Source organism: Nocardioides sp. NPDC006303, assembly GCF_040613175.1.
Lineage (GTDB): Bacteria > Actinomycetota > Actinomycetes > Propionibacteriales > Nocardioidaceae > Nocardioides.
Window position 1 is genome coordinate 1 of record NZ_JBEXRR010000030.1, and the last position, 57671, is coordinate 57671.

General features: G+C 69.7%; 52 protein-coding genes (1 of these 52 running past the window's edge). 25 read left to right on the forward strand and 27 right to left on the reverse strand.

Annotated features, from left to right (window positions below; all coding sequences use genetic code 11):
* Positions 1-82: 82 nt before the first annotated feature.
* The 6 genes from ABZY89_RS20635 to ABZY89_RS20660 form a co-directional block, all read right to left on the reverse strand.
* Positions 83-901: a YceI family protein gene (locus ABZY89_RS20635; RefSeq protein WP_355230191.1), complete on the reverse strand. Its 819-nt coding sequence runs from the start codon at positions 899-901 to the stop codon at positions 83-85.
* Positions 902-907: 6 nt separating this feature from the next.
* Positions 908-3358 (reverse strand): MFS transporter, encoded by a 2451-nt coding sequence (locus ABZY89_RS20640; protein WP_355230192.1) that lies wholly within the window; start codon positions 3356-3358, stop codon positions 908-910.
* 24 nt (positions 3359-3382) lie between these two features.
* Positions 3383-3826, reverse strand: coding sequence for a MarR family winged helix-turn-helix transcriptional regulator (locus ABZY89_RS20645; protein WP_355230193.1), 444 nt, complete (start codon positions 3824-3826; stop codon positions 3383-3385).
* Between the two features lie 80 nt (positions 3827-3906).
* Positions 3907-4662 carry a class I SAM-dependent methyltransferase gene (locus ABZY89_RS20650; RefSeq protein WP_355230196.1) on the reverse strand — a complete coding sequence of 252 codons (756 nt, stop codon included), beginning with the start codon at positions 4660-4662 and terminating at the stop codon, positions 3907-3909.
* A gap of 69 nt (positions 4663-4731) precedes the next feature.
* Positions 4732-6189, reverse strand: coding sequence for an NADP-dependent phosphogluconate dehydrogenase (gene gndA, locus ABZY89_RS20655; protein ID WP_355230198.1), 1458 nt, complete (start codon positions 6187-6189; stop codon positions 4732-4734).
* Positions 6190-6248: 59 nt separating this feature from the next.
* Positions 6249-6926 carry a TetR/AcrR family transcriptional regulator gene (locus tag ABZY89_RS20660; RefSeq protein WP_355230200.1) on the reverse strand — a complete coding sequence of 226 codons (678 nt, stop codon included), beginning with the start codon at positions 6924-6926 and terminating at the stop codon, positions 6249-6251.
* Between the two features lie 106 nt (positions 6927-7032).
* On the opposite strand from ABZY89_RS20660, the gene ABZY89_RS20665 reads away from it, so the two are divergent.
* Positions 7033-8193: an acyl-CoA dehydrogenase family protein gene (locus ABZY89_RS20665; protein ID WP_355230202.1), complete on the forward strand. Its 1161-nt coding sequence runs from the start codon at positions 7033-7035 to the stop codon at positions 8191-8193.
* 9 nt (positions 8194-8202) lie between these two features.
* Here the strand turns inward: ABZY89_RS20665 and ABZY89_RS20670 are convergent, their stop codons facing one another.
* Both ABZY89_RS20670 and ABZY89_RS20675 read right to left on the reverse strand, forming a co-directional pair.
* Entirely contained in the window at positions 8203-9243 is a 1041-nt protein-coding gene (locus ABZY89_RS20670) for a diiron oxygenase (RefSeq protein WP_355230203.1), read from the reverse strand.
* An 85-nt stretch (positions 9244-9328) separates the two neighbouring features.
* The gene (locus ABZY89_RS20675) at positions 9329-9994 is read right to left on the reverse strand and encodes a DUF2470 domain-containing protein (protein WP_355230205.1); all 666 of its coding nucleotides are present in this window, start codon (positions 9992-9994) and stop codon (positions 9329-9331) included.
* A 174-nt stretch (positions 9995-10168) separates the two neighbouring features.
* Here ABZY89_RS20675 and ABZY89_RS20680 point away from each other — a divergent pair, with 174 nt between their 5' ends.
* From ABZY89_RS20680 to ABZY89_RS20695, 4 genes are all read left to right on the forward strand, one after another.
* Complete coding sequence (locus ABZY89_RS20680) at positions 10169-11176, forward strand: NAD(P)-dependent alcohol dehydrogenase (protein WP_355230206.1); 1008 nt, start codon at positions 10169-10171, stop codon at positions 11174-11176.
* Positions 11177-11219: 43 nt separating this feature from the next.
* Positions 11220-11954 carry a DUF4386 domain-containing protein gene (locus ABZY89_RS20685; protein WP_355230207.1) on the forward strand — a complete coding sequence of 245 codons (735 nt, stop codon included), beginning with the start codon at positions 11220-11222 and terminating at the stop codon, positions 11952-11954.
* A 6-nt stretch (positions 11955-11960) separates the two neighbouring features.
* Positions 11961-12794 carry an SDR family NAD(P)-dependent oxidoreductase gene (locus ABZY89_RS20690; protein WP_355230208.1) on the forward strand — a complete coding sequence of 278 codons (834 nt, stop codon included), beginning with the start codon at positions 11961-11963 and terminating at the stop codon, positions 12792-12794.
* A gap of 114 nt (positions 12795-12908) precedes the next feature.
* Positions 12909-13976 carry a class I SAM-dependent methyltransferase gene (locus tag ABZY89_RS20695; protein ID WP_355230210.1) on the forward strand — a complete coding sequence of 356 codons (1068 nt, stop codon included), beginning with the start codon at positions 12909-12911 and terminating at the stop codon, positions 13974-13976.
* A 51-nt stretch (positions 13977-14027) separates the two neighbouring features.
* On the opposite strand, the gene ABZY89_RS20700 is transcribed toward ABZY89_RS20695, so the two are convergent.
* On the reverse strand, positions 14028-15203 hold the full coding sequence (locus ABZY89_RS20700) for a 4-hydroxybenzoate 3-monooxygenase (RefSeq protein ID WP_355230212.1): 1176 nt from the start codon (positions 15201-15203) through the stop codon (positions 14028-14030).
* A gap of 181 nt (positions 15204-15384) precedes the next feature.
* Between ABZY89_RS20700 and ABZY89_RS20705 the strand changes: the two genes are divergently transcribed.
* A complete protein-coding gene (locus ABZY89_RS20705; protein WP_355230214.1) occupies positions 15385-17238 on the forward strand; it encodes an AMP-dependent synthetase/ligase in 1854 nt (617 codons plus the stop codon).
* A gap of 95 nt (positions 17239-17333) precedes the next feature.
* Here ABZY89_RS20705 and ABZY89_RS20710 read toward each other — a convergent pair whose 3' ends face one another.
* Complete coding sequence (locus ABZY89_RS20710; RefSeq protein WP_355230216.1) at positions 17334-18266, reverse strand: aldo/keto reductase; 933 nt, start codon at positions 18264-18266, stop codon at positions 17334-17336.
* A gap of 97 nt (positions 18267-18363) precedes the next feature.
* On the opposite strand from ABZY89_RS20710, the gene ABZY89_RS20715 reads away from it, so the two are divergent.
* From ABZY89_RS20715 to ABZY89_RS20725, 3 genes are all read left to right on the forward strand, one after another.
* Positions 18364-19044, forward strand: coding sequence for a DNA-binding response regulator (locus ABZY89_RS20715; protein ID WP_355230218.1), 681 nt, complete (start codon positions 18364-18366; stop codon positions 19042-19044).
* Positions 19045-19148: 104 nt separating this feature from the next.
* Positions 19149-20021 carry an RNase H family protein gene (locus tag ABZY89_RS20720; protein ID WP_355230219.1) on the forward strand — a complete coding sequence of 291 codons (873 nt, stop codon included), beginning with the start codon at positions 19149-19151 and terminating at the stop codon, positions 20019-20021.
* An 11-nt stretch (positions 20022-20032) separates the two neighbouring features.
* Entirely contained in the window at positions 20033-20944 is a 912-nt protein-coding gene (locus ABZY89_RS20725; RefSeq protein ID WP_355230221.1) for an amidohydrolase family protein, read from the forward strand.
* Here ABZY89_RS20725 and ABZY89_RS20730 read toward each other — a convergent pair.
* Entirely contained in the window at positions 20941-22056 is a 1116-nt protein-coding gene (locus ABZY89_RS20730) for a glycosyltransferase (RefSeq protein WP_355230223.1), read from the reverse strand. The genes ABZY89_RS20725 and ABZY89_RS20730 overlap by 4 nt on opposite strands.
* Positions 22057-22170: 114 nt before the next feature.
* Between ABZY89_RS20730 and ABZY89_RS20735 the strand changes: the two genes are divergently transcribed.
* Complete coding sequence (locus tag ABZY89_RS20735) at positions 22171-24381, forward strand: DNA methyltransferase (RefSeq protein ID WP_355230225.1); 2211 nt, start codon at positions 22171-22173, stop codon at positions 24379-24381.
* 29 nt (positions 24382-24410) lie between these two features.
* Here ABZY89_RS20735 and ABZY89_RS20740 read toward each other — a convergent pair whose 3' ends face one another.
* Positions 24411-25259: an acyl-CoA thioesterase domain-containing protein gene (locus ABZY89_RS20740; RefSeq protein ID WP_355230227.1), complete on the reverse strand. Its 849-nt coding sequence runs from the start codon at positions 25257-25259 to the stop codon at positions 24411-24413.
* A 135-nt stretch (positions 25260-25394) separates the two neighbouring features.
* Between ABZY89_RS20740 and ABZY89_RS20745 the strand changes: the two genes are divergently transcribed.
* From ABZY89_RS20745 to ABZY89_RS20770, 6 genes are all read left to right on the forward strand, one after another.
* Positions 25395-26777 (forward strand): NAD-dependent succinate-semialdehyde dehydrogenase, encoded by a 1383-nt coding sequence (locus ABZY89_RS20745; RefSeq protein ID WP_355230229.1) that lies wholly within the window; start codon positions 25395-25397, stop codon positions 26775-26777.
* Between the two features lie 203 nt (positions 26778-26980).
* The gene (locus tag ABZY89_RS20750) at positions 26981-27739 is read left to right on the forward strand and encodes an alpha/beta hydrolase (protein WP_355230230.1); all 759 of its coding nucleotides are present in this window, start codon (positions 26981-26983) and stop codon (positions 27737-27739) included.
* Positions 27740-28044: 305 nt separating this feature from the next.
* A complete protein-coding gene (locus tag ABZY89_RS20755; protein WP_355230232.1) occupies positions 28045-30252 on the forward strand; it encodes a DEAD/DEAH box helicase in 2208 nt (735 codons plus the stop codon).
* A gap of 93 nt (positions 30253-30345) precedes the next feature.
* Positions 30346-30486, forward strand: a complete 141-nt coding sequence (locus tag ABZY89_RS20760) for a hypothetical protein (protein ID WP_350659602.1) — start codon at positions 30346-30348, stop codon at positions 30484-30486.
* A 106-nt stretch (positions 30487-30592) separates the two neighbouring features.
* Positions 30593-30961: a thioredoxin gene (trxA, locus tag ABZY89_RS20765; protein WP_355230233.1), complete on the forward strand. Its 369-nt coding sequence runs from the start codon at positions 30593-30595 to the stop codon at positions 30959-30961.
* A gap of 43 nt (positions 30962-31004) precedes the next feature.
* Positions 31005-31295 carry a chorismate mutase gene (locus ABZY89_RS20770; protein WP_201451241.1) on the forward strand — a complete coding sequence of 97 codons (291 nt, stop codon included), beginning with the start codon at positions 31005-31007 and terminating at the stop codon, positions 31293-31295.
* A gap of 7 nt (positions 31296-31302) precedes the next feature.
* Here the strand turns inward: ABZY89_RS20770 and ABZY89_RS20775 are convergent, their stop codons facing one another.
* Complete coding sequence (locus ABZY89_RS20775) at positions 31303-32550, reverse strand: FAD-binding protein (RefSeq protein ID WP_355230234.1); 1248 nt, start codon at positions 32548-32550, stop codon at positions 31303-31305.
* Positions 32551-32690: 140 nt separating this feature from the next.
* Here ABZY89_RS20775 and ABZY89_RS20780 point away from each other — a divergent pair, with 140 nt between their 5' ends.
* Together ABZY89_RS20780 and ABZY89_RS20785 are read left to right on the forward strand one after the other, a co-directional pair.
* Complete coding sequence (locus ABZY89_RS20780) at positions 32691-33821, forward strand: endo-1,4-beta-xylanase (protein ID WP_355230236.1); 1131 nt, start codon at positions 32691-32693, stop codon at positions 33819-33821.
* Positions 33822-33901: 80 nt separating this feature from the next.
* Positions 33902-34090, forward strand: coding sequence for a hypothetical protein (locus ABZY89_RS20785; protein WP_355230237.1), 189 nt, complete (start codon positions 33902-33904; stop codon positions 34088-34090).
* Positions 34091-34095: 5 nt separating this feature from the next.
* Here the strand turns inward: ABZY89_RS20785 and ABZY89_RS20790 are convergent, their stop codons facing one another.
* The 6 genes from ABZY89_RS20790 to ABZY89_RS20815 all read right to left on the reverse strand — a co-directional run bounded on the left by ABZY89_RS20790 (position 34096) and on the right by ABZY89_RS20815 (position 40810).
* Positions 34096-35595 carry a CoA-acylating methylmalonate-semialdehyde dehydrogenase gene (locus tag ABZY89_RS20790; RefSeq protein ID WP_355230239.1) on the reverse strand — a complete coding sequence of 500 codons (1500 nt, stop codon included), beginning with the start codon at positions 35593-35595 and terminating at the stop codon, positions 34096-34098.
* Positions 35596-35617: 22 nt separating this feature from the next.
* A complete protein-coding gene (locus ABZY89_RS20795) occupies positions 35618-36919 on the reverse strand; it encodes an aspartate aminotransferase family protein (RefSeq protein WP_355230241.1) in 1302 nt (433 codons plus the stop codon).
* Positions 36920-37081: 162 nt separating this feature from the next.
* Positions 37082-38107, reverse strand: a complete 1026-nt coding sequence (locus ABZY89_RS20800; RefSeq protein WP_355230243.1) for a TIGR03842 family LLM class F420-dependent oxidoreductase — start codon at positions 38105-38107, stop codon at positions 37082-37084.
* Between the two features lie 4 nt (positions 38108-38111).
* Positions 38112-39548: a dihydropyrimidinase gene (gene hydA / locus ABZY89_RS20805; protein ID WP_355230244.1), complete on the reverse strand. Its 1437-nt coding sequence runs from the start codon at positions 39546-39548 to the stop codon at positions 38112-38114.
* A 13-nt stretch (positions 39549-39561) separates the two neighbouring features.
* Entirely contained in the window at positions 39562-40410 is an 849-nt protein-coding gene (locus ABZY89_RS20810; protein ID WP_355019197.1) for a nitrilase-related carbon-nitrogen hydrolase, read from the reverse strand.
* A 100-nt stretch (positions 40411-40510) separates the two neighbouring features.
* Positions 40511-40810 (reverse strand): hypothetical protein, encoded by a 300-nt coding sequence (locus ABZY89_RS20815; RefSeq protein WP_141803049.1) that lies wholly within the window; start codon positions 40808-40810, stop codon positions 40511-40513.
* 250 nt (positions 40811-41060) lie between these two features.
* Here ABZY89_RS20815 and ABZY89_RS20820 point away from each other — a divergent pair, with 250 nt between their 5' ends.
* Complete coding sequence (locus ABZY89_RS20820) at positions 41061-42338, forward strand: DUF445 domain-containing protein (RefSeq protein ID WP_355230246.1); 1278 nt, start codon at positions 41061-41063, stop codon at positions 42336-42338.
* A gap of 136 nt (positions 42339-42474) precedes the next feature.
* A complete protein-coding gene (locus ABZY89_RS20825; RefSeq protein ID WP_141803051.1) occupies positions 42475-42717 on the forward strand; it encodes an RNA-binding S4 domain-containing protein in 243 nt (80 codons plus the stop codon).
* A gap of 99 nt (positions 42718-42816) precedes the next feature.
* Here ABZY89_RS20825 and ABZY89_RS20830 read toward each other — a convergent pair whose 3' ends face one another.
* The 8 genes from ABZY89_RS20830 to ABZY89_RS20865 all read right to left on the reverse strand — a co-directional run bounded on the left by ABZY89_RS20830 (position 42817) and on the right by ABZY89_RS20865 (position 52978).
* Complete coding sequence (locus ABZY89_RS20830) at positions 42817-43191, reverse strand: FKBP-type peptidyl-prolyl cis-trans isomerase (protein WP_141795436.1); 375 nt, start codon at positions 43189-43191, stop codon at positions 42817-42819.
* Positions 43192-43195: 4 nt separating this feature from the next.
* Positions 43196-45814 carry a DUF4153 domain-containing protein gene (locus tag ABZY89_RS20835; protein WP_355230247.1) on the reverse strand — a complete coding sequence of 873 codons (2619 nt, stop codon included), beginning with the start codon at positions 45812-45814 and terminating at the stop codon, positions 43196-43198.
* Positions 45811-46512, reverse strand: a complete 702-nt coding sequence (locus tag ABZY89_RS20840; protein WP_355230249.1) for a response regulator transcription factor — start codon at positions 46510-46512, stop codon at positions 45811-45813. Before ABZY89_RS20840 ends, ABZY89_RS20835 begins: the two co-directional genes overlap by 4 nt.
* A gap of 63 nt (positions 46513-46575) precedes the next feature.
* Positions 46576-47010 (reverse strand): CBS domain-containing protein, encoded by a 435-nt coding sequence (locus ABZY89_RS20845; protein ID WP_355230251.1) that lies wholly within the window; start codon positions 47008-47010, stop codon positions 46576-46578.
* A 56-nt stretch (positions 47011-47066) separates the two neighbouring features.
* A complete protein-coding gene (locus tag ABZY89_RS20850) occupies positions 47067-47939 on the reverse strand; it encodes an inositol monophosphatase family protein (RefSeq protein WP_355019191.1) in 873 nt (290 codons plus the stop codon).
* 97 nt (positions 47940-48036) lie between these two features.
* The gene (gene rsgA, locus ABZY89_RS20855; protein WP_355230252.1) at positions 48037-49047 is read right to left on the reverse strand and encodes a ribosome small subunit-dependent GTPase A; all 1011 of its coding nucleotides are present in this window, start codon (positions 49045-49047) and stop codon (positions 48037-48039) included.
* A gap of 7 nt (positions 49048-49054) precedes the next feature.
* Positions 49055-50350, reverse strand: a complete 1296-nt coding sequence (aroA, locus tag ABZY89_RS20860; RefSeq protein ID WP_355230253.1) for a 3-phosphoshikimate 1-carboxyvinyltransferase — start codon at positions 50348-50350, stop codon at positions 49055-49057.
* 57 nt (positions 50351-50407) lie between these two features.
* Positions 50408-52978 (reverse strand): sigma-70 family RNA polymerase sigma factor, encoded by a 2571-nt coding sequence (locus tag ABZY89_RS20865; RefSeq protein ID WP_355230254.1) that lies wholly within the window; start codon positions 52976-52978, stop codon positions 50408-50410.
* A 292-nt stretch (positions 52979-53270) separates the two neighbouring features.
* Between ABZY89_RS20865 and ABZY89_RS20870 the strand changes: the two genes are divergently transcribed.
* The 5 genes in view from ABZY89_RS20870 to ABZY89_RS20890 are tightly spaced (at most 55 nt apart) and all read left to right on the forward strand, a layout consistent with a single transcriptional unit that may run on beyond the window.
* Positions 53271-53993 carry a hypothetical protein gene (locus ABZY89_RS20870; RefSeq protein ID WP_355230256.1) on the forward strand — a complete coding sequence of 241 codons (723 nt, stop codon included), beginning with the start codon at positions 53271-53273 and terminating at the stop codon, positions 53991-53993.
* Between the two features lie 44 nt (positions 53994-54037).
* Positions 54038-54796 carry an SOS response-associated peptidase gene (locus ABZY89_RS20875; RefSeq protein ID WP_355230258.1) on the forward strand — a complete coding sequence of 253 codons (759 nt, stop codon included), beginning with the start codon at positions 54038-54040 and terminating at the stop codon, positions 54794-54796.
* Position 54797: 1 nt separating this feature from the next.
* Complete coding sequence (locus ABZY89_RS20880; RefSeq protein WP_355230259.1) at positions 54798-55436, forward strand: alpha/beta family hydrolase; 639 nt, start codon at positions 54798-54800, stop codon at positions 55434-55436.
* 55 nt (positions 55437-55491) lie between these two features.
* Positions 55492-57273 carry an IlvD/Edd family dehydratase gene (locus ABZY89_RS20885; RefSeq protein WP_355230261.1) on the forward strand — a complete coding sequence of 594 codons (1782 nt, stop codon included), beginning with the start codon at positions 55492-55494 and terminating at the stop codon, positions 57271-57273.
* A gap of 10 nt (positions 57274-57283) precedes the next feature.
* Positions 57284-57671: the 5' portion of a fumarylacetoacetate hydrolase family protein gene (locus tag ABZY89_RS20890; RefSeq protein ID WP_355230263.1), read on the forward strand. It continues 482 nt past the right edge of the window; 388 of the gene's 870 nt are visible here — the first part of the coding sequence; it begins with the start codon at positions 57284-57286; its stop codon lies off the right edge, out of view.

Here is a 57671-nt window from a genome sequence, read left to right on the forward strand (position 1 = left end):
TGATATTATGTTATAGTTGGCACTGCAGTGCCAACTCGGCCGACGCAGCTGACGTCTCGGCCGACCTAACTGACGTCTCGGCTCAGGTTGGCAGGGAGTCGCCCTGGACGGCCTGGATGTCCAGCTCCACCTTGAGGGTCGTTCCGATGGCGGCGATGCCGGCGGCGACGGCCTGGTTGTAGTTCATCGCGAAGTCCTCGCGGCGCAGCTGCGCGGTGGCGCGGAAGGCAGCCCGGGTGCCGCCCCAGGCGTCGGGGCCGGTGCCGAGGTAGGCGACGTCGAGGTCGATGGAGCGGGTCTGGCCGTGCATCGAGAGCTCCCCGTGGACGGTCCAGCGGTCCGATCCGGCCGGGGTGAGGCCGGTGGAGCGGTAGACGATCTCGGGGAACGCCTCGACATCGAGGAAGTCCCCGCTGCGAAGGTGGTCGTCGCGCATGCGGTTGCCGGTGTCGATCGAGGCGGCGCGGATGACCGCCTCGACGCGTGACTTCTCCAGATGGTCCGGTGCGATCTCGACGACCCCGGCGAAGTCGGTGAACCGGCCGCGCACGCTGGAGATGCCCAGGTGCTGCGCGACCGCGCCGACGGTGGAGTGGGAGGGGTCGATGGTCCACGGCCCAGGAGCCGGGAGGGAGGTGTCTCCCTGACGGGTCAGGGTGACGGTGCCGAGCGCAGCCGTCCCCGAGGCCGTGACGATCGCGGTCGCCGCGGTGGGGGACCAGCCGATCGCGGTGACGATCGCGACGTACGGCCCGGGGGCGAGGACGGTGTCGTCGGTGACGACACCGTCCTCGTCGGCCTCGGCGCGCAGCACCTGACCGCCGGCCGTGTCGGTGAGGGTGACGACCGCGTGCGCCACGGCCCAGCCGTCGCGGGTGCGGATCTGTGCGGTCAGTGCCATCGCGGATCAGTCCTCGGGGTGGGAGAGGACGATCTCGTGGCCGTCCACACCGTGGCCGGTGAGGCTCACGGCGCCGGCCGCCGGCGGGTAGCTGGTCGCCAGGACCGTGTAGTCCCCGCTGTCGAGATCGGCGAAGGCGTACGCCCCGTCCGGGCCGGTCGTCGCGGTCCCGGCCACGTTGCCGGCCGCGTCGACCAGCGTCACCCGGGCGTCGGCGAGGGGCCCGAAGGCCGCCTTGACGACACCGGTCAGGCGAGCGCCGGTGACCATCTCCACTTCGATCCGGGTCAGGCCGGTGGCGCCGATCTCGATCGGCACCGCGCGTGGGCGGTAGCCCTCGGCGTTGACCGCGACCGTCGCCGGTCCCGGGACGAGCTCGTCGATGAAGAAGGTGCCGTCCGCGACGGTGGTGCCGGTGGAGAGCAGGTCGCCGCGTACGTCGGTCACGATCACCATCGCGTCCTTGATCGGCGCGCTGTCCTCGCCGCCGCGCACGATGCCCTTCAGGCCCGTGGTGCCGCTGAGCAGGAGGTCGTACGCCACCGGCTCACCGCCCACGACCACCGTGGAGGCCTGCGGCTGGAAGCCGTCGGCCGAGGCGATCAGGACGTACGTCCCAGGCCCGGGCGCGTCCACCGCGTAGGAGCCGTCGGCGTGGGCGACCGAGCGGCCGAGCTGGCGCCCGGACAGCGAGATCAGCGTGACCGCGGCGTGCGGGATCGGGATGCTTCCGGAGCCGCGGACGAAGCCGTGCAGCGCGATCCCGTTGGCGACCGGCGCGGGGGCGGCGGCGTGCTGCTCGGGCACCCCGGCGACGGCCTCGGCGACCGCTGCGGGGCGGTCGACATCGGCAGCCTCCGCGGCGGCCTGGGCGAGCCCGCCCTTGGTCTTCAGCGGGACCTCCTTGATGAACACCACGAACAGCAGCGCAATGACGGCTACGCCCGCGGCGACCAGGAAGATGTCGGCGATGCCGTGCCCGTACGCACTCTCCAGCACCGACCGCAACGGCTCGGGGACCTTGTCCATGTCCGGGATCTCGCCCGAGGTGCCCTGCGCCAGCGCGGCGTAGCGCGGACCGAGGTCGGCCAGGCCGTCCTGGACGTAGTCGGTGACCCGGTGAGCCATCAGCGCGCCGAGCGCGGAGACGCCCATCGCGCCGCCGAGGCTGCGGAAGAACGTCACCATGGAGCTGGCTGCGCCGAGGTCGGCGGGTGCGACCTGGTTCTGCGTGGAGAGGACCAGGTTCTGCATCGTCATGCCGACGCCGAGGCCGAGGATCGCCATGAAGACGGCGACGTGCCAGTACTCGGTGTCGTAGCGGATCGTGCTGAGCAGGCCCAGCCCGCCGACGATGAGGGCGGCACCGATGACGAGCCAGGCCTTCCACTTCCCTGTGCGGGTGATGACCTGGCCGGAGATGGTCGAGGAGAGGAACAGCCCCGCGATCATCGGGATCGTCATCACACCGGCCATCGTCGGCGACTCGCCGCGGGCCAGCTGGAAGTACTGGCTGAAGAAGATCGTGCCGGCGAACATCGCCACCCCGACGAAGAGCGAGGCCAGCGAGGAGAGCGTGATCGTCCGGTTGGCGAAGAGCCGCAGCGGGATGATCGGCTCGGCGGCCTTCGACTCGACGAGGACGAAGATCAGCAGGAGCAGCACGGAGCCGCCGACCATCGCCGCGGTCTCCCAGGAGGCCCAGTCGTACTTGTCGCCGGCGAAGGTGACCCAGAGGAGAAGCAGGGAGACGCCGGCCGCCATGAAGAACGCGCCGGCCCAGTCGACCTTGACGCCCTCACGCTTGATGACGGGCAGGTGCAGGGTCTTCTGCAGCACGATGAAGGCGATCACCGCGAACGGGATGCCGACGTAGAAGCACCAGCGCCAGCCGAGCGAGTCGGCGTCGGTGATGACCCCGCCGATCAGCGGGCCACCGACGGTGGCGACCGCGAAGACGGCGCCGAGGTAGCCCGAGTAGCGGCCGCGCTCACGCGGGGAGATCATCGCGGCCATGATGACCTGGGCCAGGGCGGTCAGACCGCCCATGCCGATGCCCTGGACCGCCCGGGCGGCGATGAGCTGACCCGGGTTCTGGGCAAAACCGGCGACGGCCGAGGCCGCCACGAAGAGGACCAGCGCGATCTGCATGAGCAGCTTCTTGCTGAACAGGTCGGACATCTTGCCCCACAACGGGGTGGTGGCCGTCATGGTCAGCAGGGAGGCGGTGACCACCCAGGTGTAGGCCGACTGCCCGCCGCCGATGTCGGCGATGATCTCGGGCAGTGCGTTGGAGACGATCGTGGAGGAGATCATCGCCACGAACATGCCGAGCAGCAGACCCGAGAGCGCCTCCAAGATCTCGCGGTGGGACATCTCACCGTGCGAGGTGGGTGAGCCCTCGGACGGGCCTCCCGGTGGACCGGCGTGAGTCCGTTCGGCTGTCGTCGTTGCCATGGACTTCCTTTCTGGTGGTGCTGGCTAGTTGCTGGTGGTGCCGCAGTGGCCGAGGCTGTCGCGGAGCTTGGTGACGAGCCGTACGAGTTCATGTACGTCGCGCTCGTCCCAGCCGCTGAGCCGGTCTGCGATCAGGTCGGTGAGCTGGTGGGAGGCGTCGTCGAGCAGGTCGCGCCCGGCGTCGGTGAGACGGAGGATGCGGGAGCGTCCGTCGGCCGGGTTGGGGGAGCGCTCGATCCAGCCCTGGTCGGCGACGCACGCCACGTGTCGGCTGGTCACCGAGATGTCCACGGCGAGCAGCTCGGTGAGCTCGCTCATGGTCATGTCGCCGTGCCGGCGCAGCATCGTCAGCACCCCCGCGGAGCCGGCCGACAGCTCGGGCGGAAGCCTGCGTACGAGGCCCTTCCGTACGGCTCCGACCTCGCTGAGCTGATGGATCAGCTCCTGGTACGTCGCGTTCCCGATCATCATCCCTCCAAGTTGGTTGACTTTTACAACTATATGGAGGATAGGGGTCCAATGCAAATCCGGCAGGACCCGGCGTGTTGTTAGGCGACGGTGCCGCGGGCCGCCCAGGCCGTCGCGGTCACGGTGAACGGGCCGTTGCCGAACCGGCGCCGAGCGACCTCCTCGAGCGCGGTGCGCCCGGCATCGTCGAGGGATTGGACGTAGTCGCCCGCCGGTCCGACGCCGAAGGTGTACGGGTCCCACCAGTCCTCGAACGTGGGGTGGGTGACCCGGACCACCAGGCCGCTGGGCTCGACCTTGCGGAGGCCGACCTTCTTGAACAGCTTCTCGAGGTCACCCAGCCTGGAGCCGGCGAGCAGGGCCTCGTCCTCGGCCTCCGGGTCGATCTCGTGCACGCAGGTCCAGAACGGCGAGACGGCGCCGGTGTCGCCGTCCCACACGCACGCCGCGACGGTGCCGCCGGGCCGGGTGACCCGGACCATCTCCTTGATCCCGGCCTCGGGGTCGGTCATGAAGTGCACGACGAGCTGGGCCAGTGAGGCGTCGAACCAGTTGTCGGCGAAGGGGAGCGCCTCGGCCACGCCGGTGTGCACGTCGACCCTGGCCAGCTGCCGTGCGACCGTCTCGATGAACGGAGGCGAGGGGTCGATGGCGGCCACCAGGTGGGCCTCGGTGAGGGTCACGAGATGGCGGGTGAGCGTGCCGGGACCACAGCCGACGTCGAGCACCCGCTGGCCCATGCTGACCCGGGCGAAGTTCGCGAAGTGGGGTGCGAGGGGTTCGGCGTAGCGCCCCATGAAACGGGCATACCTCTCCGCGGCCACGTCGAACGCCATGCTTCAGGCTAGGTCCGCCGTTGGCTACCCCGACAGCCCCAAGTTCGGTATCTCCAGGTGCCTGGAGCCCTAGTGTGTCGAGGGCGTCGTCGGGATCTCCGATCGGTCGTCGGACCACAGCGTGTGGAAGGTGCCGTCCTTGTCGACGCGCTTGTAGGTGTGGGCGCCGAAGAAGTCCCGCTGGCCCTGGATGAGCGCGGCCGGGAGCCGGTCGGCGGCGAGCGAGTCGAAGTAGGCGAGCGCCGAGGAGAACCCGGGTGCGGGTACGCCGGAGGCCACCGCGATTCCGACGACGCGTCGCCACGCCTCCTCGCCGGACGCGACCGCGTCGGCGAAGTAGGGGTCTACCAGCAGCGTCTCCAGGTCGGGCTTGGTGGCGTAGGCGTCCACGATCCGGTTGAGGAAGCGGGCCCGGATGATGCAGCCGGCGCGCCAGATCTTGGCGAGCGCACCGAGGTCGATGTCCCAGCCGTACTCCTTCGCCCCGGCCACGATCAGGTCGAACCCCTGGGCGTAGGCGACCACCTTCGAGGCGTAGAGGGCCGCGCGTACGTCGTCGACGAACGTGTCGGGGACCTGGGGCGCCTTCGGGCGTGAGGTCACCGAGGCTCGCATCGCGCCGCGCTGGGCCGGCTTGGAGGAGACCGCCCGGGCGAAGACGGCTTCGCCGATGCCGGAGACCGGGATGCCGAGGCCGAGCGCGTTCTGGACCGTCCAGACGCCGGTGCCCTTCGAGCCGGCCTCGTCGAGGATGACGTCCACGAGCGGCTGGCCGGTCTCGGCGTCCTTCTGGGCGAGCACCTCCGCGGAGATCTCGATCAGGTAGGACTCCAGGTCGCCGGTGTTCCAGTCCTTGAAGACGTCGACGAGCTGCTCCACCGAGAGCCCGCCCACCCGCCGGAGGAGGTCGTAGGCCTCCGCGATCAGCTGCATGTCGGCGTACTCGATGCCGTTGTGCACCATCTTCACGAAGTGGCCGGCGCCGTCGGTGCCGACATGGGTCACGCACGGCTCGCCCTCGGCCACCGCGGCGATGCTCTTCAGGATCGGGCCGAGCGTCGTCCAGGCCTCGGGCGAGCCGCCGGGCATGATCGAGGGCCCGTTGAGCGCACCCTCCTCGCCGCCGGAGATGCCGGTGCCGACGAAGTTGAGGCCACGCTCACGCAGCTCGCGCTCGCGGCGGATCGTGTCGTTGAAGTTGGCGTTGCCGCCGTCGACGATGATGTCGCCCGGCTCGAACCGCTCGGCCAGCTGCTCGATCACCGCGTCGGTGCCCTTGCCGGCCTGGACCATGATGATCGCCGTACGCGGCTTGGCCAGCGTCGCCACGAAGTCGTCGATCGTCTCGGAGGCGAGGAAGCCGGCCTCCGGGTGCTCGGTGATGAGCTCCTCTGTCCGGGCGTAGGTGCGGTTGTAGACCGCCACCGTGTTGCCCTCGCGAGAGGCGAGGTTGCGGGCCAGGTTGGACCCCATCACGGCCAGGCCCACTACGCCGATGTTCGCGGACCTGTTGTCGGTGTTCGGCATCGCTGCTCCTCGTTGCTGCTTCTCGGTACTGCGTCTGTTGATGCGCCGGGTCGCCACCATCATGCCCGTGGCGTGAAGACCATGTCCTCGGGGATCTCGAGCCCGAGCTGGGCGAGGAGGTCGAAGAGCACCCCGGCGACCTGTCGGGTGAGCCGTTCGACCACCTCGTCGCGGGTCTCGTCCTCGTGGTCGAGCCACCAGATGATGCTGGCGTCGACCATCCCCATCAGTCCGGCGAGGACGCCGTCGGGCGGCTCGCCGTTGAGCTCGGACCCGCTCAGGTAGCCGTGCATCGCCTCGACGAGCTCGTTGAGGAACCGGGTGCGCCCCATCCGGGCGCGGTGCAGTGCCTTGGTCTGCTGCTGGGCGGCGACGAAGCGGTAGAGATTGGGGTGCTCGGCGGCCCAGTCGACGCACGGCGCGATGACCCCGCCGATCACCTCGCGGGGAGTTCCGGTGCGAGCCAGGTTGGGACGTACGCGGCGCAGCAGCTCGTTCGCGGCGAACCGGGTCACCTCGGCGTCGAGCTGGTCCTTGCTGGCGAAGTGCCGGTAGACGTTGGGGCGCGGCAGCCCGGCTCGTTCGGCGATCTGTGCCATCCCGACCGTGGGCCCGGTCTCCTCGATCGCCTCGACCGCCGCGAGCACCACTCGTGAGCGTCGTGAGTCGTCCTCGAGCGCCTCTTTCGCCGAGCGGCGCCGCACTGTCGAGTCGACCCACTTCGCAACGTCCACCACGCGTTCACCGTAGCGCTGATACACCTTGTATCCGGTTCCGGTACGGTGATACAACCTGTATCCAGAACATCGTGTCCCACGTACTTGTGGGTGCCGACCGGAAGGAATGCCCGTGAACCGCCGCTCTCCCTGGATGGACCAGGACCTCGAGGACCTGCGCGACCTCGCCCGCACCTTCTGCGAGAAGGAGATCAAGCCCAACATCGAGTCGTTCATCGCCAACAAGCAGGTCGACCGCGACCTGTGGCGCAAGGCCGGCGAGGTCGGCCTGCTCTGCCTCTCCGTGCCCGAGGAGTACGGCGGCGGTGGCGGCACCTTCGCCCACGAGGCCGTGGTGATCGAGGAGCAGGCCCGTGTCGGCGACTCCTCGTGGGGCGCCCCGCTGCACAGCGGGATCGTGGCGCACTACCTGGTGGCGTACGGCACCGAGGAGCAGAAGCAGGAGTGGCTGCCCAAGATGGCCAGCGGCGAGGTGGTCGCCGCTGTCGCGATGACCGAGCCCGGCACCGGATCGGACCTGCAGTCGATCACGACGAAGGCGATCCGTGACGGCGACGACTACGTGGTCAACGGCGCCAAGACGTTCATCACCAACGGTAACCAGGCCGACATGGTGCTGGTCGCGGTGAAGACCAACCCGGAGGAGAAGGGCGCCGGGATCTCCCTGGTCATCGTTCCCACCGACACCCCGGGCTTCCGGCGTGGCCGGGTGCTGAACAAGATCGGCATGAAGGGCCAGGACACCTGTGAGCTCTTCTTCGACGACGTACGCATCCCCGCGACCAACCTGCTCGGCAGTCAGGAGGGGGAGGGGTTCGTCCAGCTGATGCTGCAGCTGCCGCAGGAGCGCCTGATCGTCGCGCTCGGCTGTGTCGCGGCGATGGAGTTCGCCTACGCGGAGACGATCGCCTACGTCCACTCCCGCACGGCCTTCGGGCGCCCGGTCTTCGGCTTCCAGAACACCAAGTTCACGATGGCCGAGGTCGCCACCGAGGCCCGCGTGGCCCGCTCGTTCATCGACGAGTGCATCGAGCTGCACATCAAGGGCGAGCTCGACATCCCGACGGTCGCGATGGCGAAGTACTGGTGCTCGGAGCGAGCCATGAAGGTCGTCGACAAGTGCGTGCAGATGCACGGCGGCTACGGCTACATGGAGGAGTACCCCATCGCCCGCGCCTTCACCGACCTGCGCGTCCAGCAGATCTACGCCGGCACGACCGAGATCATGAAGGAGATCATCAGCCGGTCCCTGCCGGTCCCGGCCTGACGCCTGGGCCTAGGCCGCCGCACTGGGCGGCTCGGCGCGGAAACGCGCCGGCCGTCCATCCACGCCGAGCACCTTCCAGGACCACCGCGTCAGCGGCGTACGCAGCCCGAGGTTGTCGAAGAGCATCCGGACGTCGGCGAAGAGATGACGGCGGAACGCGGCAGCCTCGGCGCCGGTGCCCCAGACCTCGCGGACGACCGAGTCGGGCAGTCCCATGAGCTCGCGGTCGGCGCGCGAGGGGATGATGATCGCGTCCGAGCCCAGCCGCATCGCGAGCGGAGTGAGGATGCCGAGAGCCAGCCGCGAGACCGGGTTGAGCGACGGCGCGTGCTCCTCGAGCCAGGCGTGCGCGAAGCCGATGTGGCGGGCCTCCTCGGCGATGTGGATGGCCATGATCTGGTCCAGGAGCGGATGGGTTCCGCCGGCGCGCATGGCCTCCTTCTGCACGTGGTCGATCGGCTCCTCGCCGGCCAGGATGATGGCGAAGAAGAGGGCGGGGTAGAGCCCGCCGAGATGTCCCACGAGCGGGATGGCGCGCATCAGCCAACCCGGTGCGCCCGCGACGTCGGGGCAGGCCCGGTTGGTGAACTCCTGGAACATCTGGATGTGATGGGTCTCCTCGGTGAGCTCGTGCATGAAGTAGCGGAACTCGGGGTCGCCGTTGTCGACGCCCATCAGGAACTGGGTGCCGCCGAGGAGGAGCAGCTGCTCGAACTGGGAGCCGGTCTTCACCATCGCGGTGAGCCGGTGCCGGCCGACCTCGATCTGTCGCGCCTTGGGCAGAGACTGGTACCACGGGTGGGCGCCGAGCAGGTCGAGCGTGGGCAGGATCCAGCGCTCGTCGTCCTCGGGCAGGGCCATCTCGGGAGCGTCCCAGTCGACGTCCTTGAAGGCGTTGAAGTACATCTCGACCGACGCCTCGGACAACGTCCGCAGCGTCTCGTCGTACTCCCGGCGAGGCTCGGGCCTGGTCGGCGCGACCATCCGGACCGGGGTGCCGGCGACCGCACCCACATAGCCACCGATCGAGCGAAGTGTCTGCACAACCATCCGAGCCTCCTTGCACGACGTTGATACGTCACCAAGGTACATGGGATTTGTGTACCAGGAAACAGGTTCGGCGCGTGTGTCCCGCTCAGCAGATCTCGGCGGCGAGGGCCTTCCGGACGCCGGCGACGAGGTCCTCCGGCGTCCTGGCCGGGTGGTCGAAGGTGGTGCGTGCGCTGTGCGCCCCGCCCTCGTCGACCCACTGGAACTCGAAGCCTTCGGCGCAGAGCCCGGTGATCTGGGCGGCCAGGATCGTGTCGACCGGGATGTAGGAGCGGGTCGCGACCGCCTCGCGGAGCTCGTTGCCGTGGTGGTTGTTGAGATGGTCCTGGTTGCGGTGGAGCACGCCGTCGTTGAGGTCGAGGTCGCGGTCGGTGAAGGCAACGAGGGGGATCGGCACCGCCTCGCCGGTGCGGCGGACCAGCATCACGTTGGAGACGTCCATGACGACCTCCTCCCACTCCGTCTCGCAGCACGTGCAGGCATCCGTACGCAGCCACCTCAGTGTCCCGGTCAGGCGGACCGCCTCGCCGCCGCCGAGCACGCCCTGGAGGACAAGCACGACATGGCTGCCGCGGCGCCCGGCGTACGCCATCCGCTGCTCGGGCGGGCACAGGAAGGTCGGGCGCCCGCCGTCGTCGGCGAAGCCCTGCATCTCGAGCTCCTCCATCGAGTAGGGGATGCCGTCGATCACCACGCTGCCGCCACGGGGGCATGACAGGATGCTGCGGGCAATGCTGGCGGTCGAATCCATGGCACCTCCTGTTTAGGTAAGGCTTACCTAAACACGACTGCGGCTGATCGAGCAAGAGCCGCCGCCCACATCCAGGGGTGATCCCTACCCAATCCCGGCGAGCAACCAGCGCCGCGACGTGGCGCTTCCTGGTAGGCCCGTAGCGTGGTCCTACCTCTCTGAAAGCAGTCGACCATGGTCACTGAGCACACCGCCGCGTCCACCAAGATGCGAGCGATCGTCCAGACCAGATACGGCGACGCCGGCGATCTGCACCTCGACCGCATCGATATTCCCGAGGCAGCCGATGACGAGATTCTCGTCCGCGTCCGCGCCGCCGGGCTCGACCGCGGCACCTGGCACCTGATGACGGGCAAGCCGTACGTGATGCGGGTCGCCGGGATGGGTTTCAAGGGGCCCAAGGACCGGGTGCCGGGTCGCGATCTCGCGGGCGTCGTCGAGGCGGTCGGGTCCGCGGTCACGAAGTTCGCGATCGGCGAGGAGGTCTATGGCATCGGCCGCGGCGCCTTCGCCGAGTACGCGGTGGCACCCGAGGGCAAGCTCGCCCACAAGCCCGCGCAGCTCTCCTTCGAGCAGGTCGCGGTGGTGCCGATCTCGGCGGGCACCGCGCTGCAGGCGCTGACCGACCAGGGCCACCTCGAAGCCGGCCAGTCGGTGCTGGTCATAGGAGCGTCCGGCGGCGTGGGCAGCTATGCCGTCCAGATCGCCAAGGCGCTCGGTGCCGAGGTCACCGGTGTCGCCGGCACGGAGAAGCTGGACCTGGTCCGTTCGCTCGGCGCCGACCATGTCATCGACTACACCCTGGCCGACTTCGCCGACGGCACCAGGCACTACGACCTGATCCTCGACATCGCCGGCAACCCTGGCCTGTCCCGGCTGCGGCGCGCGCTGACCCCGACCGGCTCCGTGGTGCTGGTCGGCGGTGAGCACGGCGGCAACCTCACCGGCGGCATGAATCGGTCCCTCCGAGCGCTCCTGCTCACGCCGTTCATCGGTCAGCGGTTCGCCATGTACGTCGCCAAGGAGCGCGCCAGCGACCTGGAACGCCTCGCCGGCTTCCTCGAGGACGGCACCGTCGTCCCGAGCCTCGGCCACACCTTCCCGCTCGACCGCGTCCCGAAGGCGATGCGTCTCCTCGGCTCCGGCCGCGTACGCGGCAAGGTCGCCATCACCACGATCTGAACGTCCCGTCTCGGACCTCCTACACGGATACGAGGCACGTCCCATGAACCCCATCGCAACGCCGCCGCTCGCCGGCGATCGCGCCGGCCAACGAGCCCGGCATCTCGACACCGGCTCGCGGATGTGGGCCTCGCGCCTGATCGGGGCGCTGTTCCTGGCCGGGTTCGTCGTCTACGGAACCGGCTCGTTCCTCGTCACCTCGGTCCTCGACGGTGACGACTTCCTCGCCGGGGTCGGTGCCAAGGAGACCACTCTCGCCCTCGGTGCGTTCCTGATGATCGCGACCACGGCGATCGACATCGGCAAGGCCGTCATCTTCTTCCCGGTCCTGGAGCGCAACGGCAGACGTACGGCCGTGGCCTACCTGGCCACCATGGTCTTCGAGATGGCGATGATGACGGTCGGTGTGCTCGCGCTGCTCATGGTCATCCCGCTCGCCGACCGGGCAAGTGAGATCGGCGCCGACACCGCCCAGGCGCTCGGGTCGCTCGCGGTCGACGCGAACGAGACGGCGTACCAGATCGGGCAGCTCTCGCTCGCGTTCGGCGCTCTGTTCCTGTGTGCGCTCCTCTTCCGCACCGGTCTGGTTCCCCGGTGGCTGGCGGCGCTCGGTCTGCTCGGCTACGCGCTGCACATGCTGGGCTCCGGCGCCGAGCTCTTCGGTGCCCCGATCAGTCTCGTGCTCCTCATCCCCGGAGCCATCTTCGAGATCACGCTCGCGTTCTGGCTGATCATCAAGGGATTCGACCCGGCTGCGTACGACAGGCCGGCTCGATGAGGCGCCATGCACGGTAGAACCGCGCTCATCACTGGTGGCACCGGTGGCATCGGGCGGGCGACCGCGATGGGACTGGGCCGGTTGGGCGCGAACGTCGCGATCACCGGCCGAGACGCGGTCCGTGCCGAGGACGCCGCGCGGGAGATCCGCGAGGCCACCGGTGCGACGGTCTTCGTGTTCCTGGCAGACCTGTCCAGCCAGGCCGAGGTACGCCGGCTGGCCGCGGAGGCGCTCGACCGGCTGCCGTCGATCGACGTGCTCGTCAACAACGTCGGGGGCTACTGGGACACCCGCCAGCTCACCGTCGACGGGATCGAGCGCACTCTCGCCGTCAACCACCTCGCCGCGTTCCTGCTCACGGATCTGCTGTTGGGCCGGCTGAAGCGGAGCGCGTACGCCCGAGTGGTGACCGTCGCGTCCCAGGCGCACGCCCAGGGGTGGATCGACTTCGACGACATCCAGGGCGAGCGTTCCTACTCCGGGGCCCGTGCCTACAGCCAGTCCAAGCTCGCCAACATCCTGTTCACCCACGAGCTCGCGCGGCGCCAACCGAGGGTGACGGCCAACGCGCTGCATCCGGGCGTGGTGAGCACCGCTTTCGGGGCGGAGGACCCCGGGCGTACGCAACGGCTCCTGGTTCCGCTCCTGCGACCGTTCATGAAGAGCCCCGCCAAGGGCGCGGAGACCTCGATCTACGCGGCATCCGCCCCGGAGCTGGTGGGGGCCACCGGCGGCTACTTCGCCAACAGCAGGTCCCGGCGTTCCGCCCCACTCAGCTACAACCAGGATCTCGCTGCACGCCTGTGGCGGGTCAGCGAGGATCTCGTCAGAGTGCGCTAGGAACTGGCCGCTTCAGATCGTGAACTATCCAGCGTCTGGCGCCGTAGCTAGCGTCGAAGGCGATCCGGTCGACCGGCCGGATCTTCTCGGGCACACGAGAGGGGGAATTCACCAATGACCGTCACCGACATCGACACCGACAAGCTGATGGCATTCGTCTTCAGGGCTGTCGACGAAGTGGGTGCGACGCTCAACGCGGCTCTGGTCGTGATGGGCGACAAGCTCGGCTACTACCGCGACCTCGCGGCCAACGGGCCGTCCACGGCCGAGGAGATGGCCCGGCGTACCGGAACCGTCGAGCCTTACGCCCGGGAGTGGCTGCGGGCGCAGGCCGCCGGCGACTACCTGACCTACGACGCCGAGACCGACCGCTTCACGCTGCCTCCCGAGCAGGCCGTGGCACTGACCGTGGAGGACAGCCCGGCGTTCCTGCCCGGCTTCTTCCAGATCGCCCTCGGGACCGTGCACGACACCACGCACATCATCGAGGCGGCCCGCATGGGCACCGGCGTCGCGTGGGGAGACCACGACACCGACGTGCACAACGGCTGCGAGCGGTTCTTCCGCCCCGGCTACAACGCCAATCTCATCCCGGACTGGCTGCCCGCGCTCGAGGGAGTGGTACCGAAGCTGGAGGCGGGCGCGACCGTCGCCGATGTCGGCTGCGGCCATGGCGCCTCGACGATCCTGATGGCGCAGGCCTACCCGCGCTCGAGCTTCGTGGGGTACGACGCCCACGGCCCGTCCATCGAGATGGCCCGCCAGCGCGCCGCCGACGCCGGCGTCACCGACCGGGTGCGCTTCGAGACGGCAACGGCCCAGTCGTTCGGCGGCGAGGGCTACGACCTGGTCACGATGTTCGACTGCCTCCACGACATGGGCGACCCGGTGGGCGCTGCCCGCGAGGTGCGCGCCACGCTCGCGGACGGCGGCACGTGGATGATCGTCGAGCCGAAGGCCGGGGACCACGTCGAGGACAACTTCAACCCGGTCGGGCGGGCCTACTACGGCTTCTCGACACTGCTCTGCACGCCGGGATCGGTCTCGCAGGAGGGCGCCGCGGCACTGGGCACCCAGGCGGGACCCGCGCGGATCCAGCAGGTGACCGCCGACGGCGGGTTCAGCTCCTTCCGTACCGTCGCCGAGACACCGTTCAACCTGGTCTACGAGGTCAGGGCCTGAGGCATTCGGGGCCGTCTGGTCGCACCCTGACCAGGCGGCCCCGCGGACCACTCAGAAGCCGATCGGCAGACCTGCGTAGTTCTCCGCGAGCCCGGCGGCGGCGTGCTCGCTGGAGGTCACCCAGCGCAGCTGGGAGAGCTGGAGCTGGGTGTCGAACGGGTCCTCGGCGGTGTGCAGCATCGTGGTCATCCACCAGGAGAAGTGGGTGCAGCGCCAGACGCGGCGCAGCGCCGTCTCGGAGTAGTCGTCAGCCAGTCGCGAGTCTCCCTTGAGCAGCGCGGCGAGCGCGGGCGCCAGCAGCGCGACGTCCGCGACCGCGAGGTTGAGCCCCTTGGCGCCTGTCGGCGGGACGATGTGGGCGGCGTCTCCGGCCAGGAAGAGCCGGCCGTGGCGCATCGGGGTGGAGACGTGCGAGCGCATCGGGAGGACGCTGCGGTCGGTGATCCGGCCCGGCTGCAGGCTCCAGCCGTTCTGGCCGTGGCCGAGCCGGGCGGCGAGCGCGTCCCAGATCTGGTCGTCGGACCAGGTCGCCGGGTCGGTGCCGTTGGGCACCTGGAGGTAGAACCGCGACACGCTCTCCGAGCGCATCGAGTGCAGTGCGAAGCCGTCGGGGTGCCAGGCGTAGATGAGCTCGTCGGTCGAGGGCGCGACGTCGGCGAGGATGCCGAACCAGCTGTAGGGGTAGGTGCGGTCCCAGCTCTCCCGGGCCGGGATCGCGGCGCGGCTGGGGCCGAAGGAGCCGTCGCAGCCGACGATGACATCCGCCCGGATGCGCTGGGGGAGCCCGGCGGCGTCGGTGAAGGTGACCGAGGGCCGGTCGGACTCGATGTCGTGGAGCGCGGTGTCGGTGACCTCGTAGTGGACGACCTGCCCAGCGGCGCGCCGGGCGTCGATCAGGTCCTTCTGCACCTCGGTCTGGCCGTAGACGTAGACCGCCCGGCCGACCAGGTCGACGAAGTCGAGGTGGTGGCGCTCCTCGGGCCACTGCAGGTAGATCCCGCGGTGCTTGTCGGCGTCGCGAGCCAGTCGGTCGCCGAGACCGACCTCGGTGAGCAGATCGACGCTCGACTGCTCCAGGATCCCGGCGCGGATGCGGGCCGCGACGTACTCCTCCGAGCGGGTCTCGACCACGACCGAGTCGACCCCGTCGGCGGCGAGGAGATGGCTCAGCAGCATCCCCGCGGGGCCGGCGCCGACGATCACAACCTGCGTACGTTCTTCTGCCATGGGGTGAGTCAACTCCTGTTCGGGCGCCTGCCGCCAGCGCGTTCTTCCACTGAATGGAAAGCGCGCCGCTGGGTAGGTTCTCAAATAGCGCGGACGGGCTCTTGTGTCCGCGCCGACTCGTCCCTACGGTCGAGGCACCCCGATTGTGACCCGAGTCACAAGCCACAGAAGGAGCGCCCCGATGCCCGACGTCCTCGCCGACCGCGCCGCCATCGAGTCCCAGATCGGCGACCAGACCATGGTCGACGTACTCGCCAAGGTGGTCGCCGACCGCGGCCCCGAGCCGGCCTTCTCCGACCGGCACACCCCGGACGGCACGGGCTGGCGCACGCTGACGTGGGGCGAGCTCCACCAGCGTGCCCGCGAGCTGGCCGCCGCCTACATCGCCGCCGGTCTCCAACCGGGGGAGTCGGTCGCGATCATGGCCGCGAACCGCATCGAGCACGTCGTCGCCGACATGGCCACGGTGCTCGCCGGCGGTGTCCCGATCAGCATCTACAACACCCTCGCGCCCGACCAGGTCGGCTACGTCGCCCAGCACGCCGACCCGCGGATCGTCGTGCTCGAGTCCGACGACCACGTCGCCCGCTGGGCGCTCGGGCTCAAGCGCGAGGAGATCGTACGCGTCGTCACCATCGACACTGCCGTGGAGGACGACCCGCGGGCGGTCGCCTGGGACGACTTCGTGGCCTCGGGTGCGGCGGTGCTGGCCGAGGTCGGCGAGGAGCTGGACGCGCGCAGCGCCGCGGTGACCCCCGACGACACGGTCACGATGCTCTACACCTCGGGCACGACCGGGCAGCCGAAGGGTGTGGTGCTCACCCACCGCAACATCGTCTTCGAGACGACCAGCTCGCTGACGGTCTCCGGCGTCGAGGAGCCGGGCGTGCTCGTCTCCTACCTGCCCTTCGCGCACATCGCCGAGCGGGTGCTCAGCCTCTACATCCCGCAGTTCAACGGCGGCCACGTCTACCTGGTCCAGGACCCCGCGCTGCTGCTCGGCACCCTCCAGGAGGTGCACCCGACCAGCTTCTTCGGGGTGCCGCGAGTGTGGGAGAAGATCCGGACCGGCGTCACTGCGCTGCTCGCCGCCGAGACCGACGAGGCCAAGAAGGCCGGTGTCGAGAAGGCGATGGCGGTCGGGCTGGCCTATGTGGAGTCGCAGCAGTTCGGGCAGACCACCTCACCCGAGCTGCAGGCACAGTTCGAACGGGTCGACGCGGCGGTCCTGTCGACCATGCGCGCACTGCTCGGTCTCGACAAGGTCGAGTGGGCGGCCAGCGCCGCCGCGCCGATGCCGATCGAGGTGGCGAAGTTCTTCGCCGGCCTGGGGCTGAAGATCTACGACGTCTACGGCATGACCGAGACCACCGGCGCGGCCACCGGCAATGGGCCGGAGGCCTTCCGGCTCGGCACCGTCGGCCGCGCCCAGCCCGGGATCGAGCTGCGCATCGCCGACGACGGCGAGATCCTGTTCCGGGGCCCGATCATGACCCCGGGCTACGTGGGGCGACCCGACGCCACCGCCGCGCTCTTCGACGCCGAGGGCTGGCTGCACACCGGCGACATCGGCTCGATCGACGAGGACGGCTTCCTCACCGTGGTCGACCGCAAGAAGGAGATGATCATCAACTCCGCGGGCAAGAACATCGCCCCCTCCAACATCGAGAACCTCCTCAAGGAGAGCCCGCTCGTCGGCCACGCGATGGTCGTCGGTGACGGCCGTTCGTACGTCGTCGCCGTCCTCACCCTCGACGGCGAGATCGCTCCCGTGGTCGCTCAGAAGCTCGGCGTCGAGGCCGGCTCGCTCGCCGAGCTGGCCCAGCACCCGGTCATCCGGGGCGCCGTCGCCAAGGCCGTCGACGCCGCCAACGCCCGCCTCTCCCGCCCCGAGCAGGTCAAGGTCTTCGAGCTGCTCAGCCAGGAGTGGACCGCCGAGTCCGAGGAGCTCACCCCGACCCTGAAGCTCAAGCGGCGCGTGGTGAGCAAGAAGTACGCCGACATCATCGACGGGCTGTACGCCGCGCAGGAGTGAGTGCTGCCGCTCGCCGCAGGTAGTCCGGGACGATCCGGTCCGTTACTCATGGGTAGATGGGCTGGAACGTCCCGGACTATCTCTCGCGGCGGTCGCTAGCGGCTGGCCGTCGGTGCGGCCACAGCGTCCAAGCGGCTCACCTCCTCGTCGGTGAGCCGGAGGGCGCCGGCGGCGACGTTCTCCTCGAGGTGGGCGGGGTCGGCGGTCCCGGGGATGGCGAGCACGTGCGGGCCCTGGTGGAGCGTCCAGGCGAGGCGTACCTGGGAGGGGGTCGCGGAGTGCTCCGCGGCGATGGCCTCGACGACGTCGCGACCGGTCTCGTCGGGGGCGGCGCCGGGGACCGCGCCGGCGACGGCGGCGCCGATCGAGTTGAAGGGCACGAACGCGACCCCGTGCTCGCCGCACAGCCGCAGCAGGACGTCGTCCTCGCGGCGGGTGGTGAGCCCGTACTGGTTCTGTACGCAGGCCACCGGCCCGATCGCGAGTGCCTCGGTGAGCTGCTCGGGACCGATGTTGGAGAGGCCGACGTGCTCAACCAGGCCCGCCTCGCGCAGGTCGAGCAGGGCGCCGAAGTGGTCGGCGATCGACCCGGTGCCGCGCTCGCGCCCGACTCCCCAGCGCAGGTTGACCAGGTCGAGGTGGTCGAGGCCGAGCTGGCGGATGTTCTCCTCGACCTGGTCGCGCAGCCGCTCGGGTCGGGGCTCGGACTGCCAGGCTCCGTCGCGGCCGCGCGGGGTGGGGCCGACCTTGGTCGCGATCAGCAGGTCGTCGGCGTACGGCTGGAGGGCGGTCGCGATCAGCTCGTTGGCCGAACGCGTCGGGGTGAAGTAGATCGTCGCGGTGTCGATGTGGTTGACGCCGAGCTCGACGGCGCGGCGGAGGACGGTGATCGCGTTCTCACGGTCGGGAGCGATCGGGGTGGAGAGGTTGCCGATCAGGCGCATCGCGCCGAAGCCGATCCGGTTGATCCGCTTGTCGCCGAGCTGCCAGGTGCCGGCGGCACCGGCGGTGATGTGGTTCGTGGTCATGCCTCCAGCGTCGCGACCCGATGACGCGTACTCACGCCGTTGGCAGGTTGTTGCCGATCGCGGCTCGCGACTTGGTGGGCGGGGGACAATCGATGCTGTGACCAACACGGTGGGGACGATCCGGACGGGCGGCACCGTCGCCGTCGTACGCGGCGAGGAGGAGCTCGTGCGGCGCACCTCGCACCTGTTCGCGGCCGCCACCGACATCGCCTGTGCGGCGATCGACCTGCGCACCTGGTCGGCCGCGCGCACCGAATCCGGCATCCGGGCCGCGCTGTGCGGTCGCGACGGCGCCGAGGTGCGGCTGCGGAAGGTCTACCGGCCCAACGTGCTGCTCGACCCGGTCTCCGCCGCCCATCTGCGCGAGATCCGCGACGTCCGCGGCGCCCAGATCCGGATCACTCCCGACGAGATCAACGAGACGATCCTGATCGACCACCGGGTCGCGATCCTCGCCGGCGACCCGCGCTTGGGTGAGCGCAGCTTCAGCATCGTCACCCAGCCCGAAGTGGTCCAAGGCGTCACCTCCCTCTTCGACGCGGCCTGGCGCTCGGCGACGACGGTGGACGCCTACGACGCCCGGATCGCCGAGCTGCGCGACATCGCTCCGCAGGTGCTCGACCTGCTCGGCCGCGGCGTGAAGGACGAGGCCGCGGCCCGCACCCTCGGGCTCGGCGTACGCACCTATCGGCGCCGGGTCGCCGAGCTCATGGAGGCGCTCGGCGCCGCGTCCCGGTTCCAGGCGGGCGTACGCGCCCGAGAGCTCGGGCTCGTCTGACCGTTCCGGTCAGCGGTGTCCGGATCCTGACGCCGGAGTCTCTTTCTCAGGGGCCGCCCGGTAACGTCGAGGACGACTTGTTCGGGCGGGTCAGGAGGTCAGCAATGCGTTGCTTCATCGTCGTCAAGGAGCGCAGCGACGCCGAGAAATGGGACTGGGTTCTGACCGGTCCGGGGCTGCACGCGGCGGGATCGCTGGGCGCCCGCGGGACCGAGGATGCGATCATCGCGGCGGTCGGGGCGGCGTACGACTCGCTGGAGTCGCTCGCGCCGGTGCAGGTCGTGGTCGCGCTGCCGTCCAACTCGCGGTTCTGGATACTGACCGACGAGATCGCGGACGCCTATCCCGGGGTGACCGTGGTGCCGTTCGCCGACGAGGACGCGGGCATCCGCGCGGAGGCGGTGGAGGCGCTGGCGATCCATCGGGCAGGCCCGATGCCGCCGCTGGTGGTGGCGACCGACGGCTCGGCCCATCGCGGCTTCATCGGCTGGGGATGGCTGGCCGGCGACGGCCAGCACGGCTTCGGCCGGCAGGTGCCCAACGCCCGGATCCGCGACCCGCAGTCGCTGGTGGTCCTGGCCGAGCTGCAGGCGATCGCGGAGGCGGTGCGGGCGCTGCCCCGCCGCACGCTGACCATCCGGACCGACTCCCGGGTCGCGCTCGCGATGATCGAGGACTGGCTCCGGGGTGAGCTGTCGATGCCGAAGGGCTACGAGAGCGAGCACCGCGCCGAGCTCGCCGGCCTGACCCGGATGCACGACGACCTGTGCCGCGAGTCCGATCGGCTCTCGTTCGAGTGGGTACGCGGCCACGTCGGCGAGGCGCTCAACGAGGGTGCCGACTCGCTCGCGAAGCTCGCCCGGCGCTTCGCCGAGGGGACCTGGGGGCTGACCGCCGACGAGGTGCCCGGGCGGGCACGCGCGATCGCCGAGACGTTCGCTGCGCCCGTGGCGTCCGGCTCCGCGACCGCCGGGTAGTTTCGGCTCTCGTGAATCCTCCTACGGTCACCATCGCCCCCGACGAGCCCGCGCAGCTCCGCGCGCGGCTCGATGCGCTGGGCCTGGACGGCATCTTCGACGTACACACCCACTTCCTGCCCGCGCGGATGCTCGACAAGGTGTGGGCCTACTTCGATGCGGCCGGGCCGCTGACCGGCCAGCCGTGGCCGATCGCCTATCGGCACTCCGAGGAGGAGCGGCTCCGGGTGCTGCGGGATCTCGGCGTACGTCACTTCTCGGCGCTCACCTATCCGCACAAGCCGGGGATGGCGGCGTGGCTGAACCGGTGGGGTGCGGAGTTCGCGGCGGACAAGCCGGACTGCCTGCAGTCGGCGACTTTCTACCCGGAGCCGGGGGCGGGGGACTATGTGCGCGAGGCCGTCGAGGCGGGGGCGCGGATCTTCAAGGCGCACGTCCAGGTCGGCGACTACGACCCCAACTCACCGCTGCTCGACCCGGTCTGGGAGGTGCTCTCACAGTCGCGTACGCCGCTGGTGATCCACTCGGGTCACGGGCCCGCCCCGGGTCGGTTCACCGGACCCACCGGCATGGAGGCGTTGCTCGGACGCTATCCCGATCTGGTGATGATCGTCGCTCACATGGGGCTGCCGGACTACTCGCGGTTCCTCGACCTGGTGGAGAAGTACGACGGCGTGCACCTGGACACCACCATGGCCTTCACCGCCTTCACCGAGGCGTCGACGCCCTTCCCGGTCGAGGAGCTGCCGCGGCTGAAGGCGCTGGGTGATCGGGTGCTGTTCGGGAGCGACTTCCCGAACATCCCATATCCCTATCTCGAGGCGGTCGACGGGGTCATCGGTCTCGGGCTCGGTGACGAGTGGACGCGCGGGGTGCTCTACGAGAACGCCGCGCGGCTCTTTGGGCTGCCGCCGGCCGGCTAGGCCACGGCGGTCTCGTCGTAGCTGTCGGTGAGGAGCTGGACGATGTCGGGGACGCCGAGCGCGAGCCGGTTGAACCGCGGCGACTCGGCGGCGACCTCCAGGTGCTTGGCGAGCTCGACCTCGTCGCGGGCCCAGGGGATCAGCCCGGCACGGTCCAGGTTGGCCGAGTTGGCGGCGCCGTGGCCGGAGATCGATCGGTAGGTGATCACCGGCGTGCCCGAGGCCAACGCCTCGAGCGAGGTGAAGCCGCCGGCGTTCTGGACGACGCAGTCGCTGGTCGCCATCAGGGCGCGTACGTCGGTGCGCCAGCCGAGCGCCACGACACCCGGGATCCGCTCCAGGCGGCGCTTGAGACAGGGATCGGTCGCGCAGAGGACCACCGGGGTCATATCGCTGTGCTCGAGGATGTCGCGGGCGGTCTGCTCGAGCGCACCAGCGCCCAGCGAGCCGCCGGTGACGAGCGCCCGCGGACCCTTCAGGTCGAGGTCGGCGAGCGGATCGGGGAAGACCCGCCCCGGGACGTACACCGCCCCCGGCGGGACCAGCGGCTGGACCACCGCCGCGGTGCCGCCGAGCATGCGCGCCTCGCGTGCGGCGACCTCGTGGATGGCGAGGTTGAGGTCCATGCCGGGGTTGATCCACAGCGCCGGGACCGCGGCGTCGGTGAGGTAGGTGACCGCGGGCACGGTGAGCTGTCCGCTGGTGCGCAGGTGGCCGATGACCTGGGAGCAGAACGGGTGGGTGGAGATGACCAGATCGGCGCCGCGCATGGCCTCGGTGAGGTTGCGCCTGGAGAGACGCAGGACCTGGTTGAACGGCTTGTGGAGCGGGCGTCCCGGCATGACCAGACTCATCGTGGTGCCCCAGGAGTCGGGGCTGACCTGGAGCTGCATCTTGTAGCCGACCTTCAGGCCGTGCCCGAGCCGCCAGGGCATCAGGTCGACGAAGTCGAAAACCTCGACGTCGCACCCGGCCTCGCCGAGTGCTCGTGAGATCTCCCGGGAGGCCGAGTTGTGGCCGGCGCCGTAGCTCGCGGAGATGATCGCCACGCGGGGAGCCGTGCCGGGCCGGATGTGAAGGAGGGGCCCGAGCCGCTCCGAGTCGATGGACATGCGCCGGATTCTGTACGCACGGTGTGACGTTGTGGTGAACGGGGCCACCCCGTCGCATCACTCTTCACCATCGGTTCGTCTCCCCGAACCTGCGGGCGTTCTATGGTTCATCCTGTGATCACGCCCCGGGCACTGCGCACTCGAGCGCGGTCGGCGGTTGCCGAGCTGGGCGGTGGCCCCTCGGCGGTGGCGGCGGTGATGCGCAGCGTCGTGGCGGGGTTCGCGCGGGCACGGGGGATGGTGCTCACCGATGCCGCCTTGGACGGCGCTGGGTTGCTGTCGTGCGCGGACGGTCCGGAGCCGGATCATCTGCTGTCGAACTATCTGTTCTTGGACGGGGCCGCAGTCGATGATCTGGTTCTGGAGGAGATCGGTTACGTCTACGAAGCGCTCCTCGAGGTCTCCTCACGGCGCGACAACGGCGCCCACTACACCCCGCCCGAGCTCGCCGACGAGGTTGTCGCCCACGCCCTGGCGCCGGTCGCCTCCGCCGACGCGGCGGTGGTCGACATCGCCGCCGGGACAGGCGTCTTCCTCCTCGCCTCCGCCCGTTATCTGGCGGACTCGTGCGAGCGGCCCGTGGCCGAGATCGTCACTCGCTGCCTCTACGGTGCCGACATCGACCCGGTCGCGGTCGACATCGCCAAGCTCTCCCTCTGGCTGCTCTGCGAGGACCCCTCGCTCCCGCTGACCTTCCTCGACGACCGGATCCTGTGCGGCAACTCGCTGGTAGGGCTCGTCGACGCGGACGAGCTGCCTGCCGGCGTAGATGACCCCGAGGCGTACGCCGATGCCATGGTCGCGGTCGCGCTGCCGCTGGGCGGTCGGCCGGGGAGACGGCTCGAGGAGGCGTACGCATCGCTGGGCCGGTGCCGGCGCCTGCCCGTTCCCGCCGTCCGGCCGATCCACTGGGCGCTGGCCGCACCCGAGGTGATGGCACGCGGCGGCTTCGACGCGGTGGTCGGCAACCCGCCCTACCTCGGGGTGAAGCGGGTGCGAGACGCGATCGGTCAGGAGCTGCGCGACTACCTCGCGCACACGCTCGCCGCCGGTACGACGAGGCGGGCCGACTACGTCATCTACTTCCTGCTCCGGGCCGCTGCCCTCAGCCGCGGCGAGATCGGGCTGATCACGACCGACTCGATCAGCGAGGGTGACACCGCGCGCTTCGGCCTCGGTGCGCTGTTGGATCGCGGCTGGCAGGTCGCGCGTGCGGAGCGTTCGGCCCCGTGGCCGACGGCGGGCGTGCGGTTCGCGAAGATCTGGCTGACCACCCGGCCGCTCGACTGTGCGTGGCTCGACGGGCACTCGGTCCCGGCGATCACCGGGACGCTCGAGGACGGCTTCTCGCTCCCGGAGCCGGCGCGACTGGGTCTCGACGTACCGCTACCTCACGGCTACCAGGGCACCATCGTGCTCGGCCGCACGCTCGTCCTGACGCCGGCCGAGGCGGAGGCTCTTGGACGCGGTCCGCTCGGGCACACCGTTCGCCCCTATCTGAGTGGTGAGGACCTGGTCACGCCCTGCGGCTCGACCGCCTCCCGCTTCGTGCTCGACGTCGGCAAGCTGGGCCTCGAGGAGCTCGCCGAGGACCGCGCGCTCGCGCGTCTGGTGCGGTCGAAGGTGCGTGCCGAGCGCCGCCGCCAGTTCTTGAAGTACCCCCAGCTCAAGGAGCGCTGGTGGGGCTTCCTCAGCCCCGTCGACGAGCTCTACCGCGACGCCGTCGGCCTCTCGCACGTCATCGCGTTCAGCAAGCACAGCAAGCACCTGTGGCCCGTCCTGGTCGGTGCCGACCACGTCTTCTCCAACGGGTTGGTCGTCTACCCGACGCAGGATCCAGCGGCGTACGCGTTCCTGGCCTCGGACCTCCACCGTGTCTGGGCGGTACGCGCCGGCGGCACCATGCTCAACACCGCCTACCGCTACAACCCCTCGCGCCTGCGCGCGACCTACCCGTTCCCCGCGGACCTCGGGCCGCTCCGCCCGGCCGGCGTCGCGCTCCTTGCTGTTTTGGACCGGGTTGGCGAGGAGCGCCGGATCGGCATCACCGGCGTACTCAACCTCGTCGGCGACCCCGACACCCGCGACCCCGCGACCGCCGACCTTCGGCAGGCCATCGCCGACGTCAACCACGCGACCGCCCGCCTCCACGGCATCGACGAGTCCCTCGCCACCCCCGACCTGACCCCCACCGGCTTCGGCCTCACCCCGACCCGTCAGCGAGCCCTCATGGCCGCCCTCGTCGACCAGAACCTCGCCCTCGCCGAGAAGGCACAAGCGTCGGCCGAGACGTCAGGTACGTCGGCCGAGACGTCACCACGGTGACGCCTCGGCCGGCGCGAGTGACGCCTCGGCTAGACCGGGGTGGCGGGACCACCCTCGCCAGGAGCGGTGAAGTCGACGGTGCGCTTGGCGTTGGCCAGAGCGGTGACGGTGGCGGTGCCGATGGTGCCCTCGCGGTCGAAGACCTCGGCGGTTCCGACTGAGATGCCCTCGTGGGCGACGTGGTCGATGGTGGCGAGGCCGACCTCCATCCCGGCCGGTCGTCGAGCGAGGGCGAGCGAGATGTCGGTGTTGATCCACTCGACGCCGTTGCTGCCCCAGTTGGTGACCATCGAGGTGGCGTCGGCGATGGAGGCCACGGTCTGGAACGGGGTCATCGGCTCGCCGGCGACGGTCGGAACCGCGACCTGCCAGGTGACGTGGCGCCCGGCGTTCTGGTGCTTGCCGAAGTCGTCGGACCAGGGGTTCTCGGAGACGAAGAACGGTACGTGCGGCTCGGACGTCGGCGGCGCGACCTCGAGCGGCGGGGGAGTGGCGCGCTCGGTCGCCGACCAGACGTCACCGGCCGGGTTCTCGCCGGCGAGCAGGTAGGTGCAGGTCGCGCGGGCGACGACCCGCTCCTCGCCGTCGCCGGAGGACTGGACCATCTCGGCGTCGAGCAGCGCGATGCGCGGGCCGTTGCGTACGACCCTCGTGCGGATCCGCGTCGGCACCATCCGCGGCGGTCGGAACAGGTCCACGTGATAGCGGGAGGGCACCAGTTCCGAGGCACGTCCGAGCTCCTCGATCTGGTCCTCGAGGCCGCGGGCGATCAGGCCGCTGGCGGCCACTCCGTGCATGTGGTCCTCGGCCCACATGCTGCGAGCCATCGGCGTAGGCTCGAAACCGTCATCGGTGCGCCGGAAGAATGCAAGATCCATGCGGACATTCTAGAACGTGTCCTAACTTCGGATTCAGTTGCGAAAACCGGTAAAGAGTAACGGTTCCGTCATCAAAAGCGCTCCAAAACCACGTACCATCGCACCAAAGGCAGCCCCCGATCGAAGAGGATGACGATGAGCACCACGCCTCCCTACCAGGTGACCGACCCCGCAACGGGCGAGGTGATCGAGACCTTCCCGTTCGCCACCGACGCCGAGGTGGAGGAGGCGCTGGAGCGGTCCAAGAAGGCGTACGAAGCCTGGCGCTCGACCCCGATCGAGGAGCGTTCCGCGATCGTGAAGCGCGCCGCGGACCTCTTCACCGAGCGGGCCGCGGAGCTCGGGAAGATCATCCGCACCGAGATGGGCAAGAAGGCCTCCTCCGGTGCCGGCGAGGCCGAGTTCTCCGGCGAGATCACCGCCTACTACGCCGACCACGGCCCCGAGCTGCTCGCGGAGACCGACCTGCCCGGCCACGAGGGCAAGGCGGTCATCCAGCGCCTCCCGCTCGGCCCGGTGCTCGGTGTCATGCCGTGGAACTACCCCTACTACCAGGTCGCCCGCTTCGCCGCGCCCAACCTGGTCGCCGGCAACACCGTCATCCTCAAGCACGCCGAGAACTGCCCGCGCTCCTCGGCCGCGATCGCGCAGATCTTCGCCGACGCCGGCCTTCCCGAGGGCGTCTACCAGAACCTCTACGCCACCCACGAGCAGATCGCCACGATGATCGCCGATCCGCGGGTCCGCGCGGTCTCCCTGACCGGCTCCGAGCGCGCCGGCACGGCGGTCGCCGAGGCGGCCGGCCGCCACCTGAAGAAGGTCGTCCTCGAGCTCGGCGGCTCCGACCCCTACATCATCCTCGACTCCGACGACATCGACGAGGCTGCCGAGACCGCCTGGGCGACCCGGATGGAGAACGTCGGCCAGGTCTGCAACGGCAACAAGCGGATGATCGTGAACGAGGGCGTCTACGACGACTTCGTCGCGGCCCTCACCAAGCGCGCCGCCGCGATGAAGCCGCTCGAGGGCGAGGACGGCGACGACACCGTCTACTCTCCGCTGGTGGCCCGCAAGGCCGCCGAGGCACTGCGCGACCAGATCGAGGACGCGGTCTCCAAGGGCGCCACGCTCCACGCCGGCGGCGAGATCTCCGACGGCTCCGACGCCTTCTTCGCCCCCGCCGTCCTCACCGGTGTCACGCCGGAGATGCGCGCCTACACCGAGGAGCTCTTCGGCCCCGTCGCCGTCGTCTACAAGGTGACCACCGACGAGGAGGCCGTAGAGCTGGCCAACGCGGTGGAGTACGGCCTCGGCGGCGCCGTCTTCTCGACCGACGAGGAGCGCGCGATCGCCGTCGCCCAGCAGCTCGAGGTCGGCATGGCCAACGTCAACACGCCGGCCGGCGAGGGTGCCGACGTCCCCTTCGGCGGCACCAAGCGCTCCGGCTTCGGCCGCGAGCTAGGCCCGCTCGGGATCGACGAGTTCCTCAACAAGCGCCTGTTCTACGTCGAGCGCTGAGCCCAGATCCACCGATGGCCGCCGTCGCGAGCGTCACCAGACGGGTGTGATGGCAAGGCGCCGCCGCGAGGGCATGCCGGGGCCTGTTGAGCGGCGGCAACGCCGCCAGCGCGCCCGTATGGTGGCGCGTAGCAGGCGGAGATCGGTGGATCTGGGCTGAGCAGACACGCTCAGTCGCGCCGGATTCTGAGAGAATCCTGGGCGTGGCTGAGAAGGTGACCTTCAAGAGTACGTCCGGACCCATGCTGGCCGGTCTGATCGACCTGCCCGAGGGTGAGGTGCGTGGCTGGGGCGTGTTCAGTCATGGCTTCACCCTCGGGAAGGACTCTCCGGCCGCCGCGCGGATCTGCAAGCAGCTCGCCGCCGAGGGCGTCGGGATGCTGCGCTTCGACAACCTCGGGCTCGGCGACTCCGAGGGCGACTGGGGCGACGGCTCCTTCACCCACAAGGTCGCCGACACCGTCGAGGCCGCCCGTTTCATGGCCGATCGCGGCACCCCGGCCGAGCTGCTCGTCGGCCACTCCTTCGGTGGCGCGGCCGTCCTCGCCGCGGCCAACGAGGCCGTCGGCGTCGACGCCGTGGCCACCGTGGGTGCCCCCTTCCAGCCGGCTCACGTCGAGCACAACTACGACGCCGTGCTCTCCCGCGTGCTCGAGGACGGCCAAGCGCCGTGGATGGCCGGCGGCAAGTCGCTGACCCTGCGCAAGCACTTCGTCCATGACGTACGCCGCGCCGACCTGCGCCAGAAGATCATGCAGCTCAAGAAGCCGCTCCTGGTCATGCACAGCCCGACCGACACCACGGTCGGCATCGAGAACGCCTCCGACATCTTCAACACCGCCCGCCACCCGCGGTCCTTCGTGGCGCTGGAGGGCTCCGACCATCTCCTCACGAAGCGAGGCCAGGCCCAGCGCGCCGCCCGGATCATCTCGGCCTGGGCGGATCAGTACCTGATCGACTGAGGCTCATCCGACGCCTGCCCGAGCCCTGTGTTTGATCAATTGACAGAAAACGCCGAACGAGACTTCCGCTAACCGGTGTGGGTGGGGTTACACTCGCTGCAAGCGCCCGGCTCGTGGACGTTCGTCGTGGGGACCGAACGAGTCACTGGCCCGGTCGATGAGGCGCCGATCGCGCGTACCGCTGTTTGGACGCGGTCGTCAGTCGTCTGCCATCGATCTGCGTGAGCCCTGGGAGGGCGACCGGCCGATGAGGGTCGGCATTTGGACATGCCACTCACCCGTGCGTGGCCCCAAGGAGGATTCAGTTGGCTCAGGGAGCCGCTACCCGGCGCAACAACCGGTCCGGCCGTTCGCGTAGCAACGGCAATGCCGGCAAGTCCGGGCAGAACGGTCGCCGCAAGGGCGTCCACAAGGACAACGAGGGCATCATTCCGGTGCTCGCGCAGGTCGTCCGCGAGGTGGAGTCGGCCGTGCAGCGCCGCTCGGCCATGCCCGACGTACGGACCAAGTTCCAGGTCGTCGCGCTCCTCGCCCGAGACGAGCGCCACCGCGTGCTCGAGGACGAGACCCTCAACGAGGGTCGCCGCGCCGAGCAGCTCAAGCGTCTGGACGGGATTGCCACGATCCTCGCCAAGACCGCGACCATGGACTCGCGCCTGTTCGAGCTCCTCGCCGAGGACGCCGAGATCTCCGACGCCGCCGTCGACCTCAAGCACGAGCTGATGGCCCGTGGTGGCGTCGACGTGCCGGAGGACGAGGAGGAGGACGAGGACGACACGCCCGCCGTCGTGGTCCACGACAAGCGCGTGGTGCCGACCAGCGTCATCCAGCGCCAGCTCTCCAACCCGTTCCTGGTGCCCGACTTCACCAACGCCCGCCCGCCGGTGCACGCCCGTCGCCTGTCCGGCTGGGAGCTCCTCGGGCCGCTGTTCCGAAGCTTCGAGTACGCCGACTCCGGCCCCTCCTGCATGCCGCTGCCCGAGCCGCCCGCCTACGGCCCCGGCCACATCGACGCGCCCGGCACCCGCGAGCTCATGCACCACCAGGCGCAGCTGGTCGCCTCGGCGGCCGAGGGCCACCGCTCCTACCTGCTGGCCGACGAGCCGGGTCTCGGCAAGACCGCGCAGGCGCTGCTGGCCGCCGAGGCAGCCGAGGCCTACCCGCTGCTCGTCGTCGTTCCCAACGTCGTCAAGGCCAACTGGGCCCGCGAGGTCGACCTCTGGACGCCGTCCAAGAAGGCGACCGTCGTCCACGGCAACGGCGAGGACATCGACGGCTTCGCCGACATCATCGTGGTCAACTACGAGATCCTCGACCGCCACGTCGGCTGGCTCGGCGACTTCGGCTTCAAGGGCATGGTGGTCGACGAGGCCCACTTCATCAAGAACAAGTCCTCCCAGCGCTCCCAGCACGTGCTGGCCCTCTCGGAGAAGATCCGGCAGCGTACGGCCAACCCGCTGCTGATGGCGCTGACCGGCACCCCGCTGATCAACGACATCGAGGACTTCCGGGCGATCTGGCAGTTCCTCGGCTGGATCGACGACGTCAAGCCGCTCAACGGCCTGCTCGAAGGGCTCGAGGAGACCGGGCTGACCCCGCAGGACAACAGCTTCTACGGCGCTGCTCGCCGCGTCGTCGTCAACCAGGGCATCGTGCGCCGCCGCAAGATCGACGTCGCCAGCGACATCCCGGCGCGCCGCGTGGCCGACCTGCCGGTCGAGCTCGACGACGCCGAGGGCCGCTCGATCCGGGCCGCCGAGGCCGAGCTGGCCAAGCGGATGATGCAGCGTTACGACACCGCGATCGAGACCCGGGTGACCGGCGCCAAGCCGGCTCCCGGCGAGCTCGACCTCGAGCTGATCCGCCGCGTCGCCGCCTGGGAGCGCGAGGACCAGGACGCCTCCACCGGCGAGAACGTCTTCGGGATGATGCGCCGCATCGGTCGCGCGAAGGCCTCGCTGGCCGCCGACTACGCTGCCCAGCTGGCGCGCAACGTCGGCAAGGTCGTCTTCTTCGCCAAGCACATCGAGGTGATGGACACCGCGCAGAAGCTCTTCGAGGAGCGCGGCATCCGCTACTCCACGATCCGCGGCGACCAGACCTCGAAGGCGCGCGAGAAGGCCATCGACGAGTTCATGAACGACCCCGAGGTCAAGGTCATCGTCTGCTCGCTCACCGCCGCCGGTGTCGGCGTCAACCTGCAGGCCGCCTCCAACCTGATCCTGGCCGAGCTCTCCTGGACCGACGCAGAGCAGACCCAGGCGATCGACCGCGTCCACCGCATCGGCCAGACCGAGCCGGTCACCGCCTGGCGCATCATCGCCTCGCAGACCATCGACACCCGGATCGCCGAGCTGATCGACTCCAAGGCCGGCCTCGCGGCTCGTGCCCTGGACGGCTCCGACGAAGAGGTCACCGACTCCGCCGACGTACAGCTCGAGGCCTTGGTCTCGCTGCTCACCGACGCTCTGCGCAAGCGCGAGTCCGGCCGCCGCGGCCGGCGCGCCGCCTGACGCCGACCCGGGACTCATCCGGGCCTTATCCGGGCCCCATCTCAGGGGGAATCCTGAGGTGGGGTCTGGGTGGTCCGGCGTACGCTGGATCACATGTTCTGGATTATCTTGCTGGTCATCGCAGCGGCTGTCGGTGGATACGTGTTCCGGGTTCCGATCGTCGCCAAGCTGACCGGGCAGCCACGCAGTCGCATCGAGCGGCAGATCGGGCCGAAGGCCAAGCGCCTTCCCTGATCTCACGAGGAATCCGCACGGGGAATCCTCAGTGGGGCACGTGCGTTGAGACGTACGTGCCTGCCGATCCGGCGCGCACCGACCCCATACCGGAAGTGAGAGCCCCATGCCCACCGTCGAGCTCGGCGCAGAGAACTTCGAGAGCACCGTCACCGACAACGAGATCGTCCTCGTCGACTTCTGGGCGTCCTGGTGCGGCCCGTGCCGCCAGTTCGGCCCGATCTACGACGCTGCCTCCGCAGAGCACCCCGAGATCGTCTTCGGGAAGGTCGACACCGAGGCCGAGCAGGCGCTCGCCGGTGCCGCCAACATCACTTCGATCCCGACGCTGATGGCCTTCAAGAAGGGCAACCTCGTCTTCTCGCAGCCCGGTGCGCTCCCCGCGCCCGCGCTCAAGCAGGTCATCGACGCCGTCGTCGAGCTCGACATCGACAAGGCGCTCGCGGAGCAGTCCTCGAAGGAGTCCGGCGAGTAAGACTCGTCGGTGCTCCGGGGCTCGCATCGGGTTTGATAGCGCTGTGACCGAAGACGCCCACGACGAGCTCCTGCGCCTGCGCGGCAGCATCGACAACCTCGACGCCGCCCTTGTCCACCTTCTCGCCGAGCGCTTCAAGTGCACCGAGCAGGTCGGCCGGCTGAAGGCGCGCGCGGGCTTCCCGCCTGCCGATCCGAGCCGCGAGGCGGTCCAGATCGAGCGGCTCCGCCGGCTCTCCGACGACGCAGGTCTCGACCCCGAGTTCGCCGAGAAGATCCTCAACGTGATCATCGCCGAGGTGATCCGCAACCACCGCCAGTTCGTCGAGGACTGAGCGAGCCTCAGCCGATCACCCGGTCCAGCCAGGCGTTCCAGAACCGGCGGTCCGGGTCGAAGCGGCGTACGAGGTCCCGGAAGTCGTCCCAGCGCGGGAACTCGGCGCCGGGGTCCTTGGTGGCGAAGAGCTTGCCCCAGTGCGGCCTGGTGCCCGCCGGAAGCCGCTGCTCCAGGTCGGGCAGGAGGTCGCGTACGCCGACGGGGTCGGCATTCCAGGTGAAGTGCAGCGCCAACGTGCCCGTGCCATAGGCGGGGGAGAGCCACAGCTCGTCGGCGGCGACTGCGCGGATCTCGCTCACCTGCAGGAGCGGCCGGACCCGGTCGGCGAGTGAGCGGACCGCGTCGACCGCCTCCTGCGCGCGATCGAGCGGCACCAGGTACTCGCTCTGCAGCTCCGCGCCGACGCTCGGCTGGAAGTCGAGGCGGAAGTGGGGCAGCCGCTCGTGCCAGGGTCCCGGCACGCCGAGCTGCTCGGTGCACGGCGCCGGGTCGAGACCGGGGACGACGTGCTGCGGCCCGGTCGCGAGCACTGTCCCGGGGAGCTCCGGCGTCCCCGAGCGCGACTTCACCCAGACCCGGGCGGCCGACCCGTCGGGCTCGTCGGCCCAACGCGTGAAGATCGACACCGAGTAGGCGGCACCGAGAATCTCGGTGAGGTGTTCTCGCAGGTCAGCGTAGGTGAGACCCTCGTGAACCGTCTGTGCGACCTGGTAGGTCGGCGAGGTCAGCAGCTCGAGATGGGTCACGATCCCCAGGGCACCGATGCCGACCACGGCCCCGGCGAAGTCGGGCGAGCCGGCCTCCAGCCGCACCAGGTCGCCGCGCCCGTCGACGATCTCCAGCGCGGTCACGGAGGTGGCCAGCGAGCCGTTGCCGACACCGGAGCCATGGGTGCCGGTCGCGACCGCGCCGGCGACCGAGATGTGGGGGAGCGAGGCCAGGTTGGGCAGCGCCCGGCCATGCTCCTGCAGCCAGGCGGCGAGCTCGCCGTAGCGCATCCCGCCGGGCACCCGGACCACATCACCGGCCAGGCTCGGCGAGGTCTCCAGGTCGAGCGAGACCAGCGCCCCCGGTGTGTCCGCGAGATCGGTGAAGGAGTGCCGCGACCCCAGCGCGCGCAGCCGCGGCTCGCGCCGCACGAGGTCGCGTACGTCATCCACGGAACGTGGTCGCACCAGCTCGCGCGCGGTGTAGTCGTAGCTGCGGGCCCACGTCGATCCGGGAGCTTCGGGGGCAGGGGTCTCGGTGGGCATGGACCGGATCGTAGCCGGGATCGGGCTTCGGCGCCCGTCTTCAGAAAACGTTATCGACAACGATTGACAAAGTCGCGAGCCTCTCGACATCCTGATGCCTGTCTGTGATGCCGATCACACTTAGTGCACTTGGAGGCACCGTGAAACTTCGTCACATCGTCGTGACCGTGACCGCAGCGGCGACCATCGCGGCCACCGCGTCATCCGTGGCCCAGGCCGAGCCCCGTGGCTTCCGGCCCCCATCCGACTCGCTCCGCTCCTACGCTTCCCAGATCGGGTTGCACCTCGGTGTCGCCGCCAATCCCGAAGTGCTTGCCGACGAGGAGCTCGCCGGCATCGCCGCGGACGAGTTCTCCAGCATCACTCCCGAGAACGAGATGAAGTGGGAGACCGTCGAGCCGACTCGGGGCACCTATGACTGGTCGGGCGCCGACGAGGTCGTCGAGTTCGCCCGCGCCCATGGTCAGAAGGTGCGCGGCCACACCCTGCTCTGGCACAACCAGAATCCCGCCTGGCTGACGGAGGGTGTCAACAACGGCACCATCAGCAACGACGAGCTCCGCGGGATCCTCAAGAAGCACATCACCGACGAGGTCGCCCACTTCCGCGGCAAGGTCTACCAGTGGGACGTCGCCAACGAGTTCTTCACCGACACCAACCCCTCGCGCCTCAACCCGGACAACTTCTGGGTCTCCCGGCTCGGACCCGAGGTGGTCGCCGACGCCTTCCGCTGGGCCCATCAGGCCGACCCGAAGGCGCGGCTGTTCTACAACGACTACAACATCGCCGGGGAGGACGGCCACAACGCCAAGGCCGACGCGGTCTACGCCTTCGTCAAGAGCCTGGTCGCCCAGGGCGTACCCATCCACGGTGTCGGCAACCAGGGCCACCTCGACACCCAGTACGGCTTCTCCGGCGAGCGCTTCCGCGACGACCTGCAGCGCTATGCCGACCTCGGTCTCGAGGTCGCGGTCACCGAGGCCGACGTACGCACCTTCGTCGACTCCGCCGAGACCCAGGTCCCCACGGACAACCTGGCGCTCTTCGCCCACCCCTACGAGTTCTCCCAGATGCTCCAGGCCTGCCTCGCCGTACGCGCCTGCACATCGTTCACGGTCTGGGGCATCGACGACACCCACTCCTGGGTACCTGGCTGGTTCGAAGGGGAGGGCTACGCGCTGCTCTGGGATGTGAACCGGCAGCCCAAGGAGGCATACACGACCCTGAAGCAGGATCTCCGCCTTGCCCTGGGGGCACCACGCCGGCGCTGAGCCACAGCGATCCGTGGCGGCACCCGGGTGGCGGTGATCTACTGGAGACCGAGCACACGGATCGAGCTGAGCGAGGGTAGATGAGCGAGTACGCAGCAGAGGCAGACCTCGAGGAGCAGGCGACCGACGTCGTGAAGGAGACCGTCGACGACGAGGCGCCTCTGGACGCCGAGGAGACGGTGACCTCGACGCCGGACGACGTCGACGAGGCCGACTACGCCGAGCAGAAACTCGACGCAGCCGGCCCCGACGACGACTACGACTACTAGATCTCTCAGGAGTTCTGCGGGAACCCCAGGTTGATCCCGCCGTGCGACGGGTCGAGCCAGCGGGTGGTGACCGCCTTCTCCCGGGTGAAGAAGTCCAGCCCAGCGGGGCCGTACGCCTTCGCGTTCCCGAACAGCGAGGCCTTCCAACCACCGAAGGAGTGGTAGGCGACGGGCACCGGGATCGGCACGTTCACGCCGACCATCCCGACCTGCACCTCACGCTGGAATCGGCGGGCGGCGCCGCCGTCGTTGGTGAAGATGGCGGTGCCGTTGCCGAACTGGCCGGAGTTGATCAGCTCGAGGCCCTCCTCGTAGCCGGAGACGCGGATGACCGAGAGCACCGGTCCGAAGATCTCCTCGGTGTAGACGGTCGACGTGGTCGGCACGCGGTCCACCAGTGTCGGCCCGACCCAGAACCCGTTGGGGTCGCCGTCCACCTCGATCCCGCGTCCGTCGACGACGACCTCGGCGCCGTCGGCCGTGGCCACGTCGACGTAGCTCGCCACCTTGTCCCGGTGGGCGCCGGTGATGAGCGGCCCCATGTCGGTGTCCCGGGTGCCGTCGCCGGTCTTGAGCGTGGCCATCCGCGAGGTGATCTTCGAGATCAGGCTGTCGGCCACCGAGTCGACCGCGAGCACCACGGAGATCGCCATGCAGCGCTCGCCGGCTGACCCGAAGCCCGCGTTGACCGCCGAGTCGGCGACCAGGTCGAGGTCGGCGTCGGGCAGGACGAGCATGTGGTTCTTGGCGCCCCCGAGCGCCTGGACCCGTTTGCCGGCAGCGGTGCCGCGCTCGTAGACGTAGCGGGCGATCGGGGTGGAGCCGACGAAGGAGATCGAGGCGACGTCGGGGTTGTCGAGGAGCGCGTCGACCGCCTCCTTGTCGCCGTGCACGACGTTGTAGACGCCGTCGGGCAGCCCCGCCTCCGACCACAGCTCCGCGATCCAGCTGGACGCGGTCGGATCCTTCTCCGACGGCTTGATCACGACGGCGTTGCCGGCCGCGATCGCGATCGGGAAGAACCACATCGGCACCATGGCCGGGAAGTTGAACGGGCTGATGATGCCCACCACGCCGAGCGGCTGCTTGAGCGTGGTCACGTCCACACCGGAGGAGACCTGCTCGGAGACCGTGCCCTTGAGCAGGTGGGAGAGACCGCAGGCGAACTCGACGACCTCGAGCCCGCGGGCGATCTCGCCTGCGGCGTCGGAGAGCACCTTGCCGTGCTCGGCGGTCAGGATCTCGGCGAGCTCGCCCTTGCGGGCGTTGAGCAGTTCGCGGAACTTGAAGAGCACGGCCGTACGCCGGGTGAGCGAGGTCTCGCTCCACTCTTCGAACGCCTTCTTGGCTGCGGAGACGGCGGTGTCGACGTCAGCGGCCGAGGCGAAGCGTACGCGCTTCTGGACGGTGCCGAGCGCGGGATTGTAGACGTCGCCGAGACGGGTGCCGGTGCCGGGGTTGGTGGCCCCGCCGATCCAGTGGTCGAGGATGGGGAGGTCGGTCATGTCATGCGTCCTTAGAGAGCTGTTACAGCGAGCCGAGCACGTCGTCGTAGATCGAGATCGCCTCGGCGACCTCGTCGGGGGTGACGACGCACGGGGGCACCACGTGGATGCGGTTTTCCATGGTGAACGGGATCAGGTCGCGGGCGATGAGGTCGGACTTGATCCGGCCCATCGTCGCGGCGGGCAGCGGCTCCCGCGTCTCGCGGTCGGCGACGAGCTCGAGGGCCCAGAAGACCCCGGTGCCGCGTACCTCGCCGATCACGTCGTGCTTCTCGGCCAGCGAGGCGAGGCCGGGGGCGATGTGGTCGGTGCCGATGGTCGCGGCGTTGTCGACGATGCCCTCCTCGTTCATCGCCTCGATGGTCGCCACGATCGACGCCATCGCGAGCGGGTGGCCGGAGTAGGTGAGCCCGCCGGGGAAGACCTGGTCGTCGAAGGTCGCCGCGACCGGGTCGGAGATGATCACCCCGCCGGCGGGTACGTAGCCGGAGTTGACCCCCTTGGCGAAGGTGATCAGGTCGGGAACGACGTCGTAGGCATCCAGGGCCAGCCACTCGCCGGTGCGGCCGAAGCCGGCCATGACCTCATCGAGGATGAGCATGATCCCGAACTCGTCGGCCAGCGCCCTGACCCCGGGGAGGTAGCCCGGCGGCGGGATCATGATCCCGGCAGTGCCGGGGATGGTCTCGAGCAGGATCGCCGCGATCGACGCGGGTCCCTCGGACTCGATGACCCGGCGCAGGTGCTGGAGGGCGCGTTCGGCCTCCTGCTCCGGCGTGGTCGCCCAGAACTCCGAGCGGTAGAGGTAGGGGCCGAAGAAGTGGACGTGGCCGCGGGCGTACTCGTTCGGGATCCGTCGCCAGTCGCCGGTCGCGACGATCGCCGCCCCGGTGTTGCCGTGGTAGGAGCGGTAGGTCGAGAGGACCTTGTCGCGGCCGGTGTGGATGCGGGCCATCCGGATCGCGTTCTCGACCGCGTCGGCGCCGGCGTTGGTGAAGAAGACCTTGTTGAAGCCGACCGGCGCGATGTCGGTGATCCGCTCGGCCGCCTCGCCGCGCGTCAGGTTGGCAGTCGTCGGCGCGATGGTGGTCAGCGTCTCGGCCTGCTTCTTGATCGCCTCCACCACCCGGGGGTGCTGGTGGCCGATGTTGGTGTTGACCAGCTGGGAGGAGAAGTCGAGGTAGGTGTGCCCGGAGTCGTCCCACACCTTCGAGCCCAGACCGCCGGCGATCACGAGCGGTTTCAGCGACCCCTGGGCGGACCAGGAATGGAAGACATGGGCTCGGTCGAGGTCGTAGGCACGGGCGTCGCTGGCGCTGGTCAAGGCTGTCCCCTGGGGTGCGTGGATGGACATGGATCTGGGTTTTCACTCTACGCCGGGAGCAGCAGGGTCGCCGCCGGTCCGGGATACTGATTACGACGGTATATCAGGACGATGGCTACGTTTTCGTTACATTCTCACGCCACAATCAACGAAATCGCGCGCTCATACCTTCGTGGTCGCCGGCCGGTTGACCCGGGGGATCACCAGATCGCCGTACGCAGCCAGGGTCTGGTCCATCGCGTCGTGCTGCAGGTAGACGGCGAACTGGTCGACGCCGAGGCTCTTGAGCTGCTCGAGCTTGGCGACCTGCTCCTCGACCGAGCCGAGGAGGCAGAACCGGTCGACGATCTCGTCGGGCACGAACTGGGTGTGGGTGTTGCCGGCCCGCCCGTGCTCGTTGTAGTCGTAGCCCTCGCGGTTCTTGATGTAGTCGGTGAGCGCCTGCGGGACGGCACCGCTGCCGTACTTGGAGACGATGTCGGCGACGTGGTTGCCCACCATCCCGCCGAACCACCGACACTGCTCGCGGGCATGATCCAGCGCCTCGGGCGACCCGTCGGTGACGTACGCAGGAGCGGCCACGCAGAACGTCAGCGACTCCGGGTCGCGGCCGGCGTCGGTGGCCGCCTTCTTGACCGCCCCGATCATCCACTCGGTGATGTCGGGGTCCGCCAGCTGCAGGATGAACCCGTCGCCGACCTCCCCGGCCGCCTTCAGTGCGAGCGGGCCGTAGGCGGCGATCCACACCTCCAGCTCGGAGCGCTTGGCCCACGGGAACTGCAGCGTGGTGCCGTTGATCTCGACCGGGCGCCGGTTGGCGAGCTCGCGGATCACCCGGGTCGCCTCGCGCATCTCCTTGATCGTCGACGGCTTCCCGTTGAGCACCCGCACCGCCGAGTCGCCGCGCCCCATCCCGCACACGGTGCGGTTGCCGTACATCTCGTTCAGGGTCGCGAAGACCGACGCGGTCACCGTCCAGTCGCGGGTCGCCGGGTTGGTCACGAACGGGCCGACCTTGATGGTGCGGGTCTCGGCGAGGATCTGGCTGTAGATGACGTACGGCTCCATCCACAGCAGGTGGCTGTCGAACGTCCAGACGTAGTCGAAGCCGTATGCCTCGGCCTGCTTCGCCAGGGAGACGACCCGCCAGGCGGGCGGGTTGGTCTGGAGGACGACACCGAAGTCCATCACGTCACACCAGGTACTGGGAGAGGTCGCGCTTGAGGTAGCTGCCGTGGCCCTTGGTGCCCTTGAACTCGCCGGCGGCGACGGCCACGGAGCCTCGGGAGAGCACCACGTCGACGTGTCCGTCGATCTCGTAGCCCTCCCAGGCGGAGTGGTCCATGTTCATGTGATGGGTCTTGCCGACTCCGATGGAGGTGTGGCCGTTCGGGTCGTAGACGACGATGTCGGCGTCCGCTCCCGGCGCGATGACGCCCTTGCGGCCGTATAGCCCGAACATCCGCGCCGGTGTGGTCGCGATCAGCTCCACCCACCGCTCGAGCGTGATCTGCCCGGTCACCACGCCCTGGTAGAGCAGGTCGACGCGGTGCTCGATCGACCCGATCCCGTTGGGGATGGCCCGGAAGTCGTCCTTGCCGAGCTCCTTCTGCTCCTTCATGCAGAAGGGGCAGTGGTCGGTGGAGACCATCTGCAGGTCGTTGGTGCGCAGCGCTTGCCACATCGCGTCCTGGTGGCCCTCCTCCCGCGACCGCAGCGGCGTCGAGCAGACCCACTTGGCGCCCTCGAAGTCGCCCCATTCCTCCGACCTCGCGCCGAGCTGGTCCTCGAGGGTGAGGTAGAGATACTGCGGGCAGGTCTCGCCGAACACGTTCTTCCCGTGGTCACGGGCCTTGGCCAGCTGCGCGACCGCCTGCTTGGCGCTGACGTGCACCACGTAGAGCGGAGCCCCGGTCACGTCGGCGAGCATGATCGCCCGGTGGGTGGCCTCCTCCTCCATCTGCCAGGCACGCGCGATGCCGTGGTAGTAGGGAGACGTCTTGCCGGACTCGGCCAGCTGCGCGGCGAGCACGTCGATGGCCGGCCCGTTCTCGGCGTGCATCATCGTCAGCAGCCCGTGGTCGGTCGCCTTCTGCATCGCCCGCAGCACCTGCGCGTCGTCGGAGTAGAAGACACCCGGATAGGCCATGAACAGCTTGTAGGAGGTGATCCCCTCGTCCACGAGGGTGTCCATCGCCTTGAGCGAGTCGTCGTCGACCCCGCCGATGATCTGGTGGAACCCGTAGTCGATCGCGCAGTTGCCGGCGGCCAGCTCGTGCCAGTGCGCCAGCCCGTCCTGTACGCGTTCGCCGTAGCGCTGCACCGCGAAGTCGATGATCGTCGTGGTGCCGCCCCAGGCCGCGGCCCGGGTGCCGGTCTCGAAGGTGTCGCTGGCGTTGGTGCCACCGAACGGCAGTTGCATGTGGGTGTGGGCGTCGACGCCGCCGGGGATGACGTACTTCCCGCTCGCGTCGATGGTCACGTCGGCCTCGATCGTCCCCAGCGGAGTGCTCCCGGGGGAGATGAGCGCGACGATCTTCTCGCCGTCCACCAGCACGTCTGCCTGGGTGCGCCCGGTCGCGGAGACGACCGTGCCACCCTTGATGAGCGTGGTCATTCCGGCAGTCATGGGTAGAGCCTCCTCAGGGTCGGGGGATGGCGGTGTACGAATCGGGCCGCCGGTCGCGGTAGAACTGCCAGTCGTCGCGCATCTCCTGGACCATGCTCATGTCCAGGTCGCGTACGAGCAGCTCCTCCTTCTCGCCCGAGCCGAGCTCGCCCACGTAGTTGCCGCGGGGGTCGACGACCTGCGACATCCCGTAGAAGTTGACCGCCTCTTCGCCGTACTCGTTGTCCTCGAGGCCGACCCGGTTGGGCGCGAGCACGAAGTAGCCGTTGGCGACCGCGGCGGCGGGCTGCTCGATCTCCCAGAGCCGGTTGGAGAGCCCGGGTTTGGTGGCGTTGGGGTTGAAGACCATGTGGGCCCCGTTGAGCCCGAGCTCGCGCCAACCCTCAGGGAAGTGGCGGTCGTAGCAGATGTACATCCCCACCTTCCCGACCGCGGACTCGAAGACCGGGTAGCCCAGGTTGCCGGGGCGGAAGTAGAACTTCTCCCAGAACTTCTCGACGTGGGGCAGATGGTTCTTCCGGTACTTGCCGAGGATCGTGCCGTCGGCGTCGACGAGCACGGAGGTGTTGTAGTAGACCCCGGTGTCGGCCTCCTCGTAGATCGGCAGCACCATCACGATGCCCAGCTCCTTGGCCAGGCTCGCGAAGCGCTGCACGATCGGCCCGTCGGCCGGCTCGGCGTAGCGGTAGTACTTCTTGTCCTGGGTGATCCCGAAGTAGGGCCCGTAGAAGAGCTCCTGGAAGCACATCACCTGGGCGCCCTGGGCGGCGGCGTCCCGCGCAAAGCCCTCGTGCTTGTCCAGCATGGAGACCTTGTCCCCGGTCCAGGTGGTCTGGCTGATTGCGGCTCTGACGATCGTCATGCAACTACCTCCCGACTCACATACAAGCACGCCGCCGCGACCCGTGGGGTCGCGACGGCATTTTTGCTTCAGACGATGAGGTGCTTGAAACCCTGTTGCGCTAGGCGGCAGTCGCCGGATGACGTACGACGACGTGCTCGACGGCTCTGGCGAGCTCCTCGCGGAGCTCGGGCGCGAGCTGAGGGCAGTCGACGGAGAGGAACAGCTCCATCGCGGAGCGGGTCGCGCGGGCCCGCTCGCCGGGCGTGCCCTCGGAAAGGGTCGGCGCGATCTCGGCGAGATGGGCACTGGTCTCGACCACGGTGTTGCAGTCGTGCGGGGTGAGTGGGGCGCGGGCCTCCCGGCCGGCGCGAACGAGGACGCTCAGAACCTCCACCTTGGCGGCGGTGGTCAACGACATAGCGCTCCTCGACGAGTCGAACAGATGCGACCCCACACCGTCCGCGTTGTGCGACGACATGTATCTCCTCGGTGGGACGTGTGCCTCCCCTCAGGCACTCTCGCCCACTCCAACGAGCAGGGGAAGGGATCGGTGACGGCCTTGGATCCTTTGTAACTCACCTGTGGCCCAACCCGTGAGTAGCCTATAGAAATGCTGGTCGTGGTGTTGCAGATCGCGTCGCGTGGGACGACCCGGCACAATTGAGCCCATGAGTTCTCCTGGGGGCGCCGGCATCGGCGGCCTGATGGTCGAGACCGAGGCCGATGTCGTACGCCGCCAGGCGCTGCGCCGCATGCGCATCGTCGCCACCGGGCTCCTGGTCGTGGCCGCCATCGTCTACCTGCTGACCTTTCGGCTGGACGGGTTCTGGGGGTTCGTGAACGCCGGTGCCGAGGCGTCCATGGTCGGTGCGATGGCCGACTGGTTCGCGGTCACCGCGCTGTTCCGTCACCCGCTCGGGCTGCCGGTGCCGCACACCGCGCTGATCCCGAAGCGGAAGGACGAGCTCGGCGCCAGCCTGGAGGAGTTCGTCCAGGACAACTTCCTGCAGGAGGAGACGATCCGCGAGCGGCTCGGTGTCGCGATGCCGTCGCTGCGGCTCGCGCTCTGGCTCGCCGAGGAGCCCAACGCCAAGCGGGTCGTCGACGAGGTCTCCACCGTGGTCGCCGACGGGCTCTCCCGGATCAGCAACCGCCACATCGTCGAGATCATCCAGGACGGGTTCGTACCTCGCCTGCGTGAGGAGCAGATCGCGCCGCTGCTCGGCGGCACGCTGCAGGCCGCGCTGGACGACGGCGTCCATCACGGCCTGGTCGACCTGGCGCTCGTCGAGCTGCACGGCTGGCTCGAGGAGAACGAGGAGATCGTCACCGAGGTGCTCGGCGAGCGGGCGCCGTGGTGGACGCCCCAGGTGTTGCGCGAGCCGGTGACCGCCCGCATCCACGTCGAGCTGGTCCGCTGGATCGCCGACATCCGCGACGACCCCGAGCATCGTGCCCGCAAGGCGATCGACACGATGCTCGCCGATCTCGCCGACAACCTGCAGCACGACGAGGCGACCATGGAGCGCGCCGAGCGGCTCAAGGAGCGGGTGCTCGACCACCCCGGCGTCATCAACACCGCCATCTCGATCTGGGACGCCCTGCGGCGTGCGCTGACCACGTCCCTGCGCGACCCCGACGGCGTCGTCCGCCGCCGCGCCTTGGACGAGGTCATCCGCTACGCCCAGAAGGTCGTCCTCGACGAGAGCCTCCAGCGCCGCTACGACGCACTCGCCTCCGACGTGGCCGTCTACGTCGTCAAGCGCTACGGCCGCGAGGCAACGACCGTCATCACCCACACCATCCAGCGCTGGGACGGCAAGCAGGCGGCTCGCCGCATCGAGCTCTTCGTCGGTCGCGACCTGCAGTTCATCCGCATCAACGGCACCATCGTCGGTGGTCTCGTCGGCGTGATCATCCACACCGTCGCCGTCCTGATGGAGTGACCCGCCGAAGCGTCAGATACGTCGGCCGAAAGGTCACGTACGTCGGTCGAGCCGCCACCGCGTGCCAACTCGGCCGACCGTGCTGACGCCTCGGCCGTTTTTGGTGACGTCTCGGCGGGCGGGGGAGGATGGCGGTGTGAGCGAGCCCTTCGACGTACCCATCAGTGACGAGGTCATCCGCCTCGGTCAGTTCATGAAGCTGGCCAACCTGGTCGAGGCCGGCTCCGAGGCGCGCCCGGCGATCACCGCCGGCGAGGTGAAGGTCAACGGTGAGATCGAGCTCCGCCGCGGCCGCCAGCTCCGCCTCGGCGACGTCGTGGAGTACGCCGGTCAGGCGGCCCGGGTCTCAGACGAGGCCGACTTCGACGTTCCTTGGTAAGTCGTAGGAATACCCGGTTAACCGGGGAAACCTGCACTTCTCTGGCGTTGCATTGCCTGAGAAGTGCAGGAACAACCGGTTAACCGGGTATCCCAACCGCTACTTCTCGACCTTGACCAGGTCGCAGACGAAGATCAGGGTCTCGCCGGGCTTGATCGCGCCGCCGGCGCCGCGGTCTCCGTAACCCAGGTGGGGCGGGATGACGAGCTGGCGGCGGCCGCCGACCTTCATGCCGAGGATGCCCTGGTCCCAGCCCTGGATGACCTGGCCGATGCCGACGCGGAAGTCGAGCGGCTCGCCGCGGTTGTAGGACGCGTCGAACTCCTCACCGGTGGACAGCGCAACGCCGACGTAGTGGACCGATACGCGGTCGCGCTCGGTGGCCTCCTCGCCGTCACCGATGGTGATGTCCTTGATGACGAGGTCGGTCGGAGGGGTGGGGTCGACGAAGTCGATCTCAGGCTTCTGGCTCATGAATTCAGTCTACGTATCGAGACTCGCTGGGGCACACCACCGTCGCATCGGCCGTCCCGGGGTAGACCGGGGTCAGCCCGTCGGCCCGCTCCCGGCCGAGGTTCCACTCCAGCCAGTCGCCCTCGCGGTCGTTGGGCCCGAGCACACAGCTGCGCAGGTCCTCGGGGAGCTTCTTCAGGGCCGGCACCGCGTCGTCGCTTAGATCGGCGAGGAAGTCCGTGTCGAGCTTCCCGGTCTCCTCATAGCGCGAGACGTTGTGCTCGGCGATCCACGCATCCGGGTTGATCGCGGCGATCCCGAGCAGCGCGACAGCGCCGCTGACCAGGGCGAACCTGCCGAGCCAGAGCCCACCGGCGATCGCCGTGCCGGTCACCGCGGCGACCAGCCCGGCGATCACCAGCAGGCCCAGCCAGGCCTCGAAGACATCGACGAGCAGACGGAGCTGAGTGAAGCCGTACGCCTCCTGGTAGAGGTGCATCCGGTACAGCGCCGACCCGACGACGACCAGAGCCTCCGCGGCGAGCAGCCCGAGCGCGATCCGCAGCCACAGCCGGTCGGCGACGGTCTCCACCGGCGCCTTGCGCGCCGCAGCCCAGATCACCAGCAGGGTCAGTGCGGTCGCGACGGTGAGCTGGCCGAACCCCTGGTGGACGTATTCGGCGTACGTCAGCCCCGTCGTCTCGCGCAGGTAGTCCTCGCCGCCGAAGACAGCAGTCGCCTGTGCGATCAGGAACGCGGCGAAGACGGCGACCACGACACCGACCGGAGCCAGCCACTCGTAGCGGTTGGCGACGGGCTGGGACGTACGCTCGTTGCGGTCGATCCGCGGCGGGTTCACAGCCAGGTACGCAGCGCCCATCACGACCCCGAAGACGAAGACGGTCATGAAGATCCGAGCCGCGAAGGTGTCAGGGCGTACGTCCGGCACGAACTGGTCGACCCAGCTGCCCAGCACCGCGTCGGCGGTGGTGAACAGGAGCCCGAAGATCACCAGCCCGAGCAGCGAGAGCACCGTGGTGCGGGCGACCGCCGCGCCATGTCCGCGACCGGAGACGCTGGTCAGCGTGCGGCCCAGCCACGGGATCCCGCGCAGCCCTGCCAGCGGCCAGGAGATCCCGGTCAGCACGATCCCGAGCAGCGTCTTCGCCTGGGTGGAGGCACACAGGATCACCGCGATCGCCGTGAGCAGGCACAGTACGACGAGCCACTCGGCGTCGCGGAACACCGCGACCGAGGAGAGCAGCGCGAACAGGACGTAGCAGACGATCGGGAACAAGCTGCGACGCTTCTCGCTCGCCAGCATCACGACCCCGCCGGCGGCCAGCAGCACGATGACCGTGCCGAGCCCGGCATTGCGGTCGGGGATCAGCAGGCCGCCGAGCAGGCCGGCGACCACGGCACCGATGAAGAGCCCGAACCTGCCCGCGACACCTGAATCGGGCCAATAGGTGCCGAAGATGTCATCGAGGACCGACGGGGCGGCATAGGCGGCCTTGGGATCCGCGCTGGGAGCGGCGACCGGCTGGGCCGGTTCGGCGGGCTCGGCCGCCGGGGGAGTGGTGGGCATCTGGCTCTCCTCATGGGTGGGGGTGAGATGACTGGGACTGAGCTGATCAGGGACGGTGCGCGCGGGTGGACGCACCGGAAGGTCGACGCGCACCCGGGCGCCGGCGGCGCCGGGGAGCGGGTCGAGGAAGGCGATGGAGCCGCCGTGCAGGTCGGTGACCCACCGGGCGATGGCGAGCCCGAGCCCGGTCCCGCCACCCTCGCCGGAGGAGCTGAGCGTGCCGAAGGGCTCGAAGACGCGCCCGCGGTCGGCGACGGGGATGCCGGGCCCGGAGTCGAGGACCTCGAGGTGATAGCGCTCGCCGTCGATCCCGGCGCGCACGGTGACCACGCCGCCGCGGGGACTGTGCCGGGAGGCGTTGTCGAGCAGGTTGACGACGAGCTGGCTGAGGCGATCGGGGTCGGCGTCGACGACCAGGCCGGCCGGCGCGTCGATCTCGTAGGTGACCGGCCGCCCGTTGGCCAGCGTCTCCGCGACGCAGGCCTCCAGCAGGGGGCCGAGCTCGACAGAGACGGTGCTCAGCGGCGCCTTGCCGGCGTCGACGCGCGCCAGGTCGAGCAGGTCCTCGACCAGCCGGGTCAGCCGCTCGGCCTGGCCGAGCGCGGTCTGCAGCGCGGCCGGGTCGGATCCGACGCCGTCCACGAGGTTCTCCAGCACGACGGTGAGAGCCGCCAGCGGCGTACGCAGCTCGTGGGAGACGTTGGCGACCAGGTCGCGGCGCTGGCGGTCGACGGCGCCGAGGTCGCTGGCCATCGTGTTGAACGCACGGCCCAGCTGCCCGACCTCGTCGGCACCGACGGCAGGCACGGAGACCGAGTAGTCGCCCCGGGCCATCCGCCGGGCCGCGACGGTCATCTGCCGCAGCGGGGACGTCATCCCGGCCGCCAGCAGCTGGGTGACCGCGAGCGCGATCCCGATCGTGACCGGGATCGAGATCCACGGGGAAACCCCGGTGATCCGCCCGACGGAGGCGACGACCGCCGCCACCAGCGCGCTCGCGGCGACCAGGAGCCCGAGCTTGACCTTGATCGAGGAGACCCGTTCCAGCGGAGTCATTCGCCGGCCTCCAGGGCATAGCCGACGCCGTGCACGGTCCGGACCCGCTCGGACCCGATCTTGGCGCGCAGCCCCTTCACGTGGCTGTCGACCGTGCGGGTTCCGGAGGCGTCGTTCCAGCCCCAGACCTCGGCGAGGAGCCGCTCGCGGGTGACCACGGCCCCCGGGTCGGCGGCCAGGCAGACGAGCAGGTCGAACTCGGTCGGGGTGAGCCTGACCTCGTCGCCGTCGACCCACACCCGTCGGGCCGCCGGATCCATCCGGAGCCCCCCGATCTCAGCCGTACGCCGCGGCGACCCGGCCAGCTCGGCGGCCCGCTCCACCCGCCGCAGGAGCGCGTTGACACGGGCCACCAGCTCGCGGGCCCGGAACGGCTTGGTCAGGTAGTCGTCGGCCCCGACGCCGAGCCCGACGAGCACATCGGCCTCGTCGACACGCGCGGTCAGCATGAGCACCGGCACGGGGCGTACGGCCTGGATCCGGCGGCACGCCTCGAGGCCGTCGTAGCCGGGCAGCATCACGTCGAGGACGACCAGGTCTGGCGAGGTCTCCTCGAAGCAGGAGACCGCCCCGGGTCCGTCCCACGCCCGGACGACGTCGTACCCCTCCGCCTCGAGCCGGTCCGAGACGGCCTGGTTGATGACCGGCTCGTCCTCGACGACGAGGACCCGGCGGGTGACGGTCAGATGTTCTGGCACATGCTCAGGCTAGAAGCCCGAGTAGCCGGAAAGGCTGCAGAAGTTGTGCAGGTCCTGTGAAGGTCAGGTCTGGTGGACGTACGCCTCGAGCTGGTCGCGTTCGAACGCGAGCTGGTCGATGCGGTGCTTGACCAGGTCGCCGATGCTGACGATGCCGACCAGACCGCCGTCGGGGGAGACGACCGGCATGTGCCGGATCCGGCGCTTGGTCATGATGCCCAGGATCTCGTCGATGGTGGCCTCGGGGGCACAGGTCTCGACCTCGGCGGTCATGATCGAGGAGACCTCGGCGGCGAGCAGCGCGTCGTTCTCGTGGAGGCGCCGCACCACGTCGCGCTCGGAGACGATCCCGGCGACGGCGGTGCCGTCGGTGCTGACGACACAGGCTCCGATGCCGTGCTCGGAGAGCACCCCGAGCAGGTCACGCACGGTGGCGGTTGATGCGATCGTGACGACTTCTGCGATCGCCTTGCGAGTGAGTACGTCCGCGATCTTCATGCACCAACGGTAGCGGCCGTGACGTGCGTCACGCCAGGGTCTGTTCCGGAACGCGGCTACTCGGTGCCCGGGCGGCGGAACGCCGTGACCGATCCCGGCTGCGCGGCCGGCCAGTCGGCGTCGTTGTTGCCGTCGGGCAGGCCGCCGAGGAAGGAGAGCACGGCGTCGTGCAGGTGACCGTTGGTGGCCAGCGCGTTGCCGCCCCACGGCCCCGGGTCGCCGGCCAGCGAGGTGAACTGGCCGCCGGCCTCGCGCACGATGATGTCCAGCGCGGCCATGTCGTAGAGCTCGAGCTCCGGCTCGACAGCGATGTCGACCGCGCCCTCGGCGACGAGCATGTAGGACCAGAAGTCGGAGTAGGCACGGGTGCGCCAGCAGCTGCGCATCAGCGCCAGGAAGTCCTCGAGCCGATCGCGCTCCTCCCAGCCGTGCAGCGAGGAGTAGGACATCGAGGCGTCCTCCAGGCGGCGTACGTCCGAGACCTGGCAGCGGGTCGACTTCATCAGCGACTTGCCGGTGTGGGCGCCCTGACCCTTCGCCGCCCACCAGCGCCGCCCGAGCTGGGGCGCGGAGACGACCGACATCACGACCTCGTTGTCGACCGCGAGCGCGATCAGGGTCGCCCAGACGGGCACGCCGCGCACGAAGTTCTTCGTACCGTCGATCGGGTCGACGATCCAGCGGCGGCTGGACGAGCCGGAGGATCCCGACTCCTCGCCGGTGATCGCGTCCCGCGTCCGCGCGCGGGAGAGCGTACGCCGGATCGACTCCTCCACGGCCTTGTCCGCGTCCGAGACGGGGGTCAGGTCGGGCTTGGTCATGACATGCAGGTCGAGCGCCTTGAACCGCGACGTCGACAGCGAGTCGGCGTCGTCGGCCAGCAGGTGCGCCAGCCGCAGGTCGTCGTTGTAGTCAGGAGTGCTCGCCACGAGGATCCACTCTAGTGGCTCCGCTCTCCGTGCGAACCCTCCCCTGGTAACCGGTTCCCCACGAAAACACCGGTTGGGGCATCGAGGGCTCGACCTGTCAGAGAGCGTACGTCGGCACCGACCGCGCCTCGAGCAGGCGACGGAACGAGGCGACCCGTTCCGGATCGAGCCTCCCGTCCTCGACGGCGATGTCCAGCCCGCACTCCGGCGCATCGGCGGCGTGCGAGCAGCCGCGCGGGCACTCGGCCGTCGCCTCCTGCAGATCGGGGAAGGAGACGATGAGCCGTTCCGGCTCGACGTGAGCCAGCCCGAACGTACGGATCCCCGGGGTGTCGATGATCCAGCCGGCCCCCGGGAGCCGCAGCATCAATGCCGACGTGGAGGTGTGCCGCCCCCGGCCGGTGACCGCGTTGACGTGCCCGACCTCGCGCCCGGCGTCGGGAACGATCGCGTTGACGAGCGTCGACTTGCCCACCCCGCTGTGGCCGAGGAGGACCGACGTACGTCCGTCGAGCCTCTCCTGCAGCGCGCTCATGTCGCCGCCGCGCTGGGTCACCACCCACGGCACGCCCAGCGACCGGTAGATCGAGACCAGCGACTCCGGGTCGGCCAGGTCGGCCTTGGTGATGCACAGCAGCGGGTCGATGCCCGCCTCCAGGGCAGCCACCAGCGCGCGGTCGATGAAGCCGGTGCGCGGCTCGGGGTCGGCGATCGCGGTGACGATCACCAGCTGGTCGGCGTTGGCGACCACGACCCGCTCGACGGGGTCGTCGTCATCGGCCGTACGCCGCAGCACGGTCTCCCGGGGCTCGAGCTCGACGATCCGCGCCAGCGCCCCCTCGGCGCCCGAGGTGTCGCCGACGACCTTCACCCGGTCGCCCACGACCACGCCCTTACGGCCGAGCGGGCGAGCCTTGACCGCCCACACCTCGACGTCGGGAGCCTCGTCCATGACCAGCGTGAACCGGCCTCGGTCGACGGTGATCACCCGCCCGAGGTCGGCCTCGTCGTAGCTGGGTCGGTCCTTCGTCCGCGGCCGGGTGCGGCGCCGGGGGCGGTCGTAGTGCTCGACGTCCTCGGTCCCGTAGCGCCGCTGTGCCTTCGACATCAGGTGCTCAGAAGAGTCCCGCCCAGAAGGGCGCGAAGTCGGTGAAGGTCTTGCTGGTGGTGGTGATGTTCTCGACCAGGACGTCCTCGACGGCAGCCCCGATGATGACGCCGGCGTGGGCCATCCGGTGGTCGGCGTAGGTGTGGAACACCCCGCCGTGCAGAGCCGCCGGCCGGATCGTCAGCCCGTCGGGATGCTCGGTGACGTCAGCCCCGAGCGCACCCAGCTCGCGCGCGAGCGCGGCGAGCCGGTCGGTCTCGTGGCCGCGGATGTGGCCGATGCCGGTCAGGTGCGAAGGCGTCGAGGCGAGTGCGCACAGCGCCGCGACGGCGGGGGTGAGCTCGCCGATGTCGTGCATGTCCAGGTCGATCCCGGTGAGCTGCTCCGGCCCGGTGACGGTCAGCCCGTCGTCGGTGACCCGCACCTCGCAGCCCATCAGCGAGAGCACCTCGCGCAGCTGGTCGCCCGGCTGGTCGGTGGCCTGCGGCCAGTCGCGCACGGTCACGGTCCCGCCCGAGACAGCGGCCAGGGCCAGGAACGGGGCCGCGTTGGACAGATCCGGCTCGATGGTGCGGTCCAGCGCCTTGATCGGTCCTGGTGCCACGATCCATCGGTTGGCGTCTGAGTCGTCGACCGCGACGCCGTGCTCGCGCAGCATCGCGACCGTCATGTCGATGTGGGGGAGCGACGGCACAGGCTTGCCCTCGTGGCGTACGTCCACACCCTGCTCGTACCGCGCACCCGCGAGGAGCAGCGCGCTGATGAACTGGCTCGAGGCCGAGGCGTCGACCACCACGGTCGCGCCGGGCACGACGCCCTGCCCCTGGATCGTGAACGGCAGCCCGTCGCCCTCGATGTCCACGCCGAGATCGCGAAGGGCACGCAGCACCTCGCCGACCGGCCGCTTGCGCATGTGCGGGTCGCCGTCGAAGGCGACCGTGCCGGTGGAGAGCGCGGCCACCGGAGGTACGAACCGCATCACCGTCCCCGCCAGCCCGCAGTCGACCTCGGCATCGGCGCCGAACGCCCCAGGCGTCACGACCCAGTCGTCTCCCGAGGTGTCCACCTGTGACCCCAACGACGTGAGCGCTGCCGCCATCAGCAGCGTGTCGCGGGACCGAAGCGCACGACGTACGGCGCTGGGCCCGTCCGCGATCGAGGCGAGCACCAGCGCCCGGTTGGTGAGCGACTTGCTTCCGGGCAGCGACACCGTCGCCGTCACCGGACCGCGCGCTCGGGGCGCCGGCCAGGGGTCGGCCGGCCCGTTGGCAGGGTCGGCGGCACGGTCGGTCGTGGTAGTCACAGGTCCAACTTTAGAGGTTCCGCGAGCAGAGGCGGCCGTCGGTCACCGGGGATGAAATCACTCGATCCCGAGCGCCTTCAGGAAACCCTTCCAGGTCAGGCCGCCCGTTGCGGCGCCGCGCTCCACCTCGGGCGTCGCGCTTGGGCTGGCGCTGGGCACTTCAGGGTCCTCGGGCAGCGAGGGGCTGCCGCTGGCACTGCCCGGGACGCTGGGAACGTCCGAGGACGGTGTCGGCACCTGCGGCACATCGGGAGTCGTGGGCGGCGTCGGCACCTGCGGTACGTCGGGAGTCGTCGGCGGCGTCGGCACCTGCGGCACGTCCGGCGTCTCGCTCGGAGTCGGCGTCGGGGTGGGTGTCGGAGTCGGCGTCGGCTCCGGGGCGGCGGTGCCGCTGGTCGAGGCGGTGTTGTTGGTGGTGTCGCCGTCCTCGTAGCCGGTGGGCTCGATGCTCGCCTCGAAGGTCCACGTCGCGCCCGACTGCGGGATGAAGGCGAAGTGAGCGGCCTCGCCGTCACCGGAGAGCGTGCACTCGTGGGTGACAGTCCCGTTCACCGGCATCATGGTGGCGGGAGCACCGCAGGCCGACCAGGCGAAACCAGGTCCGAAGTAGGGCGACGCCACGCCGGTCATGGCGATCCGGAGCGTCGTCGACTGGCCCTCGGCAGGCTCGGGGAGGCCGTCGACGGAGACGACGACGTCCTCGTACGCGTGCAGGTCGGAGACGCCGGGAATGACGAAGACACCGCCCACGCCCGATTCGTGACGGTGGCTAACCCCGACTTTTGGGTCGTTCTTCGGAGCTTGCTCGAAGGTCACCTCCACAGCACCGACGTCCTTGCCGCCGTGGCCATCCGAGATTCGATAGGTGAAGGTGTCGCCGGCTCCGTCGTAGCCGGCGGTCATCGTGTAGACGACCTTGCCGTCGATGATCTCGGCCGTGCCGTGCGCGGGCTTCTCGACGATCTCGACCAGCTCGAGGGTGTCGCCGTTGTCGTCGGCGTCGTTGGCGAGCACGTCGACGGTGGTCTTGGCGGTCCCCGGCTGGTTGCCGTTGCCGTTCCCGTTGTTGCCCTGGCCGTTGCCGTTGCCGCCGGTCACCGTCGCCGTGGCCGTGTCGTTGACGGCGTCGGGGTCGGCGTTGGGCGTGGTCACGTCGACGGTGCCGGCGACCTCGCCGCCGTTGCCGTCGGTGAGGACGTACTCGATGGTGTCGGTGCCTCGCCAGCCGATGTCGGCCTGGTAGGTCACGGTGGTGACGGGCTCGTCGGCCATCCGCAGACCGCCGAAGATCGCGCCGCTGACGCTGCCGCCCCTACCGCCCGGGGACGAGGTGCCGCCGATGGTGACGGTGCCGTGGGCGGGGGAGGCGACGGTGGCCTCCTTGACCGAGAGCGGGTCGCCATTGGCGTCCGTGGCTCCCTCGGTCAGGTCGATGACGGTCTTGCCGCCGGGCTGCCCGTTCACGGTCGACAGCGGTTGGCTGATGACCGGCGCCTGCTGCGTCTGGGCAGGAGCCGTGTCAGCGGGCTGGTCGGCCGGCCGGTCGGCGGGAGGCGCCGCTGCCGGCGGCGCCGCAGGATTGTCAGCGGGAGGTGCGGCCGGGTCGGCCGGGTCGGCAGGAGCAGGGTCGGCCGGCGCCTCGGCGGCAGGCTCGTCAGCGGCCGGCACCTTCGGGGCCGGGTCACCGCCGGTGAGCGCGAGCCCCGCGGCCACGGCCGCTGCAGCCGCGACACCGGCACCCGCACCGACCGTACGTCCCACGGGATCGCCCAGCACCCAGTCCCTGACCCGCCCGAAGAAGAGCACCACGCCACCCTTGGCGGCGACGCCACTTCCGACGGCGAGGTAGCCCGCGCCCGCGGCGCCGAGCAGAGCCGGAGCGAGCCAAGCGCCCATCCCGGAGTTGACCTCGGTGAGCTCGAGGTAGATCGCGGTGCACGGACGGCAGTCCTGCAGGTGGTCGTCGACCTTCGTCGAGTCACGCTTGGACAGGCCGTTGCGGATGTAGGCACCCAGGTTGGCGCGCGTGGTGGCGCAGGCCTCCTCGCCGGCGTCCTGCGCGTGCATCGAGATGAACGCCTGCTTGAGGCCCTCGCGAGCCCGGTAGGCGAGCGCGGAGACCGAGTTGGCCGACATGCCGAGCATCGGCGCGATCTCGGCCGGCTTCTGGCCCTCGACCTCGGTGTGCCACAGCACCTGCTGCCAGCGCTCCGGAAGCTGCTGGAACGCCTTCGCGGCGGCCTGGTTGTCGAAGCCCGACACGGCGGTGTCCTCGAACGGCACGCCCGGGTCGAACGGGGTCAGGTCGTCGGTGGTGGTCAGCTTCGAGGCGGCGCGGATCTTGTCCACGTGGAGCCGGCGCAGCGACGTCAGCAGGTAGGCGCGGAACGCCAGGTCCGGGCCGCCGCCCCTCTGCAGCACGTTGAGCACCTTGGCGAACGCCTCGGAGACCAGGTCGTCGGCGTCGCCGGGCGACACCAGTTGGCGGGCCAGGCGGCGGGCGGCCTCGACATGGCGCTCGAACAGCGTCCCGTACGCATCCAGGTCACCGCCGCGGACAGCGGTGATCAGCTCGGCGTCGCCAGGGGCGTCGAGGGTAGGTAGAGAGGTGGGGGTCGATTCGCTCACAGCACCAGAGACGTTAGAAGGACGGAGGTATGACGCGGGTTGCGCCAACGGGAGACATGCGCTGTGCTAACGACCGCGGAAGCCCGCACGTCACGCCCCCTCCCCGGATCTGACAACAAGTTTCGCGAAACCCAGAAAATGTGGGTCGCTACCGCGTCATGGTCGCCGATTTCGTACGTCAAGTCCATGTGGGCACGCGGTAGATCTGCGCGGGCACCACTGTATCCATGACCCAGCAACTTCGGACGAGGAACGACACCAACGCCAGGAAACACGAGGAAAGAGGTGAGTTGTGCGGCTGTTCTCCCGAGGTCGGCGTGCGCCTGCATCCACCTCGCCTGAATTCAGAGAGCTCTCCGACGAGCAGCGTGCGGCACTCCCGCCGCGGTTCGAGGCCGTCGCGGAGGCGCTCGCCGAGCGCAGCAGCTACGTCGCCGAGGCCTGCTGGGTCGCCGGCCACGACCTCGCCGAGTCAGGCGTGTCCCTCGGAGAGTGTCTCGAGGACCTTCGGATGACCACCCAGGCCATGGAGGATCGCGACCCGGCCTTCGGCGAGGTGCACGCGCTGTCCGTCGCCTGGAGCGAGGCGACGCTGGGCTACCTGCACACCATCTCCTGCGCCGACCCGCTCACCGGCCTCGCCACCCTCGCGCACCTGCGCGAACGCATCTCGGACCTCTACCGGGAGGCCACGGCGCGCAGCCACGCGCTGGTCGTCACCGACGCCCACCTCCCGGGCGCCCCCGGCGGGAAGACCGACAGCATCGCCACCGCTCGCCGGATGTCGCTGCTCGGTCAGACCGCTCGCACCGTCTTCGCGACCGCGGCTGCCGTCGGACAGGTCGGCCACAGCCGGATGGTCGTGGTCGCCCCGCGTGACGAGACGCTGGTCAAACGGCTCGGGCTCCTCAAGCGGATGGTCGAGCACAGCGCCGACCGGATCTGGATCGAGGGACTCCCGGACAACGACCGGTCAGCGGGCATCCTGCTCGACGAGCTCGCCCGCGGAGCCTAGAAATACCTCCGAACACCACCGGCACCCGGCGCTAAGGTGAACGTATGTGCGGTCGTTACGCGTCCAGCCGCCAACCCGACGAGCTGGCCGAGGAGTTCGAGATCGATGAGCTGCGCCTGCAGGAGCCGCTCACCGAGAGCTACAACGTAGCCCCGACCAACGATGTCTATGCCGTCGTCGAGCGCCCGCCGCGAGAGGACGACGCGCCCACCGAGCGCCAGCTCCGTTCCGTACGTTGGGGCCTGGTCCCGTCGTGGGCCAAGGACGTCAAGATCGGCAACCGGATGATCAACGCCCGGATGGAGACGGTGGGCGAGAAGCCTGCCTATCGCCGGGCCTTCGCCAAGCGCCGCTGCCTGTTGCCGGCCGACGGCTACTTCGAGTGGTACGCCACCGAGGCCAAGGACGCGAAAGGGCTGAGTGGAAAAGGACGGGCCCGTAAGCAGCCCTACTTCATCACCCCCAAGGACGGGGGAGTGCTGGCGATGGCCGGGCTCTACGAGCTCTGGCCCGACCCCGCCAAGGCCGAGGACGACCCCAGCCGGTGGCTGTGGAGCTGCACGGTGATCACCACCGAGGCGGAGGACTCCCTGGGGCGGATCCACGACCGGATGCCGCTCATGGTGGAACGTGAGCGCTGGGACCAGTGGCTCGACCCGACCCGTCCGGGCGATCTGGATCTGCTGACCCCGGCGGCGCCCGGCCGACTGGAGGCCTACCCGGTCTCGACGCTGGTGAGCAACGTACGCAACAACGGCCGCGAGCTCGTCGAGCCGCTGCCGATCGAGGAAGCCTGGGGATGACATGGGTGGAACCACGACGCAGATGATCGACACGCCCTACGGACAGGGGCGGCTCTACACCCGCCGGGCGCGGCGACCACAGGCGACCCTGCTGCTCTCCCACGGCGCCGGCAACGGCATCGACACCCACGACCTGATGGCGCTCAACGACGCGCTGCCGGCCCAGGGCATCACCGTGGTCCGCTTCGAGCAGCCCTGGCGGGTCAAGGGGAAGCCGGTGGCCACGCCGCCCAAGTCCCTCGACGCGGCCCTGACCCTGGCCGCCAACTGGATGCGGGTGCGCACCCCGCTCGTGGTCGGAGGCCGCTCCGCCGGGGCCCGCTCGGCGGTCCGTACGGCACGCGGGTTCGGCGCCGCGGGGGCGCTGTGCCTGGCCTTCCCGCTGCACCCGATCGCCAAGCCGGGCATCTCGCGTGCCTACGAGCTCTTGGAGTCCAGGGTGCCGACGCTGGTCCTGCAGGGCACTCGGGACAGGTTCGGCAAGCCCGAGGAGTTCCCGGAGGGGATCGAGGTCACCCCGATCCCGGGGGCGGACCATTCTCTCGTCGTCGGCAAACGTGGCCCGATCACGCAGGCCGACGCCGACGCGATCCTGATCGAGTCCACCCTGGAGTGGCTGGTCCGCGAGGTCATCGTCTAGCCGGATCTGGGCGATTTCAGGGCGGGCCATGCGTGGCGGCGCTAGGTTTTACAACGTGGTAAACGCCCCTCGCCTGCGCAGCCGGGACTGGTTCGACAACCCGGCCAATCCCCCGATGACGGCGCTCTACATCGAGCGCTACATGAATTGGGGCGTGACGCGCGAGGAGCTCCAGTCGGGCAAGCCGGTGATCGGCATCGCGCAGACCGGATCGGACCTGTCGCCCTGCAACCGGCACCACCTCGGGCTGGCGCAGCGCGTACGCGACGGGATCCGGGAGATGGGTGGGATCGCGTTCGAGTTCCCGGTGCACCCGATCCATGAGATGGGGAAGCGGCCGACGGCGGCGCTGGACCGCAACCTCGCCTACCTCGGTCTGGTGGAGATCCTCTACGGATATCCCCTCGACGGGGTGGTGCTGACCACGGGGTGCGACAAGACCACGCCGGCGTGCGTGATGGCGGCGGCCACGGTGAACATCCCGGCGATCGTGCTCTCGGGCGGACCGATGCTCAACGGCTGGCTCAAGGGCGAGCGCATCGGCTCGGGCACGATCATCTGGAAGGCACGCGAGATGCTCGCGGCGGGGGAGATCGACGAGGCGGAGTTCACCGAGCTGATCGCATCCTCTGCGCCCTCGCCCGGCCACTGCAACACCATGGGCACCGCCGCCACGATGAACAGCCTCGCCGAGACCCTCGGGATGAGCCTGCCCGGCTCCGCCGCGATCCCGGCTCCGCACCGTGATCGCGGTCGGGTGGCCTATCTGACGGGCAGGCGCATCGTCGAGATGGTGCACGAGGACCTCAAGCCGTCCGACGTCCTGACCAGGGATGCGTTCGAGAACGCGATCGTCGTGAACTCGGCGATCGGAGGCTCCACCAACGCTCCGGTCCACATCAACGCGATCGCCAGGCACATCGGGGTCGACCTCGGCATCGAGGAGTGGGAGACGGTCGGGCATCGGATCCCGCTCCTGGTCGACATGCAGCCCGCCGGCAGGTTCCTCGGCGAGGAGTTCCACCGCGCGGGTGGGGTGCCGGCCGTCGTCCACGAGCTGATGCGTCACGGCCTGATCCACGAGGATGCGCTCACCGTCAACGGACGGACCATCGGCGAGAATTGCCGCGACACGGTGAGCGAGGACGCCGAGGTGATCCGCGGCTTCGACAACCCGCTCGTGGAGCAGGCCGGCTTCATCGTGATGACGGGGAACCTGTTCGACAGCGCGATCATGAAGACCAGCGTGATCTCGGACGAGTTCCGGGAACGCTACCTCTCGGACCCCGAGCACCCGAACACGTTCGAGGGGCGCGCGATCGTCTTCGAAGGGCCCGAGGACTACCACGCCCGCATCGAAGACACCTCGCTCGAGATCGACGAGGGGTGCATCCTGTTCATCCGAGGTGTCGGCCCGATCGGCTATCCCGGCTCGGCCGAGGTCGTCAACATGCAGCCTCCCGCCGCACTCATCGAGCGGGGTGTGCACTCGCTGCCGTGCGTGGGCGACGGTCGCCAGTCCGGTACGTCAGGGTCGCCCTCGATCCTCAACGCCTCGCCCGAGGCCGCCGCCGGAGGAGGCCTGGCGCTGCTGCGTACCGACGATCGTGTCCGGATCGACCTCACCACGGGAAGGGCGGACATGCTGGTCTCGGACGAGGAGCTGGCCGAGCGGCGCGAGGCGCTCGGGGAGTTCCCCGTGCCGGAGTCGCAGACCCCGTGGCAGGAGATCCAGCGGTCCATGGTCGGCCAGCTCGCCGACGGCATGGTCCTGGAGCCTGCGGTGAAGTATCAGCGCGTGGCGCAGACCAAGGGCACCCCACGCGACAACCACTGAGGAGCAGCCGATGCACCTTGTCCGATACGACAGCGGGAACGGCCCGCAGGTCGGCGTACGCAGGGGCGACTCGATCACCCCGGTGAGCGGCGTCGTATCCATGGCGGATCTCCTCGCGATGCCGCTGGAGGAGCTGCGAGCCACCGTGGAGTCCGCCTCCGCGGCGCCGGTCCCGGTCTCGTCCGTACGCCTGCTCGCTCCGCTGGACGGGCGGGCCGAGCTGTGGTGCGCGGGCGTCACCTATGCCCGCTCGCGCAGCGCCCGGATGGAGGAGAGCGCCGAGCAGTCGGTCTACGACAAGGTCTACTCCGCGCAGCGGCCCGAGCTGTTCCTGAAGGCGCCGGCCTGGCGTCTGGTCACCGACGGCGAGCCGGTCGGCATCCGGGCCGACTCCGGCC

Coding starts and splice junctions, on each gene's coding strand:
- ABZY89_RS20635 (WP_355230191.1), bottom strand. CDS start 901: ATGGCACTGACCGCACAGATCCGCACCCGCGACGGCTGGGCCGTGGCG.
- ABZY89_RS20640 (WP_355230192.1), bottom strand. CDS start 3,358: ATGGCAACGACGACAGCCGAACGGACTCACGCCGGTCCACCGGGAGGC.
- ABZY89_RS20645 (WP_355230193.1), bottom strand. CDS start 3,826: ATGATCGGGAACGCGACGTACCAGGAGCTGATCCATCAGCTCAGCGAG.
- ABZY89_RS20650 (WP_355230196.1), bottom strand. CDS start 4,662: ATGGCGTTCGACGTGGCCGCGGAGAGGTATGCCCGTTTCATGGGGCGC.
- gndA (WP_355230198.1), bottom strand. CDS start 6,189: ATGCCGAACACCGACAACAGGTCCGCGAACATCGGCGTAGTGGGCCTG.
- ABZY89_RS20665 (WP_355230202.1), top strand. CDS start 7,033: ATGCCCGTGAACCGCCGCTCTCCCTGGATGGACCAGGACCTCGAGGAC.
- ABZY89_RS20670 (WP_355230203.1), bottom strand. CDS start 9,243: ATGGTTGTGCAGACACTTCGCTCGATCGGTGGCTATGTGGGTGCGGTC.
- ABZY89_RS20675 (WP_355230205.1), bottom strand. CDS start 9,994: ATGGATTCGACCGCCAGCATTGCCCGCAGCATCCTGTCATGCCCCCGT.
- ABZY89_RS20680 (WP_355230206.1), top strand. CDS start 10,169: ATGGTCACTGAGCACACCGCCGCGTCCACCAAGATGCGAGCGATCGTC.
- ABZY89_RS20685 (WP_355230207.1), top strand. CDS start 11,220: ATGAACCCCATCGCAACGCCGCCGCTCGCCGGCGATCGCGCCGGCCAA.
- ABZY89_RS20690 (WP_355230208.1), top strand. CDS start 11,961: ATGCACGGTAGAACCGCGCTCATCACTGGTGGCACCGGTGGCATCGGG.
- ABZY89_RS20695 (WP_355230210.1), top strand. CDS start 12,909: ATGACCGTCACCGACATCGACACCGACAAGCTGATGGCATTCGTCTTC.
- ABZY89_RS20700 (WP_355230212.1), bottom strand. CDS start 15,203: ATGGCAGAAGAACGTACGCAGGTTGTGATCGTCGGCGCCGGCCCCGCG.
- ABZY89_RS20705 (WP_355230214.1), top strand. CDS start 15,385: ATGCCCGACGTCCTCGCCGACCGCGCCGCCATCGAGTCCCAGATCGGC.
- ABZY89_RS20710 (WP_355230216.1), bottom strand. CDS start 18,266: ATGACCACGAACCACATCACCGCCGGTGCCGCCGGCACCTGGCAGCTC.
- ABZY89_RS20720 (WP_355230219.1), top strand. CDS start 19,149: ATGCGTTGCTTCATCGTCGTCAAGGAGCGCAGCGACGCCGAGAAATGG.
- ABZY89_RS20730 (WP_355230223.1), bottom strand. CDS start 22,056: ATGTCCATCGACTCGGAGCGGCTCGGGCCCCTCCTTCACATCCGGCCC.
- ABZY89_RS20740 (WP_355230227.1), bottom strand. CDS start 25,259: ATGGATCTTGCATTCTTCCGGCGCACCGATGACGGTTTCGAGCCTACG.
- ABZY89_RS20745 (WP_355230229.1), top strand. CDS start 25,395: ATGAGCACCACGCCTCCCTACCAGGTGACCGACCCCGCAACGGGCGAG.
- ABZY89_RS20760 (WP_350659602.1), top strand. CDS start 30,346: ATGTTCTGGATTATCTTGCTGGTCATCGCAGCGGCTGTCGGTGGATAC.
- trxA (WP_355230233.1), top strand. CDS start 30,593: ATGCCCACCGTCGAGCTCGGCGCAGAGAACTTCGAGAGCACCGTCACC.
- ABZY89_RS20775 (WP_355230234.1), bottom strand. CDS start 32,550: ATGCCCACCGAGACCCCTGCCCCCGAAGCTCCCGGATCGACGTGGGCC.
- ABZY89_RS20785 (WP_355230237.1), top strand. CDS start 33,902: ATGAGCGAGTACGCAGCAGAGGCAGACCTCGAGGAGCAGGCGACCGAC.
- ABZY89_RS20790 (WP_355230239.1), bottom strand. CDS start 35,595: ATGACCGACCTCCCCATCCTCGACCACTGGATCGGCGGGGCCACCAAC.
- ABZY89_RS20800 (WP_355230243.1), bottom strand. CDS start 38,107: ATGGACTTCGGTGTCGTCCTCCAGACCAACCCGCCCGCCTGGCGGGTC.
- hydA (WP_355230244.1), bottom strand. CDS start 39,548: ATGACTGCCGGAATGACCACGCTCATCAAGGGTGGCACGGTCGTCTCC.
- ABZY89_RS20810 (WP_355019197.1), bottom strand. CDS start 40,410: ATGACGATCGTCAGAGCCGCAATCAGCCAGACCACCTGGACCGGGGAC.
- ABZY89_RS20815 (WP_141803049.1), bottom strand. CDS start 40,810: ATGTCGTTGACCACCGCCGCCAAGGTGGAGGTTCTGAGCGTCCTCGTT.
- ABZY89_RS20820 (WP_355230246.1), top strand. CDS start 41,061: ATGAGTTCTCCTGGGGGCGCCGGCATCGGCGGCCTGATGGTCGAGACC.
- ABZY89_RS20830 (WP_141795436.1), bottom strand. CDS start 43,191: ATGAGCCAGAAGCCTGAGATCGACTTCGTCGACCCCACCCCTCCGACC.
- ABZY89_RS20835 (WP_355230247.1), bottom strand. CDS start 45,814: ATGACTCCGCTGGAACGGGTCTCCTCGATCAAGGTCAAGCTCGGGCTC.
- ABZY89_RS20845 (WP_355230251.1), bottom strand. CDS start 47,010: ATGAAGATCGCGGACGTACTCACTCGCAAGGCGATCGCAGAAGTCGTC.
- rsgA (WP_355230252.1), bottom strand. CDS start 49,047: ATGTCGAAGGCACAGCGGCGCTACGGGACCGAGGACGTCGAGCACTAC.
- ABZY89_RS20875 (WP_355230258.1), top strand. CDS start 54,038: ATGTGCGGTCGTTACGCGTCCAGCCGCCAACCCGACGAGCTGGCCGAG.
- ABZY89_RS20880 (WP_355230259.1), top strand. CDS start 54,798: ATGGGTGGAACCACGACGCAGATGATCGACACGCCCTACGGACAGGGG.